51 protein-coding genes and 1 pseudogene (1 of these 52 cut by a window edge) are annotated in these 56,665 nt (G+C 63.5%); 25 read left to right on the plus strand and 27 right to left on the minus strand.

Features of this window, described 5'->3' with window-relative positions:
• Together rep and ATY02_RS00010 are read left to right on the plus strand one after the other, a co-directional pair.
• On the plus strand, positions 1 to 2,010 hold the full coding sequence (gene rep, locus ATY02_RS00005) for a DNA helicase Rep (RefSeq protein WP_068577716.1): 2,010 nt from the start codon (positions 1 to 3) through the stop codon (positions 2,008 to 2,010).
• A 56-nt stretch (positions 2,011 to 2,066) separates the two neighbouring features.
• The gene (locus ATY02_RS00010) at positions 2,067 to 2,639 is read left to right on the plus strand and encodes a xanthine phosphoribosyltransferase (RefSeq protein ID WP_068577713.1); all 573 of its coding nucleotides are present in this window, start codon (positions 2,067 to 2,069) and stop codon (positions 2,637 to 2,639) included.
• 13 nt (positions 2,640 to 2,652) lie between these two features.
• On the opposite strand, the gene ATY02_RS00015 is transcribed toward ATY02_RS00010, so the two are convergent.
• The 6 genes from ATY02_RS00015 to dadA form a co-directional block, all read right to left on the minus strand.
• Positions 2,653 to 4,575, minus strand: coding sequence for an acetyl-CoA hydrolase/transferase C-terminal domain-containing protein (locus tag ATY02_RS00015; RefSeq protein WP_068577711.1), 1,923 nt, complete (start codon positions 4,573 to 4,575; stop codon positions 2,653 to 2,655).
• 136 nt (positions 4,576 to 4,711) lie between these two features.
• Positions 4,712 to 5,128, minus strand: coding sequence for a c-type cytochrome (locus tag ATY02_RS00020; protein WP_068577709.1), 417 nt, complete (start codon positions 5,126 to 5,128; stop codon positions 4,712 to 4,714).
• 182 nt (positions 5,129 to 5,310) lie between these two features.
• Positions 5,311 to 5,859, minus strand: coding sequence for a cupin domain-containing protein (locus ATY02_RS00025; protein ID WP_011064206.1), 549 nt, complete (start codon positions 5,857 to 5,859; stop codon positions 5,311 to 5,313).
• A 131-nt stretch (positions 5,860 to 5,990) separates the two neighbouring features.
• On the minus strand, positions 5,991 to 7,064 hold the full coding sequence (gene alr, locus ATY02_RS00030) for an alanine racemase (protein WP_068577708.1): 1,074 nt from the start codon (positions 7,062 to 7,064) through the stop codon (positions 5,991 to 5,993).
• An 89-nt stretch (positions 7,065 to 7,153) separates the two neighbouring features.
• Positions 7,154 to 7,507, minus strand: coding sequence for a RidA family protein (locus tag ATY02_RS00035; RefSeq protein ID WP_068577707.1), 354 nt, complete (start codon positions 7,505 to 7,507; stop codon positions 7,154 to 7,156).
• The gene (gene dadA, locus ATY02_RS00040) at positions 7,482 to 8,780 is read right to left on the minus strand and encodes a D-amino acid dehydrogenase (protein WP_068577706.1); all 1,299 of its coding nucleotides are present in this window, start codon (positions 8,778 to 8,780) and stop codon (positions 7,482 to 7,484) included. The genes ATY02_RS00035 and dadA overlap by 26 nt, the downstream gene beginning before the upstream one ends.
• 155 nt (positions 8,781 to 8,935) lie before the next feature.
• On the opposite strand from dadA, the gene ATY02_RS00045 reads away from it, so the two are divergent.
• Complete coding sequence (locus tag ATY02_RS00045; protein WP_011064210.1) at positions 8,936 to 9,424, plus strand: Lrp/AsnC ligand binding domain-containing protein; 489 nt, start codon at positions 8,936 to 8,938, stop codon at positions 9,422 to 9,424.
• A 6-nt stretch (positions 9,425 to 9,430) separates the two neighbouring features.
• Here the strand turns inward: ATY02_RS00045 and ATY02_RS00050 are convergent, their stop codons facing one another.
• On the minus strand, positions 9,431 to 9,784 hold the full coding sequence (locus ATY02_RS00050) for a YkgJ family cysteine cluster protein (RefSeq protein WP_068577704.1): 354 nt from the start codon (positions 9,782 to 9,784) through the stop codon (positions 9,431 to 9,433).
• A 147-nt stretch (positions 9,785 to 9,931) separates the two neighbouring features.
• Between ATY02_RS00050 and ATY02_RS00055 the strand changes: the two genes are divergently transcribed.
• Entirely contained in the window at positions 9,932 to 11,242 is a 1,311-nt protein-coding gene (locus tag ATY02_RS00055; RefSeq protein ID WP_068577703.1) for an NAD(P)/FAD-dependent oxidoreductase, read from the plus strand.
• 43 nt (positions 11,243 to 11,285) lie between these two features.
• Here the strand turns inward: ATY02_RS00055 and ATY02_RS00060 are convergent, their stop codons facing one another.
• The gene (locus tag ATY02_RS00060) at positions 11,286 to 11,531 is read right to left on the minus strand and encodes a DUF1127 domain-containing protein (RefSeq protein WP_068577701.1); all 246 of its coding nucleotides are present in this window, start codon (positions 11,529 to 11,531) and stop codon (positions 11,286 to 11,288) included.
• A 178-nt stretch (positions 11,532 to 11,709) separates the two neighbouring features.
• On the opposite strand from ATY02_RS00060, the gene ATY02_RS00065 reads away from it, so the two are divergent.
• Complete coding sequence (locus tag ATY02_RS00065) at positions 11,710 to 13,134, plus strand: PLP-dependent aminotransferase family protein (protein ID WP_068577699.1); 1,425 nt, start codon at positions 11,710 to 11,712, stop codon at positions 13,132 to 13,134.
• A 56-nt stretch (positions 13,135 to 13,190) separates the two neighbouring features.
• Entirely contained in the window at positions 13,191 to 14,753 is a 1,563-nt protein-coding gene (locus tag ATY02_RS00070) for a phospholipase D family protein (protein WP_068577697.1), read from the plus strand.
• Between the two features lie 3 nt (positions 14,754 to 14,756).
• Here ATY02_RS00070 and ATY02_RS00075 read toward each other — a convergent pair whose 3' ends face one another.
• Positions 14,757 to 15,908 (minus strand): MFS transporter, encoded by a 1,152-nt coding sequence (locus ATY02_RS00075; RefSeq protein ID WP_068577692.1) that lies wholly within the window; start codon positions 15,906 to 15,908, stop codon positions 14,757 to 14,759.
• 122 nt (positions 15,909 to 16,030) lie between these two features.
• Entirely contained in the window at positions 16,031 to 17,524 is a 1,494-nt protein-coding gene (locus ATY02_RS00080; protein WP_068577690.1) for an aldehyde dehydrogenase, read from the minus strand.
• A 239-nt stretch (positions 17,525 to 17,763) separates the two neighbouring features.
• Between ATY02_RS00080 and ATY02_RS00085 the strand changes: the two genes are divergently transcribed.
• Positions 17,764 to 18,126: a cupin domain-containing protein gene (locus tag ATY02_RS00085; RefSeq protein ID WP_068577689.1), complete on the plus strand. Its 363-nt coding sequence runs from the start codon at positions 17,764 to 17,766 to the stop codon at positions 18,124 to 18,126.
• 58 nt (positions 18,127 to 18,184) lie between these two features.
• Here ATY02_RS00085 and rpmG read toward each other — a convergent pair whose 3' ends face one another.
• Together rpmG and rpmB are read right to left on the minus strand one after the other, a co-directional pair.
• Positions 18,185 to 18,340: a 50S ribosomal protein L33 gene (gene rpmG / locus ATY02_RS00090; protein ID WP_003177274.1), complete on the minus strand. Its 156-nt coding sequence runs from the start codon at positions 18,338 to 18,340 to the stop codon at positions 18,185 to 18,187.
• A gap of 11 nt (positions 18,341 to 18,351) precedes the next feature.
• A complete protein-coding gene (gene rpmB / locus ATY02_RS00095) occupies positions 18,352 to 18,588 on the minus strand; it encodes a 50S ribosomal protein L28 (RefSeq protein WP_031320695.1) in 237 nt (78 codons plus the stop codon).
• Positions 18,589 to 19,110: 522 nt separating this feature from the next.
• Between rpmB and ATY02_RS00100 the strand changes: the two genes are divergently transcribed.
• Positions 19,111 to 20,694, plus strand: a complete 1,584-nt coding sequence (locus tag ATY02_RS00100; RefSeq protein WP_068577687.1) for an ABC transporter substrate-binding protein — start codon at positions 19,111 to 19,113, stop codon at positions 20,692 to 20,694.
• Positions 20,695 to 20,742: 48 nt separating this feature from the next.
• On the opposite strand, the gene radC is transcribed toward ATY02_RS00100, so the two are convergent.
• The gene (radC, locus tag ATY02_RS00105; RefSeq protein WP_068577685.1) at positions 20,743 to 21,417 is read right to left on the minus strand and encodes a RadC family protein; all 675 of its coding nucleotides are present in this window, start codon (positions 21,415 to 21,417) and stop codon (positions 20,743 to 20,745) included.
• Between the two features lie 132 nt (positions 21,418 to 21,549).
• On the opposite strand from radC, the gene coaBC reads away from it, so the two are divergent.
• The 4 genes and pseudogenes from coaBC (at position 21,550) to argB (ending at position 25,808) form a co-directional block, all read left to right on the plus strand.
• Entirely contained in the window at positions 21,550 to 22,758 is a 1,209-nt protein-coding gene (gene coaBC / locus ATY02_RS00110) for a bifunctional phosphopantothenoylcysteine decarboxylase/phosphopantothenate--cysteine ligase CoaBC (RefSeq protein WP_068577683.1), read from the plus strand.
• A 5-nt stretch (positions 22,759 to 22,763) separates the two neighbouring features.
• The gene (gene dut / locus ATY02_RS00115) at positions 22,764 to 23,219 is read left to right on the plus strand and encodes a dUTP diphosphatase (protein ID WP_068577681.1); all 456 of its coding nucleotides are present in this window, start codon (positions 22,764 to 22,766) and stop codon (positions 23,217 to 23,219) included.
• A 258-nt stretch (positions 23,220 to 23,477) separates the two neighbouring features.
• A pseudogene (locus ATY02_RS00120) lies at positions 23,478 to 24,878 on the plus strand (phosphomannomutase/phosphoglucomutase); the annotation flags it as partial.
• A 24-nt stretch (positions 24,879 to 24,902) separates the two neighbouring features.
• Positions 24,903 to 25,808, plus strand: a complete 906-nt coding sequence (gene argB, locus ATY02_RS00125) for an acetylglutamate kinase (RefSeq protein WP_068577677.1) — start codon at positions 24,903 to 24,905, stop codon at positions 25,806 to 25,808.
• Positions 25,809 to 25,925: 117 nt separating this feature from the next.
• On the opposite strand, the gene pyrE is transcribed toward argB, so the two are convergent.
• On the minus strand, positions 25,926 to 26,570 hold the full coding sequence (gene pyrE / locus ATY02_RS00130; protein ID WP_068577672.1) for an orotate phosphoribosyltransferase: 645 nt from the start codon (positions 26,568 to 26,570) through the stop codon (positions 25,926 to 25,928).
• An 81-nt stretch (positions 26,571 to 26,651) separates the two neighbouring features.
• On the opposite strand from pyrE, the gene ATY02_RS00135 reads away from it, so the two are divergent.
• Positions 26,652 to 27,431 carry an exodeoxyribonuclease III gene (locus tag ATY02_RS00135; protein ID WP_011064227.1) on the plus strand — a complete coding sequence of 260 codons (780 nt, stop codon included), beginning with the start codon at positions 26,652 to 26,654 and terminating at the stop codon, positions 27,429 to 27,431.
• A 62-nt stretch (positions 27,432 to 27,493) separates the two neighbouring features.
• Here ATY02_RS00135 and ATY02_RS00140 read toward each other — a convergent pair whose 3' ends face one another.
• Together ATY02_RS00140 and rph are read right to left on the minus strand one after the other, a co-directional pair.
• Entirely contained in the window at positions 27,494 to 27,862 is a 369-nt protein-coding gene (locus tag ATY02_RS00140; RefSeq protein ID WP_068577670.1) for a DUF4870 domain-containing protein, read from the minus strand.
• A 28-nt stretch (positions 27,863 to 27,890) separates the two neighbouring features.
• The gene (gene rph, locus ATY02_RS00145) at positions 27,891 to 28,613 is read right to left on the minus strand and encodes a ribonuclease PH (RefSeq protein ID WP_022641842.1); all 723 of its coding nucleotides are present in this window, start codon (positions 28,611 to 28,613) and stop codon (positions 27,891 to 27,893) included.
• Positions 28,614 to 28,882: 269 nt separating this feature from the next.
• Here rph and ATY02_RS00150 point away from each other — a divergent pair, with 269 nt between their 5' ends.
• The 6 genes from ATY02_RS00150 to ATY02_RS00175 all read left to right on the plus strand — a co-directional run bounded on the left by ATY02_RS00150 (position 28,883) and on the right by ATY02_RS00175 (position 34,185).
• The gene (locus ATY02_RS00150) at positions 28,883 to 29,746 is read left to right on the plus strand and encodes a YicC/YloC family endoribonuclease (RefSeq protein WP_068577668.1); all 864 of its coding nucleotides are present in this window, start codon (positions 28,883 to 28,885) and stop codon (positions 29,744 to 29,746) included.
• Positions 29,747 to 29,756: 10 nt separating this feature from the next.
• Complete coding sequence (gene gmk / locus ATY02_RS00155; protein WP_068577666.1) at positions 29,757 to 30,377, plus strand: guanylate kinase; 621 nt, start codon at positions 29,757 to 29,759, stop codon at positions 30,375 to 30,377.
• A gap of 168 nt (positions 30,378 to 30,545) precedes the next feature.
• Positions 30,546 to 30,809, plus strand: coding sequence for a DNA-directed RNA polymerase subunit omega (gene rpoZ / locus ATY02_RS00160; protein ID WP_007921129.1), 264 nt, complete (start codon positions 30,546 to 30,548; stop codon positions 30,807 to 30,809).
• 57 nt (positions 30,810 to 30,866) lie between these two features.
• Positions 30,867 to 32,972, plus strand: a complete 2,106-nt coding sequence (spoT, locus tag ATY02_RS00165) for a bifunctional GTP diphosphokinase/guanosine-3',5'-bis pyrophosphate 3'-pyrophosphohydrolase (RefSeq protein ID WP_068577664.1) — start codon at positions 30,867 to 30,869, stop codon at positions 32,970 to 32,972.
• 36 nt (positions 32,973 to 33,008) lie between these two features.
• Positions 33,009 to 33,389 (plus strand): RidA family protein, encoded by a 381-nt coding sequence (locus ATY02_RS00170; RefSeq protein WP_003176922.1) that lies wholly within the window; start codon positions 33,009 to 33,011, stop codon positions 33,387 to 33,389.
• 55 nt (positions 33,390 to 33,444) lie between these two features.
• Complete coding sequence (locus tag ATY02_RS00175; RefSeq protein ID WP_068577663.1) at positions 33,445 to 34,185, plus strand: hypothetical protein; 741 nt, start codon at positions 33,445 to 33,447, stop codon at positions 34,183 to 34,185.
• A 106-nt stretch (positions 34,186 to 34,291) separates the two neighbouring features.
• Here the strand turns inward: ATY02_RS00175 and ATY02_RS00180 are convergent, their stop codons facing one another.
• Complete coding sequence (locus ATY02_RS00180) at positions 34,292 to 35,149, minus strand: NAD-dependent epimerase/dehydratase family protein (protein ID WP_068577662.1); 858 nt, start codon at positions 35,147 to 35,149, stop codon at positions 34,292 to 34,294.
• A gap of 189 nt (positions 35,150 to 35,338) precedes the next feature.
• Here ATY02_RS00180 and exbB point away from each other — a divergent pair, with 189 nt between their 5' ends.
• The 6 genes from exbB (at position 35,339) to ATY02_RS00210 (ending at position 42,167) form a co-directional block, all read left to right on the plus strand.
• Positions 35,339 to 36,349 carry a tonB-system energizer ExbB gene (gene exbB, locus ATY02_RS00185; RefSeq protein ID WP_068577661.1) on the plus strand — a complete coding sequence of 337 codons (1,011 nt, stop codon included), beginning with the start codon at positions 35,339 to 35,341 and terminating at the stop codon, positions 36,347 to 36,349.
• A 6-nt stretch (positions 36,350 to 36,355) separates the two neighbouring features.
• Positions 36,356 to 36,784, plus strand: coding sequence for a TonB system transport protein ExbD (gene exbD / locus ATY02_RS00190; RefSeq protein WP_068577656.1), 429 nt, complete (start codon positions 36,356 to 36,358; stop codon positions 36,782 to 36,784).
• A complete protein-coding gene (locus ATY02_RS00195) occupies positions 36,781 to 37,533 on the plus strand; it encodes an energy transducer TonB family protein (protein ID WP_068577655.1) in 753 nt (250 codons plus the stop codon). Before exbD ends, ATY02_RS00195 begins: the two co-directional genes overlap by 4 nt.
• Before the next feature lie 148 nt (positions 37,534 to 37,681).
• Complete coding sequence (locus ATY02_RS00200) at positions 37,682 to 38,602, plus strand: hydrogen peroxide-inducible genes activator (RefSeq protein ID WP_068577654.1); 921 nt, start codon at positions 37,682 to 37,684, stop codon at positions 38,600 to 38,602.
• 9 nt (positions 38,603 to 38,611) lie between these two features.
• Complete coding sequence (recG, locus tag ATY02_RS00205; protein WP_068577653.1) at positions 38,612 to 40,687, plus strand: ATP-dependent DNA helicase RecG; 2,076 nt, start codon at positions 38,612 to 38,614, stop codon at positions 40,685 to 40,687.
• Positions 40,688 to 40,766: 79 nt separating this feature from the next.
• On the plus strand, positions 40,767 to 42,167 hold the full coding sequence (locus ATY02_RS00210) for an aminoacyl-tRNA deacylase and HDOD domain-containing protein (protein ID WP_068577652.1): 1,401 nt from the start codon (positions 40,767 to 40,769) through the stop codon (positions 42,165 to 42,167).
• A 95-nt stretch (positions 42,168 to 42,262) separates the two neighbouring features.
• Here the strand turns inward: ATY02_RS00210 and ATY02_RS00215 are convergent, their stop codons facing one another.
• The 10 genes from ATY02_RS00215 to ATY02_RS00260 all read right to left on the minus strand — a co-directional run.
• Entirely contained in the window at positions 42,263 to 42,646 is a 384-nt protein-coding gene (locus ATY02_RS00215) for a helicase (RefSeq protein WP_068577651.1), read from the minus strand.
• Positions 42,647 to 42,786: 140 nt separating this feature from the next.
• Positions 42,787 to 43,722, minus strand: a complete 936-nt coding sequence (gene tagQ / locus ATY02_RS00220; protein ID WP_068577649.1) for a type VI secretion system-associated lipoprotein TagQ — start codon at positions 43,720 to 43,722, stop codon at positions 42,787 to 42,789.
• 83 nt (positions 43,723 to 43,805) lie between these two features.
• Positions 43,806 to 45,488 (minus strand): formylglycine-generating enzyme family protein, encoded by a 1,683-nt coding sequence (locus ATY02_RS00225; RefSeq protein WP_228022335.1) that lies wholly within the window; start codon positions 45,486 to 45,488, stop codon positions 43,806 to 43,808.
• Positions 45,489 to 45,510: 22 nt separating this feature from the next.
• Positions 45,511 to 46,713, minus strand: coding sequence for an ABC transporter permease (locus ATY02_RS00230; protein WP_068577644.1), 1,203 nt, complete (start codon positions 46,711 to 46,713; stop codon positions 45,511 to 45,513).
• Complete coding sequence (locus tag ATY02_RS00235) at positions 46,713 to 47,429, minus strand: ABC transporter ATP-binding protein (RefSeq protein WP_068577643.1); 717 nt, start codon at positions 47,427 to 47,429, stop codon at positions 46,713 to 46,715. The genes ATY02_RS00230 and ATY02_RS00235 overlap by 1 nt, the downstream gene beginning before the upstream one ends.
• A complete protein-coding gene (locus ATY02_RS00240; protein WP_068577641.1) occupies positions 47,429 to 50,527 on the minus strand; it encodes a serine/threonine-protein kinase in 3,099 nt (1,032 codons plus the stop codon). The genes ATY02_RS00235 and ATY02_RS00240 overlap by 1 nt, the downstream gene beginning before the upstream one ends.
• Positions 50,528 to 50,529: 2 nt before the next feature.
• A complete protein-coding gene (locus ATY02_RS00245; RefSeq protein ID WP_068577639.1) occupies positions 50,530 to 51,264 on the minus strand; it encodes a PP2C family protein-serine/threonine phosphatase in 735 nt (244 codons plus the stop codon).
• Positions 51,265 to 51,921, minus strand: a complete 657-nt coding sequence (tagF, locus tag ATY02_RS00250; RefSeq protein WP_068577637.1) for a type VI secretion system-associated protein TagF — start codon at positions 51,919 to 51,921, stop codon at positions 51,265 to 51,267.
• Complete coding sequence (gene tssM / locus ATY02_RS00255; protein ID WP_068577636.1) at positions 51,918 to 55,421, minus strand: type VI secretion system membrane subunit TssM; 3,504 nt, start codon at positions 55,419 to 55,421, stop codon at positions 51,918 to 51,920. Before tssM ends, tagF begins: the two co-directional genes overlap by 4 nt.
• Positions 55,418 to 56,665: the 3' portion of a DotU family type VI secretion system protein gene (locus ATY02_RS00260; protein ID WP_068577635.1), read on the minus strand. The gene runs 78 nt beyond the window's last position; only the last 1,248 of its 1,326 coding nucleotides appear in the window; its start codon lies off the right edge, out of view; the stop codon is at positions 55,418 to 55,420. The genes tssM and ATY02_RS00260 overlap by 4 nt, the downstream gene beginning before the upstream one ends.

A 56,665-nucleotide genomic window follows, 5' to 3' on the forward strand; every position in this document is an offset into this window, starting at 1 on the left:
ATGTCCCGACTCAATCCCCGGCAGCAAGAAGCCGTGAACTACGTCGGCGGCCCTCTTTTGGTGCTCGCCGGTGCCGGCTCCGGCAAGACCAGCGTGATCACCCGCAAGATCGCTCACCTGATCCAGAACTGCGGGATCCGCGCCCAGTACATCGTCGCCATGACCTTCACCAACAAGGCGGCGCGGGAAATGAAGGAACGGGTCGGCACCCTGTTGCGCAGCGGCGAGGGTCGCGGCCTGACCGTCTCGACCTTCCACAACCTGGGCCTGAACATCATCCGCAAGGAGCATGTGCGGCTGGGCTACAAGCCGGGCTTCTCGATCTTCGACGAGACCGACGTCAAGGCCCTGATGACCGACATCATGCAAAAGGAATACTCCGGGGACGACGGCGTCGACGAGATCAAGAACATGATCGGCGCCTGGAAGAACGACCTGATCCTGCCCGCCCAGGCCCTGGAAAACGCGCGCAACCCCAAGGAACAGACCGCGGCCATCGTCTACACCCACTACCAGCGCACGCTCAAGGCGTTCAACGCGGTGGACTTCGACGACCTGATCCTGCTGCCGGTAAAGCTGTTCGAAGAACACGCCGACATCCTGGAAAAGTGGCAGAACAAGGTGCGCTACCTGCTGGTGGACGAGTACCAGGACACCAACGCCAGCCAGTACCTACTGGTGAAGATGCTCATCGGCACGCGCAACCAGTTCACCGTGGTGGGCGACGATGACCAGTCGATCTATGCCTGGCGCGGCGCGCGCCCGGAAAACCTGATGCTGCTCAAGGACGACTACCCATCCTTGAAAGTGGTGATGCTGGAGCAGAACTACCGCTCCACCAGCCGCATCCTGCGCTGCGCCAACGTGCTGATCTCCAACAACCCCCACGAGTTCGAAAAGCAGCTGTGGAGCGAGATGGGCCACGGCGACGAGATCCGCGTGATCCGCTGCAAGAACGAGGACGCCGAGGCCGAGCGAGTGGCCATGGAAATCCTCACCCTGCACTTGCGCACCAACCGTCCCTACAGCGATTTCGCGATCCTCTACCGGGGCAACTACCAGGCCAAGCTGATCGAGTTGAAGCTGCAGCACCACCAGGTGCCTTATCGCCTGTCCGGCGGCAACAGCTTCTTCGGTCGCCAGGAAGTGAAGGACCTGATGGCCTACTTCCGCCTGATCGTGAACCCCGATGACGACAACGCATTCCTGCGAGTGATCAACGTGCCGCGCCGGGAAATCGGCTCCACGACCCTGGAGAAACTCGGCAACTACGCCACCGGGCGCGGTATCTCGATGTATTCCGCCACCGAGGAAATCGGCCTCGGCGAGCATCTGGACAGCCGCTTCACCGACCGCCTGGCGCGCTTCAAGCGCTTCATGGACCGGGTCCGCGAGCAGTGCGCCGGCGAGGACCCGATCGGCGCCCTGCGCAGCATGGTCATGGACATCGACTACGAGAACTGGCTGCGCACCAACAGCTCCAGCGACAAGGCCGCGGACTACCGGATGGGCAACGTCTGGTTCCTGATCGAGGCCCTGAAGAACACCCTGGAAAAGGACGAAGACGGCGAGATGACCGTCGAGGATGCCATCGGCAAGCTGGTCCTGCGGGACATGCTGGAGCGCCAGCAGGAAGAGGAAGACGGCGCCGAAGGGGTACAGATGATGACCCTGCACGCCTCCAAGGGCCTGGAGTTTCCCTACGTGTTCATCATGGGCATGGAAGAGGAAATCCTCCCCCACCGCTCCAGTATCGAAGCCGATACCATCGAGGAGGAGCGACGCCTGGCCTACGTGGGCATCACCCGGGCGCGCCAGACCCTGGCCTTCACCTTCGCGGCCAAGCGCAAGCAGTACGGCGAAATCATCGACTGCGCGCCAAGCCGTTTTCTCGACGAACTGCCGCCGGACGACCTGGCCTGGGAAGGCAACGACGACACGCCGACCGAGGTCAAGGCCGTTCGCGGCAATAATGCTTTGGCTGATATACGCGCGATGCTAAAGCGGTAAAATCGACTATTTTTTAACAGACCCTTGGCCCCATAGCGGCCATTAGAGGAAGCTCCGTGGAAGCACTGCACCAGAAAATTCGCGAAGAAGGCATCGTGCTTTCCGATCAAGTATTGAAAGTCGACGCCTTTCTGAACCATCAGATCGATCCGCAGTTGATGAAGTTGATCGGCGACGAATTCGCCAGGCTGTTCAAGGACTCGGGCATCACCAAGATCGTGACCATCGAGGCCTCCGGCATCGCTCCAGCGATCATGACCGGCCTGAACCTGGGTGTACCGGTGATCTTCGCTCGCAAGCACCAGTCCCTGACCCTGACCGAGAACCTGCTGTCGGCCACCGTGTACTCCTTCACCAAGCAGGTAGAAAGCACCGTGGCTATTTCGCCACGGCACCTGACCAGCAGCGACCGCGTGCTGATCATCGACGACTTCCTGGCCAACGGTAAGGCTTCCCAGGCCCTGATCTCGATCATCAAGCAGGCCGGCGCCACCGTGGCCGGCCTGGGCATCGTGATCGAAAAGTCCTTCCAGGGCGGCCGCGCCGAACTGGACTCCCAGGGCTACCGCGTGGAATCCCTGGCGCGGGTCAAATCCCTGGCCGGCGGCGTGGTCACTTTCATCGAGTGACCAGGCACCAGGCTCACGGCTGACGGGTGGCCTGCAGGCCGGCCAGCAACAAGCGCTGGTACAGGTCTTCACGCAGGCCCTCGGGCTGTTCCAGCCCCATGCGCTCCAGGTGTTCAGGAAACGCCCCGGGCTCCGGCGCGTCGAAGGCCGCCTTGCCCAACTCGAGGATCTCGCTGAGCTTGAACTTGCTCTTGAGCCAGTTCAGCGCCCGCAGCAGATCACGCTCCTGAGCGGTGAAATCACTGCCCAGCGGATACTCTGGGAACAGATGGCGATGGCGCGCCTGGATGTCCAGCAAGCGCTGTGGGCTGTTATCGGCAAAGCGCGGATCCAGGCGGAAGTCCCTGGGCAGCTTGCCGGCTTTCTGTGCCTGCTCCATCAATCCTGGCTGGAAGCGTGAGTCGCTGATGTTGAGCAGCGCCTCGATCACCTTGGCATCGGACTTGCCCCGCAGATCGGCGATGCCGTACTCGGTGATGACGATGTCCCGCAGGTGCCGCGGGATGGTGCAATGGCCGTACTCCCAGACGATGTTGGAACTGACCTCCCCTGCCGACTCCCGCCAACTGCGCAGGATCAGCACCGAACGGGCATCCGCCAGGGCATGGCCCTGGACCACGAAGTTGTACTGCCCGCCCACGCCGCTCAACACCCGCCCATCCTGTAACTGGTCGGACACCGCGGCGCCCAGCAAGGTCATGGTGAATGCGCTGTTGATGAAGCGTGCATCGCGACGCTGCAGGCGCTTGAGCTCTTCGTGGCCATACAGCTCGTTGATGTAGCTGATGGCGCTCATGTTGAATTCCGCCAGCTTGTCCTGGGGTAGCTCGCGCAAGCGCTGGTAGAAACTGCGTGGCCCCAGGAAAAATCCGCCATGGATCGAGACCCCGCCTGCGGTGGCCGGGTCCAGGGTGCCGGTATTGGCCTGGCGCTGCTGCTCCACGCTGGGGTAGACCTTGCGTCGCACGATCCCGGCATCAGCCAGGGCCAACAGGCCGTTGACGAACATTTCGCTGCAGCCATAGAGCCCCTGGGCAAAGGGTTCGACCCCACCTTCGCGATCGATCAACGACTGCCAGTAGCCCACCTGCAAGTCCGCGAGTACAGCCCGATAACCATCGTTATCCGCCTGGCGCGCCAGCAGCGCGGCCGTCAGCGCATCCCCCATGGAGCCGATGCCGATCTGCAAGGTACCGCCGTCACGCACCAGGGTGCTGGCATGCAGGCCAATGCAATGATCCTGCACGCCTACCGGCATGTTGGGCGTGGAAAACAGCGTGCTGCATTCGTCTTCATCGATCAGCAGGTCAAAGTCCGCGGCAGCGATCTCGGCATCGCCCGGCATATAGGGCAGGTCGCGATGAACCTGGCCGAGCAGCAGGATGGTCTCCCCGGCGTCGCGCCGCTTGGCGATCATCGGCAGCATGTCCAGGGTGATGTCCGGGTTGCAGCTCAGGCTCAGGCGCCCTGGCTGTTGCGGATGGCGCGCCACGAGCTGGGCGACCAGGTTCAGGCCTGCGGCATTGATGTCCCGGGCGGCATGGCTGTAGTTGCTGCTGACATAGTCTTGCTGCGCCACGTCACTGTGCAGCAGGCTGCCAGGTTGCATGAAAAACTGCTCGACACGGATGTTGGCTGGCAGGTTGTCGCGGTGCAGGGCGGCGAGAAAATCCAGTTCCGGGTAATCACCGAACACCCGCTCGACGAAGGGCTCCAGAAAGCGTCGCTGCAAACCATCGCCCAATGCAGGCCGGCCCAGGCTCAAGGCGGTGTAGAGGGTCAGCTGGCGTTCGGGCAGTTGGGCAACCCGACGATACAGGGCATTGGCGAAGCGGTTGGGCTTGCCCAGACCCAGGGGCATGCCCATGTGAATGTGTTGCGGCAAACGAGCGAGCACTTCATCCACCGCACGCTCGATAGAACAGGATTGCAGCATCGGACCCTCCTGGAACCATCCGTGAATTGGGGTTGGACCGAGCTTGCCGGGAGTTTGCTGCATTGAACAGGGTGCAGGTCAAATCGCGCCCACAAAAAAGCCGCTCGCAAGCGGCTTTTTCGCTGCAGATGACCGCTTATTTCAGGCCGGACATCTTCTGGATGGCGCCCTTGAGCTCCTCATCGGAGCAGTCGGCGCAGGTGCCTTTCGGAGGCATGGCGTTGATGCCGGTAATGGCCTTGGCCAGGATGCCGTCGAGGCCACCTTGATGATCGGCGCGCTCTTTCCAGGCAGCGGTATCACCGATTTTCGGAGCGCCCAACAGGCCGGTGCCGTGGCAAGCGTTGCAGTGCTTGGCGATCACGTCGTCCGGAGATTTCGCCCCACCGCCGCCACCTGCGGAGGCAGCGACTTCCATCCCCTTGCATTCTTGCCCCTGGACACAGACCTGGCCAACCGGCTCGAGGCGCTTGGCGATATCGTCGTTGGTCGCAGCTTGAGCGCTGACTGCCCAAAGGGCCAATACGGTTGCTGGTGCGGCCAGCATTTTCATAATTAGGTTCACGCGTACACCCTCAATGGTGGCTAGTCACGCCTGCGGCCACGGTTTCGCAGGCGGGCGAAAGTATAACGGTTAGCCCGTCACACTGAAACAACCCCAAAGTCGAAGGGGTCTTGATCGCGGCGAAATGTCGCTGGAGGACTCTCTGCAAACCTTGCAGGACGCCTCTAAACCTAGAAGTTGGCTGGCGTGGCTGCGCTGATTAGTCGCGCCGGAACATCGAATGGGTTGCGGAAACGGTGTGGCTTGGTGCTTTCGAAGTAGTAGCTGTCACCGGCTTCCAGGACAAATGTCTCCAGGCCGACCACCAACTCCAGGCGGCCTTCAAGCAGGATTCCGGTTTCCTCGCCATCATGGGTGAGCATCTCTTCGCCAGTGTCGGCACCGGGCGGATAGATCTCGTTGAGAAAGGCAATCGCGCGGCTCGGATGGGCCCGACCCACCAGTTTCATGGTCACGGCACCATCGGAGATGTCGATCAGTTCATGTGCCTTGTAGACGATCTGAGAAGGTGTTTCCTGGAGGACCTCTTCGGAAAAGAACTCCACCATGGACATGGGAATACCGCCCAACACCTTGCGCAACGAGCTGATCGAAGGGCTGACACTGTTTTTTTCGATCATTGAAATGGTGCTGTTGGTGACGCCCGCACGCTTGGCGAGTTCACGCTGGGAAAGACCTTTCAGTTTACGGATGGATTGCAGTCGTTCACCGACGTCCAATGCGGCAGTCTCCTAGGCGGGAATCAGGCGTTGTTGTAATCGAGCGTTATCATGGCGACAGCGTTCAGTATTTACAACACTTGGCCCGGATTCCCCCAGGATAGGCGACTTTCGGCACAGCTCGCGCCATCTCAGCCTTCGCAGTACACCAACGGTACCCGGCGCAGGTTGCAGAAGAACTGGTAAGGGATGGTCCCAGCAGCCAGGGCCACATCGCTGGCCAGGATGTTCTTGCCCCACAACTCTACGGTCGACCCCAGGCCGGCCTGGGGCACATCGGTCAGGTCGATGCACAGCATGTCCATGGAAACCCGCCCCAACAGGCGGCTGCGCTGGCCAGCGACCAGCACCGGGGTCCCCGTTGGCGCATGGCGTGGATAACCATCGGCATACCCCATCGCCACCACACCGATGCGCATCGGCTTGTCAGTGATGAACTTGGCGCCATAGCCAATAGGCTCACCGGCAGGCAGCTCACGCACACAGATCACCTTCGACTCCAGGGTCATGACTGGCTGCAAGCGCTGGGCAACCGCATTGCTTTCCTCGAACGGCGTCGCCCCGTAGAGCATGATGCCCGGGCGCACCCAGTCGCTGGGCACATCCGGCCAGCCCATGAGCGCGGGCGAGTTGCGCAGGCTGACTTCGGCCTCCAGGCCTTCGCGGGCAGCCTCGAATACTGCGACCTGCTCGCTGCTGCTTTGACAATCCAGCTCGTCGGCGCGGGCGAAGTGGCTCATCAGCACGATTTTCTCGACCTTGCCGCTGGCCTGCAGCCGCTGGTAAGCGGCGTGATAGTCCTTGGGATGCAAACCCACCCGGTGCATGCCCGAATCCAGTTTGAGCCATACGGTCACTGGCTTGGCCAGCGTCGCCTGCTCGATGGCCTCCAGTTGCCACAGCGAGTGCACCACGCACCAGAAATCATGCTCGACGATCAGTGCCAGCTCGGAGGCCTCGAAGAAGCCCTCCAGCAGCAATACCGGAGCACGGATACCCGCCGCGCGCAGCTCCAGGGCTTCTTCGATGCAGGCCACGGCGAAGCCGTCGGCGCAGTCCGCCAGTGCCTGGGCGCAACGCACCGCGCCATGGCCGTAGGCATCGGCCTTGATCACCGCAAGGGCGCGAGCGCCCGAGACTTCACGGGCCAGTTGGTAGTTGTGACGCAGGGCTTGGAGATCGATCAGGGCACGGGCAGGGCGCATGGCGGCAGACTTCTAGGCGGTCATGGGAATAAAAACCGGCGCTGGCGGGCAGCGAACCGCCACCGGCGCCGGGAGAGGGATCTTGTCACTCAGGACACAGCGGCCACTACTGACATCTCGACGAGGATTTGCGGCTCGCAGAGCTTGGCCTGGACCGTGGCCCGGGCCGGGGCGACACCCTTGGGCAACCACTGGTCCCAGACACTGTTCATGCCTTCGAAATGGGCGTCGATGTCCTTCAGGTAGATGGTTACCGACAACAACCGGGTCTTGTCGGTACCCGCCAGGTCCAGCAGGCGCTCGATATTACCCAGGGTTTCCCGGGTCTGCTGCTCGATACCGGCCTGCATGTCGTCCCCCACCTGTCCGGACAGGTAGAGCGTACCGCCGTGGACGACGATCTGACTCATGCGCTCATTAGTGAGCTGGCGCTGGATTGGCATGCTTAGCGGACTCCTGAGGGTTGCCATAACGGGAAATATCGAGACCTTCGGCACTGATCTGCGGCTTTTTCTTGGCCATCAGGTCCGCCAACAGGCGGCCCGAACCACAGGCCATGGTCCAGCCGAGGGTACCGTGGCCAGTGTTCAGGAACAGGTTGCGATACGGTGTGGCGCCAACGATCGGCGTACCGTCCGGGGTAGTGGGTCGCAGGCCGGTCCAGAAACTGGCCTGGGACAGGTCGCCGCCCTGAGGATAAAGATCGTTGACGATCATCTCCAGCGTTTCGCGCCGGCGCGGGTTCAGCGAAAGATCGAAACCGGCGATCTCGGCCATGCCACCCACCCGGATGCGGTCATCGAAACGGGTGATCGCGACCTTGTAGGTTTCATCCAGGATGGTGGACGTCGGGGCCATCGCCGAATTGGTGATCGGCACCGTCAGCGAGTAGCCCTTGAGCGGGTAGACCGGAGCCTTGATGCCCAGCGGCTTGAGCAGTTGCGGTGAATAGCTGCCCAGCGCCAGCACGTAGCGGTCGGCGGTTTCCAGCTTGCCGTCGATCCACACACCGTTGATCCGGTCACCGGCAAAATCCAGGCGCTGGATGTCCTGGCCAAAACGGAACTCGACGCCCAGCTTGGTGGCCATCTCCGCCAACCGAGTGGTGAACATCTGGCAGTCGCCGGTCTGGTCGTTGGGCAAGCGCAGAGCACCGGCGAGGATATCGGTGACGCTGGCCAGGGCCGGCTCGACCCGGGCGATACCGTCGCGATCCAGCAATTCGAAAGGCACACCGGACTCCTTGAGCACGGCGATGTCCTTGGCCGCACCGTCGAGTTGTGCCTGGGTACGGAACAATTGAGTGGTGCCCAGGCTGCGGCCTTCATAGGCGATGCCGGTCTCCGCCCGCAGTTCGTCGAGGCAGTCACGGCTGTATTCGGACAAGCGCACCATGCGCTCTTTGTTCACGGCGTAGCGGCTGGCGGTGCAGTTACGCAGCATCTGCGCCATCCACAGGTATTGATCCATGCTGGTGGTGGCCTTGATCGCCAGCGGCGCATGGCGCTGCAACAGCCACTTGATGGCCTTGAGCGGAACACCCGGAGCGGCCCAGGGCGAGGCATAACCTGGCGATACCTGGCCGGCGTTGGCGAAGCTGGTTTCCATGGCAACGGCAGGCTGACGGTCCACCACGGTCACTTCGAATCCGGCTTGAGCCAGATAGTAGGCACTGGTGGTTCCGATAACGCCACTGCCCAAGACCAGAACGCGCATTTTCATATCCTCATCGCGGCTGACCGCCGCTGGTTGTTATTCGATGCAAAGATGCGCGCAGTGTAAGAAACATCAGGCAGTGATTTTCACTATATAACCGCCTATATTTGGCGAGAATTCTCGGCAATATCGCTTTTCACGGAGGGGCATCCCCTATGAGAACCAACCACCAGACCCGCCGCGCCCTGGACAAGATCGACCGCAACATCTTGCGCATCCTGCAGGCCGACGGACGCATTTCCTTCACCGAGCTGGGGGAACGGGTCGGGCTCTCCACCACGCCCTGCACCGAACGGGTGCGGCGCCTGGAGCGCGAGGGGATCATCATGGGCTACAACGCTCGCCTCAACCCGCAGCACCTCAAGGGCAGCCTGCTGGTCTTCGTCGAGATCAGCCTGGACTACAAGTCCGGCGACACCTTCGAGGAGTTCCGCCGGGCGGTGCTCAAGCTGCCCCATGTGCTGGAATGCCACCTGGTATCCGGCGACTTCGACTACCTGGTCAAGGCGCGGATTTCTGAAATGGCTTCGTATCGCAAGCTCCTGGGGGACATCCTGCTCAAGCTGCCCCACGTCCGCGAATCCAAGAGCTACATCGTGATGGAAGAAGTGAAGGAAAGCCTGAGCCTGCCGATTCCCGACTGAAGAGGGCTAGACCAGCACCTGGCGCTGGCTGGCCATGTAGTCGTGGATCTGCTTCTCGACCTGCGGATGGATCAGCTCCACCGGGCGCCGGCCATTGGGGCATGGCAGGCTCGGCGTGGTGCCGAACAAGCGGCAGATCAGCGGACGCTCGTCATACACCGTGCAGCCTTCGGGCCCCAGGTGCACACAGTCGAGCTCTGCCATGGCCGCGTCCTGCTCCGCCGCGGTCTTGCGTGGCAGCCGGGACATTTCTTCCGGGGACGTGGTGACCGGGCCGCAGCAGTCGTGGCAGCCGGGCACACACTCGAAGGAAGGAATCTGCTGGCGCAGGCTACGGACGATCTGGCGGTTACAGCTCATTAAAAGGCCTACAGGCGCGTGGACGGCCGTTAATTCTGCCTTAAATCCCCCCGCCAGGTCAGCGCCGACCGCCCTGCGGTTGCTCCGCCGGAAAGGCGCGGATTATCCTCCGTGCATTTTCCAGACCCGATCAGGACGACGCCCTTCATGCCCGCCAGCCTCCAGCACGCCGCCAGCGACCGGCACCCCGCCTCCTACTACGCCGCCAGCAGCCTGCCGCAACCGGACTACCCGGCCCTGAGCGGCGAGCAGATCGCAGACGTGTGCGTGGTCGGTGGCGGCTTCTCGGGGCTCAACACCGCACTGGAGCTGGCCGAACGCGGGTTCAGCGTGGTCCTCCTGGAGGCTCGCCAGATCGGCTGGGGTGCCAGTGGACGCAACGGCGGCCAACTGATTCGGGGCGTCGGTCACGGCCTGGAACAGTTCACCAAGGTAATCGGTAGCGAAGGCGTGCGGCAGATGAAACTCATGGGCCTGGAGGCGGTGGAGATCGTCCGCCAGCGCGTCGAGCGCTTCCAGATTCCCTGCGACCTGACCTGGGGTTACTGCGACCTGGCCAACAAGCCCGCCGAACTCGAGGGGTTTGCCGAAGAGGCCGAAGAACTGCGCAGCCTCGGCTATCGCCACGAGACCCGCCTGCTGCAGGCCAATGAAATGCACAGTGTGGTGGGCTCCAAGCGCTACGTCGGCGGCCTGGTCGACATGGGCTCCGGCCACCTGCATCCGCTGAACCTGGCCCTGGGCGAGGCCCAGGCCGCCGAACGGCTGGGGGTGCGCCTGTTCGAGCATTCGCAGGTGACTCGCATCGACTACGGCGCCGAGGTCAAGGTGCATGCGGCACGCGGCACGGTGCGCGCCAAGACCCTGGTGCTGGGCTGCAACGCCTACCTCAACGACCTCAACCCGCAACTGGGTGGCAAGGTCCTGCCCGCCGGCAGCTACATCATCGCCACCGAGCCCCTGAGCCCGGAACAGGCCCACGAACTATTGCCGCAGAACATGGCCGTCTGCGACCAGCGTGTAGCCCTGGACTACTACCGCCTTTCGGCCGATCGCCGCCTGCTGTTCGGCGGCGCCTGCCATTACTCGGGACGCGACCCCAAGGACATTGCCGCCTATATGCGACCGAAGATGCTGGAGGTCTTTCCGCAGTTGTCCGCCGTGAAGATCGACTACCAGTGGGGTGGGATGATCGGCATCGGTGCCAACCGCTTGCCGCAGATAGGCCGCCTCAAGGACCAGCCCAATGTGTATTACGCCCAGGCCTACTCCGGCCATGGAGTGAATGCCACGCACCTGGCGGGCAAGCTGCTGGGAGAAGCCATCGGCGGCCAGCACGGTGGCGGGTTCGATCTGTTCGACAAGGTGCCGCACATCACCTTCCCCGGCGGCAAGCACCTGCGCTCGCCGCTGCTGGCCCTGGGCATGCTCTGGCACCGCCTCAAAGAGCTGGCCTGATCGCCGCCCCAGGCCAGGGCACACAGGCCCTGGCCGATCGCGGTTACTGGCGCCAGAAGGGCTTGAGCCCCTCCTCTCGGGCTTCGTCGGGACTCAGGCCGACATCCCGCAACTGCTCGGCAGACAGCTCCAGCAAGGCTCTACGGGTACGCAGCCGATGCCAGTACAGACCCCAGCGGCCCAGGCAGGACGGCGCGGAGCGCGACGACGCCCTTCCTGCCGTTTGCTCCTGTTCAGCCACCAGTTCCTGACCGTGTAACGACAGCCGCACATCGCTCAAGCCGTTCATTTGCATTGCTCCTGTTGCTCAAGTTGCCATGAGCCGACATGATGCGTGGCAAGCAAAATCCAATACAGACCCAAAGCACCTGTATTAACTCCATACAGATTTCACTGAAATACGCCTGAATCCTGTATTTAGACCCTATCTGTACTGGTCATCACGGCCACCACTACGAGTCAATGCCATGACCCTCTATGTGAATCTCGCCGAACTCCTGGGCACCCGTATCGAACAGGGCTTCTATCGCCCGGGTGATCGCTTGCCGTCGGTACGCGCCCTGAGCGTCGAACATGGGGTCAGCCTGAGCACCGTGCAGCAGGCCTATCGCCTGCTGGAAGACAACGGCCTGGCGATGCCCAAGCCCAAGTCCGGGTACTTCGTCCCCCACAGTCGCGAGCTGCCCGCCCTGCCCGCCGTAGGACGACCGGCGCAGCGTCCGGTGGAAATTTCCCAGTGGGACCAGGTGCTGGAACTGGTCCGCGCGGTGCCGCGCAAGGATGTCGTACAGCTGGGACGCGGCATGCCGGACATCACCACGCCGACCATGAAGCCACTGCTGAGGGCCCTGGCCCGGCTCAGCCGGCGACAGGACATGCCCGGGCTGCATTACGACAACATCTACGGCGTGCTGGAACTGCGCGAGCAGATAGCACGGCTGATGCTCGATTCCGGCTGCCAGGTGGGGGCCAATGACCTGGTGGTCACCACTGGCTGCCACGAGGCGCTGTCCACCAGCATCCGCGCCATCTGCGAGCCCGGGGATATCGTCGCCGTGGACTCGCCGAGCTTCCACGGCGCCATGCAGACCCTCAAAGGCCTGGGCATGAAGGCCCTGGAGATCCCCACCGACCCGGTCAGCGGCATCAGCCTGGAAGCCCTAGAGCTGGCCCTGGAACAGTGGCCGATCAAGGCCATACAGTTGACCCCGAACTGCAACAACCCCATGGGCTACATCATGCCCGAGGCCCGCAAGCGCGCCCTGCTGACCCTGGCCCAGCGCTTCGACGTGGCGATCATCGAAGACGATGTGTATGGCGAGCTGGCCTATACCTACCCGCGCCCGCGGACCATCAAGTCCTTCGACGAAGACGGCCGCGTCCTGCTGTGCAGCTCCTTTTCGAAAACCATGGCGCCCGGGCTGCGCATCGGCTGGGTCGCGCCGGGCCGCTACCTGGAGCGCGTGCTGCACATGAAGTACATCAGCACCGGCTCCACCGCCCCACAACCCCAGATCGCCATCGCCGAGTTCCTCAAGGCAGGACATTTCGAACCGCACCTGCGCAAAATGCGCAGCCAGTACCAGCGCAACCGCGACATGATGCTCGATTGGGTCAGTCGCTACTTCCCTGCCGGTACCCGGGCCAGCCGCCCACAAGGCAGCTTTCTGCTATGGATCGAACTTCCCGAGAGCTTCGATGCTCTGAAGCTCAACCGTGTCCTGCTGGAGCAAGGCGTACAGATCGCCGTAGGCAGCATCTTTTCCGCCTCGGGCAAGTATCGTAACTGCCTGCGGATGAACTACGCTGCCAAGCCAACCGCGCAGATCGAAGATGCGGTACGCAAAGTCGGTGCCGCGGTCATCAAGCTGCTGGAGCAATCCCAGGACTGACGCCCGGCCTTCGCCGCCACCCATGCCAACCGTGCCGTCATGCGAGATGCCCCCACTTGAGCCCTAAACAGGCACTTCCCCTGCTCCTGCTGCTGGGCCTCCTGGCTGGCTGCGCCACCTCGCAGGTGCCGTACCGGCCCAGCCAGGTCCTGCCTGCCAATGACTCGGGCTTCGCCCAGTCGATCCGCGACCAGGCCGCCGCCCACCAGGGGCGCTCTGGCTTTCGCCTGCTTCCCAACAGCACCGAGGCCTTCATGGCCCGCGCCGAGCTGATCCGCAACGCGCAAAGCAGCCTCGACTTGCAGTACTACATCGTCCATGACGGCATCAGCACGCGGATGCTGGTGGACGAATTGCTCCAGGCTGCCGACCGCGGCGTGCGCATACGCATCCTGCTGGACGACACCACCAGCGACGGCCTGGACCAGATCATCGCCACCCTGGCCGCTCATCCACAGATCCAGATCCGCCTGTTCAACCCACTGCACCTGGGGCGCAGCACCGGCCTCACCCGGACCATGGGCCGCCTGTTCAACCTCTCGCAACAACACCGGCGGATGCACAACAAGCTATGGCTGGCCGATAACAGCGCGGCCATCGTCGGCGGACGCAACCTTGGAGACGAGTACTTCGACGCCGAGCCGAACCTGAACTTCACCGATATCGACATGCTCAGCATGGGGCCGGTGGCCGAACAGCTGGGCCACAGTTTCGACCAGTACTGGAACAGCGCCCTGAGCCGGCCGGTGGAAGAGTTCCTGTCCCATGCGCCCTCGGCACGCGAGCTGCGCAACACTCGCCTGCGCCTGGAGGAATCACTGCAGGACAGTCGCCGGCAAAACCAGGCCCTGTACCGCCAACTGATGACCTACCAGCGCCAACCCCGCATGCAGACCTGGCGCAAGGAACTGATCTGGGCCTGGAACCAAGCCCTGTGGGACGCTCCCACCAAGGTACTGGCCAAGGGCGACCCCGATCCGCACCTGCTGCTGACCACCCAGCTGGCACCGGAGCTCAAGGGTGTCAGCAAGGAACTGATCATGGTCTCGGCCTACTTCGTCCCCGGCCAGCCCGGGCTGGTGTACCTGACTGGGCGTGCCGACGCCGGGGTCTCGGTGAGCCTCCTGACCAACTCCCTGGAGGCGACCGACGTCCCCGTGGTCCATGGCGGCTACGCGCCCTATCGCAAGGCGCTGCTGGAGCACGGGGTGAAACTCTATGAACTGCGCCGTCAGCCCGGAGAGCGTGGCGGCAGCGGCCCACGACTGTTCCATGGCGTGCTGCATGGGTCCGACTCCAGCCTGCACAGCAAGGCGATGATCTTCGACCAGCGCAAGAGCTTCATCGGCTCATTCAATTTCGACCCGCGCTCGGTGCTGTGGAACACCGAGGTCGGGGTGCTGGTGGACAGCCCGGAGCTGGCCGGCCACGTCCGCGACCTGGCCCAGCAAGGGATGGCGCCGAGCCTGAGCTACGAGGTCAAGCTGGAAGACGGCAAGCTGACCTGGGTCACCGAGGACCAGGGCCGACTGCATAGCCTGGATCACGAACCCGGCAACTGGTGGCGCCGGATCAATGCCTGGCTGAGCACCCGCATCGGCCTGGAACGCATGCTGTAGTCGCTACAGGGCCTGTGCCTGGTGACTGCCGAAGGCGCCTTGTCGCAGCAGCAGGAGCAACAGCCCGAAGGCACCCGCCGCCACCAGCAGCATCATGGCATGGCCACTGACCCACTGGCTGCCCGCCCCCGCCACCAGCGGGCCGATCAGGCAGCCAATGCCCCAGAGCTGGGCCACATGGGCATTGGCCCGAACCAGGGCATCGTCACGATAGCGTTCGCCGATCAGGATCAACGAAAGGGTGAACAAACCTCCCGCGCTGGCCCCGAACAGCACCCACAGCGGCCAGATCAGCCAGCGGCTATCCAGTAACAGGGGAATGGCCAGGCTGGAGCACAGCAGGACCACCACGCAGCCGGTGAACAAGCCACGCCGCGACACTCGATCGGCCAGGGCCCCGATGGGCAACTGCAGCAGGGCATCGCCCACCACCACGGTACTGACCATGGCCAGGGCGATGTCCTGGCTGAAACCCTGGCTCAGGCAATACACCGGCAACAGGGTGAGAATCAGCGCTTCGAAGGTCGCGAACAGCGCCACTGCCCAGCCAATTGCCGGCAGCGTCTGGCAAAAGCGCCAGAGATCCACCAGGGTCACGCTGCATGATTCGGTGGCCGGTGCGCCGCTGCGACCCAGCAGGAGCAAGGGCGCCACCGCCAACAAGCCCACCGACACCCAGAAGCCGTAGTCATGCTCGGTACCCAGCACGCCCAACAGCAAGGGACCGGCCAGCTGGCTCAAGGCATAGCTGCTGCCATAGAGCGCGACCAGGCGCCCGCGCCATTGCTCCACCACCAGTTGGTTGATCCAGCTTTCCCCGAGCACGAAGATGATGGTCAGCACCATGCCCAGGACCAGGCGCAACACCAGCCATACCGGGTAGCTGGGTAGCAGCGCCAGCAGGCCGATGGACAAGGCTCCTGCCCACAAGCACAGGCGCATCAGGTTGGCGGTACCAAGACGAGCCGCCAGGCGACTGGAAACCTTCGCGCCGAGCAGCACCCCGATAGCCGGCATCGCCGCCACCACGCCGATGGCAAAAGGCCCATAGCCCCAGCCCTCCAACCGGAAGGACACCAGCGGCATGGTCATGCCCAGGGCCAGCCCTACGCTCAGGACGGCGGACAAAACGGCGAAATAGGTCGCCCAACGCATTTCCACGCTCCTGTGGATCATTGTTCTGCAAGGCATAGACAACACAGCCGGACTCCCCATGCGGAGAGTCCGGCTGCGCTGCGATCGATCGCCCCTTGAGGGGCGGGCTTACTGGCGAGGATTCAGAGCTTGATCCAGGTCGCCTTCAGCTCGGTGTACTTGTCGAAGGCATGCAGCGACTTGTCACGACCGTTGCCCGATTGCTTGAAGCCACCGAACGGCGCAGTCATGTCGCCACCGTCGTACTGGTTGACCCAGACACTACCGGCGCGCAAGGCACGAGCGGTCTGGTGGGCCTTGGAGATATTCGCGGTCCACACTGCGGCGGCCAACCCGTAAGGGGTATCGTTGGCGATCTGGATCGCCTCCTCCACCGTATCGAAGGCAATGACCGACAGCACCGGGCCGAAGATTTCTTCCTGGGCGATCTTCATCGCATTGCTGACACCGTCGAAGATCGTCGGCTCGACATAGGTGCCGCCGGTTTCTTCCAGGGTGCGCTTGCCACCGACCACCAGCTTGGCACCATCGGCATGACCGGCCTCGATGTAGGACAGCACGGTGTTCATCTGCTGGGTATCCACCAGCGCCCCGACATTGGTGGCCGGGTCCAGCGGGTTGCCCGGTTTCCAGCCCTTGAGGGCGTCGATTACCAGCGGCAGGAATTTGTCCTTGATGGAGCGCTCCACCAGCAGGCGGGAACCTGCGGTGCAGACTTCGCCCTGGTTGAAGGCGATGGCGCTGGCTGCCGACTCGGCGGCGGCCTGCAGGTCCGGGGCATCGGCGAACACGATGTTCGGGCTCTTGCCGCCCGCCTCGAGCCAGACGCGCTTCATGTTCGACTCGCCGGAGTAAACCAGCAGTTGCTTGGCGATCTTGGTGGAGCCGGTGAAAACCAGGGTATCCACGTCCATGTGCAGGGCCAGGGCTTTGCCGACGGTATGGCCGTAGCCTGGCAGCACGTTGAACACGCCGGCGGGAATCCCGGCTTCCACCGCCAGGGCGGCAATGCGGATCGCCGTCAGCGGTGACTTTTCCGACGGCTTGAGGATTATCGAGTTACCGGTGGACAGCGCAGGTCCCAGCTTCCAGCAGGCCATCATCAACGGGAAGTTCCACGGCACGATAGCGGCGACTACGCCCACCGGCTCGCGGGTGACCAGGCCCAGCTGATCATGGGGGGTTGCGGCGACTTCGTCATAGATCTTGTCGATGGCCTCGCCGCTCCAGCTCAGGGCCTGCGCCGCGCCGGGGACATCGATCTCCAGGGAGTCGGTGATGGGCTTGCCCATGTCCAGGGTCTCCAGGAGGGCCAGTTCCTGGGCATGTTGCTTGAGCAAACCGGCGAAACGGATCATCACCGACTTGCGCTTGGCCGGGGCCAGGCGTGACCAGACACCGGAGTTGAAGGTAGCGCGGGCGTTTTCCACTGCGCGCTGGGCGTCTGCCGCATCGCAGCTGGCGATGGTGGCCAGCACACGGCCGTCGACCGGGCTGATGCATTCGAACGTTTGATTGGAAGCGGATGCGGTGTATTCACCATTGATGTACGCGCGGCCTTCGATCTTCAGTTCACGGGCGCGTTGTTCCCAGTCGGCACGAGTCAGGGTGGTCATGCGAGTAGCCTCCTCTTATTTTGGATGCAAGCGCCGCGCATATGGCGCTGGCACTCTTGAAGAATTCTGCCCGGCCAGCCTGTTTTCGGCCCAAGGCACCCGCCACCCTAAACCAGCGGGACCTGCACTTTCAATATATTTGACAGAGCCCCGGCAAAGCGGATTGCTATGTGCATTTTAATAAACATAGACTCTGCCCTTCATAGCCACTCGCGCCGCAATCACGGGGGAATACAAGAATGAGCATCCACAACGTCGTCGACTTCAGCCAGGCCAACACCGAGGTCGAACGCTACCGGCCCGCCGCACAAAAAATCCTCAAGGGCGACCCCGAGCAAGCGGTGCTCAACCACTACGCCAGCCCCTGCGGCCAACTCAATGCAGGAGTCTGGGAAGGCGCCGTGGGCCAGTGGACGGTGGACTTCACCGAGCATGAGTACTGCGAGATCCTGCAGGGCGTATCGGTACTGCGCGACAGCGACGGCAATGCCAAGACCCTGCGCGCCGGCGATCGGTTCGTGATTCCGGCCGGCTTCAAGGGCACCTGGGAAGTGCTGGAGCCCTGCCGCAAGGTCTACGTGGCCTTCGAACAGAAAGCCTGAATCGCAGGCACAAAAAAACCCGCTTGAAGGCGGGTTTTTTTGTCAGAAGAAAAATCAATTACTTGATTTTGCCTTCTTTGTAGATCACGTGCTTACGAACAACCGGATCGTATTTCTTGATCTCGATTTTGTCCGGAGTAGTACGCTTGTTCTTGTCGGTAGTGTAGAAGTGACCAGTACCGGCGCTCGAGATCAAACGAATCAATTCACGCATGATTAGCTCCCTTAAACCTTGCCGCCATCGCGACGGATGTCGACCAGAACGGCGTCGATACCGCGCTTGTCGATGATACGCATGCCTTTGGCAGATACGCGCAGACGCACGAAACGTTTCTCGGACTCAACCCAGAAGCGGTGATGCTGCAGGTTCGGCAGGAAACGACGACGGGTTTTGTTGTTTGCGTGGGAAATGTTATTCCCAGTCACCGGACCCTTACCGGTAACTTGACAGACTCTAGACATGCCTCAGCCCTCTAAAACCACATGCCCAACCCGGCATGGGTTGGCCGCTTAATCTCTCAGTCATTTGGCGCCAGGCGCCGCGTTTCTTTAGGGTCTTACCGGCTACACCTACAAGTGCAAGGAACCGGGCCCCTAGAAAAGAGCGCTGCTTTATACCAGAAAGACCCAATAGCAACAACAGCCGTGGTGTTCTGGATGACGAAAAGTCCTGAATTTCTTGCGCCGGACGCTTGCGGCAAAGGCTACCGCAGAAAACTACCGCTCGTCGCTGAATAGTTTTCAGCATCCTCCAGCCCATCACAAAACCGGATCACCAGCGATACAACGCCTCCTGGAAGACCTTTCCGGCACAGCCAAAAGGCCTCGCGCGATCGCCTGGCCGCGGTCCTTGCACGACTGCGAACGACAGGGATCGGTGGCGGATGCAAAAGGAGATAGTCATTTCTCCACGAGGCCACTAGGGTAAGGCCATTCCAGACTGCACTCGCAGATGGGCTTTCGATCTGCACAAGGAACCCGACCATGCGTCTCGCCGCCCTCCCGCTCCTGCTCGCCCCTCTCCTGAGCCCACTGGCCCAGGCCGCCGCGCTGAGCGTCTGTACCGAAGCCAGCCCGGAAGGCTTCGACGTGGTGCAATACAACTCACTGACCACCACCAATGCTTCCGCCGACGTATTGATGAACCGCCTGGTGGAATTCGATGCCAGCAGCGGCAAGGTGGTCCCCAGCCTGGCCGACAGCTGGGAGATTTCCAGCGACGGCCTGACCTACGTGTTCAGGCTGCATCCAAAAGTGAAGTTCCATCGCACCGACTACTTCACCCCCAGCCGCGAACTCACCGCCGAGGACGTCAAGTTCAGCTTCGAACGGATGCTCGATCCGGCACAGCCGTGGCATCAGGTCGCCCAGAGCGGTTTTCCCCATGCGCAATCGCTGCAACTGCCCGGCCTGATCAGGAAGATCGACGCCCTGGACCCGTTGACGGTACGTTTCACCCTGGATCACGCCGACTCGACCTTCCTCGCCACCCTGAGCATGGGCTTTGCCTCTATCTATTCGGCCGAGTACGCCGACCAGTTGCTCAAGGCCGCCAGCCCAGAGAAGCTCAACAGCCAGCCCATCGGCACCGGCCCATTCATCTTCAGCCGGTTCCAGAAGGATGCGGCGATCCGCTACAGGGCCAACCGCGACTACTTTGCCGGCAAGCCCACCGTGGATTCGCTGATCTTCGCCATCACCCCGGATGCCAATGTGCGCCTGCAGAAACTGCGGCGCAACGAATGCCAGATCGCCTTGTCGCCAAAACCCCTGGACGTCCAGGCCGCCAGTACCGACCCGACCCTCAAGATAGAGCACACCGCTGCGTTCATGACGGCTTTCGTTGCCATCAATAGCCAGCACCCACCCCTGGACAAACCCGAAGTACGCCAGGCGATCAACCTGGCATTCGACAAGGCCAATTACCTCAAGGCGGTATTCGAAGGCACCGGCGAAGCGGCCAATGGTCCCTATCCGCCTAATACCTGGAGCTACGCCAAAGAGCTGCCCGGCTACGCCTTCGATCCAGAGAAGGCTCGCCAACTGCTGGCCAAGGCCGGCCTGAAGAGTGGGTTCCAGACCACTATCTGGACTCGCCCCTCTGGCAGCCTGCTCAACCCCAACCCGAGCCTGGGCGCGCAAATGCTGCAATCGGACCTGGCACAAGTGGGGATCCAGGCGGAAATCCGCGTGATCGAATGGGGCGAGCTGATCCGCCGGGCCAAGGCCGGCGAACACGACCTGCTGTTCATGGGCTGGGCCGGCGACAACGGCGACCCGGATAACTTCCTTTCGCCACAGTTCACCTGCGCGGCAGTCAAATCCGGCACCAACTTCGCCCGCTATTGCGACCAGAACCTGGACAAGTTGATCACCGCCGGCAAGACCACCAGCGAACAGGGCGTACGCAGCAAGCTGTACCAGCAGGCCCAGATCCAGATCCAGCAGCAGGCACTGTGGCTGCCCCTGGCCCACCCAACCGCCTTTGCCCTGACCCGCAAGCAGGTCCAGGGTTATCAGGTGAGCCCATTCGGCCGACAGGATTACTCCAAGATCAGCCTCCAGTGACTCCAGTCCGCCAGCGGCAGGCCCCTCAGCCCCGGGCTTGCCGCGCAGCTAGAGCCAGCCGTATTCGGCCATCGACAATGGATCGCCCTCACCGACGATGAAATGGTCCAGCACCCGCACATCGATAAGCTCCAGCGCCTGCTGCAAGCGCCGGGTCACGACCCGGTCGGCAGGGCTGGGGTCGGAGATACCCGACGGATGGTTGTGGCAAAGAATCACGGCTGCCGCGTTGTGGACCAGAGTGCGCTTGAGCACTTGTCGCGGATACACCGTCGTGCTGTCGATCGAACCCTGGAACAGGATTTCGAAAGCCAGGACCCGATGCCTGGTATCCAGGAACAGGCAACCGAATACTTCATGGGGCTCGTGCCTCAGCACCGACTTCAGGTAGTCGCGGACCACCAGCGGGTTCTCCAGTGCAGACTGCCGGTGCAGCTTCTCTGCCAAATGCCTTCGCGCCATCTCCAGCACGGCCTGTAACAAGGCATATTTGGCCGGCCCAAGCCCCAGCTGGCGAGTGAAGGTCCACTGGTCGGCCTCCAACAGGCTACGCAAGCTGCCAAAGCGCTGTAACAAATGCCGCGCCAGGTCGACCGCGCTTTTACCCGCGACCCCGGTACGCAGGAAGATCGCCAGTAACTCGGCATCGGAAAGACTGACCGCACCTTGCTCCAGAAGCCTTTCCCGCGGGCGCTCCGCCGCGGGCCAATCACGAATGCTCATCACACCTCCCTGTGCATGGCGCCGCTGTTCCACAGCGGACGCTGTGCTATCTTAGCCCCCTCTTTTTTGCGTGGTATTTCACCTGGGGAGGGGGCATGCCACGCAGCAATCATTGAACGGAAAGACAGGCTTATGCAGCGGCTGTATCGCAAACGCATCGTGCTCGGCATCGGTGGCGGCATTGCCGCCTACAAGAGCGCGGAGCTGGTTCGCCGACTCCTCGACCAGGGCGCCGAAGTGCGCGTGGTCATGACCCGGGGCGGCAGTGAATTCATCACACCACTGACCCTGCAGGCCCTCTCCGGGCACCCGGTCCACCTTGACCTGCTGGACCCGGCGGCCGAAGCCGCCATGGGACACATCGAGCTGGCCAAGTGGGCCGATCTCGTCCTGATCGCCCCCGCCACGGCCGACCTGATCGCTCGCCTGGCCCAGGGCATGGCCGACGACCTGCTGACCACCCTGGTCCTGGCCACCGACGCCACCGTGGCCATCGCCCCGGCGATGAACCAGGCCATGTGGCGCGACCCCGCCACCCAAGCCAACACCCAGCTCCTGCAAAGCCGCGGCCTGCGGGTGTTCGGCCCGGCCTCCGGGAGCCAGGCCTGTGGCGACGTCGGCCTGGGCCGCATGCTCGAGGCCAACGACCTCGCACTCTGCGCTGCCGACTGCTTCCAGCACCTGGCACTAACCGGCAAGCATGTACTGATCACTGCTGGTCCGACCCAGGAAAATATCGATCCGGTGCGCTACATCACCAACCATAGCTCAGGAAAAATGGGCTTCGCGTTGGCCGAGGCCGCTGTCGAGGCCGGTGCCCGAGTGACCTTGATCACCGGACCGGTCCACCTGCCCACCCCCGACAGGGTCACGCGGATCGACGTTGTCAGCGCTCGCGACATGCTCGCAGCCTGCGAGGCGGCCATCCCGTGCGATGTTTTCATCGCCTCTGCGGCGGTCGCGGATTACCGCCCAGAAGTCGTCGCCCCACAAAAATTGAAGAAAGACCCTACGAACGGCGATGGCCTACTACTACGAATGGTGCGCAATCCAGACATCCTGGCCACCATCGCCACCCGTCCGGACCGCCCGTTCAGTGTCGGCTTCGCCGCCGAGACCGAACACCTGCTCGACTACGCTGCACGCAAACTGAAGGACAAGAACCTCGACCTGATCGTCGCCAACGACGTGGCCAACCCGAGCATTGGCTTCAACAGCGAGGAAAACGCCTGCAGCGTGATTGACCGAGAGTTGCACGCAACCCTCTTCGCCCAGACCAGCAAAGGCAAGATTGCCCGCCAGCTGATCTCTTTCATCGCCGAACGGCTGAACCAGGTTTAACTCGCATGCACGCTTTACAAGCCAAGATCCTCGACCCACGCATCGGCAACGAATTCCCCCTGCCGCAGTACGCCACGCCAGGCTCCGCCGGCCTCGACCTGCGCGCCATGCTCAAGGAAGACACCGTACTGGAACCGGGCCAGACCTTGCTGATCCCTACTGGCCTGTCGGTGTACATCGGCGACCCGGGCCTGGCCGCCCTGATCCTGCCCCGCTCCGGCCTGGGCCACAAACACGGCATCGTACTGGGTAACCTCGTGGGCCTGATCGATTCGGACTACCAGGGCGAGTTGATGGTGTCCTGCTGGAACCGCGGTCAGAGCGCCTTCAACATCGCTGTCGGCGAACGCATCGCCCAACTGGTACTGGTACCTGTGGTCCAGGCCCATTTCGAGGTGGTCGAGGCATTTGACGAAAGCCAGCGCGGCGCCGGCGGCTTTGGCCATTCCGGCAGCCACTGATACAAGCCGCAGGCCGGGCCTCCTGCCCGGCCCGCCCCTCCACCAGGGAAGTTTCAGGATGAACGGTCGCCGGTTATCGCTGGCGACTTCGCGCCCTGCCCGCTCCAGTTCCGGCGTGATGGCACACCAGCCATAGCCCCCGGATGGCACTTTCGCAGTACGAACTCTATGCTGAAAACGCCGTCATACCCTTCAGTTTGAGCCTGCCGGCCTGTCCTTCCACGGCCGTACTGCACCCCTTCAGATGGAGCACCCTCAGTGATGAGCAACGCAGCCAAAGTCGCCCCGAAATTTCCCGACAGCATCTTTCGCGCCTACGACATCCGCGGTGTCGTACCGCAAACCCTGACCGCCGAAACCGCCTACTGGATCGGCCGCGCCATCGGCTCCCAGAGCCTGGCCCAGGGCGAGCCGAACGTCTGCGTAGGCCGCGATGGCCGCCTGTCCGGCCCGGAGCTGGTGGCACAACTGATCCAGGGCCTGCATGACAGCGGCTGCCACGTCAGCGATGTCGGCCTGGTTCCGACCCCTGCCCTGTATTACGCAGCCAACGTACTGGCCGGCAAGTCCGGGGTCATGCTCACCGGCAGCCACAACCCTTCGAACTACAACGGCTTCAAGATCGTCATAGCCGGCGACACCCTGGCCAATGAACAGATCCAGGCCCTGCACGAGCGCCTCAAGAGCAATAACCTGAGCAGCGCCCAAGGCAGCATCACCAAGGTGGACATCCTTCCACGCTACCTCGAGGAGATCACTCGGGACGTGAAGCTGGCTCGCCGCCTGAAGGTGGTGGTCGATTGCGGCAACGGCGCCGCAGGGGTCATCGCCCCGCAACTGATCGAAGCCCTGAACTGCGAAGTCATCCCACTGTTCTGTGATGTGGATGGCAACTTCCCCAACCACCACCCGGACCCGGGCAAGCCCGAGAACCTCGAGGACCTGATCGCCAAGGTCAAGGAAACCGGGGCCGACCTGGGCCTGGCCTTCGACGGCGATGGTGATCGCGTCGGTGTGGTCACCAACACCGGAAGCATTGTCTTCCCCGACCGTCTGCTGATGCTCTTCGCCAAGGATGTGGTGGCACGCAACCCGGACGCGGAGATCATCTTCGACGTCAAGTGCACCCGACGCCTGATTCCGTTGATCAAGGAATACGGCGGGCGCCCGCTAATGTGGAAGACCGGCCATTCGTTGATCAAGAAGAAAATGAAGCAGACCGGTGCCCTGCTGGCTGGCGAAATGAGCGGGCACGTGTTCTTCAAGGAGCGCTGGTTCGGCTTCGACGACGGCATCTACAGCGCAGCGCGCTTGCTGGAAATCCTCAGCAAGGAAAAAGCCTCTGCAGAAGAGCTGTTCGCGACCTTCCCGAACGATATTTCTACGCCGGAAATCAATATCCATGTGACCGAAGAGAGCAAATTCAGCATCATTGATGCCTTGCACGACGCGCAATGGGGCGAGGGAGCCAACCTGACCACCATTGACGGGGTGCGAGTCGACTATGCCAAGGGCTGGGGCCTGGTTCGCGCCTCCAATACCACCCCTGTGCTGGTGCTGCGCTTCGAGGCTGACAATGCAGCCGAACTGCAGCGGATTAAGGACGTGTTCCACGTCCAACTGAAACGTGTTGCACCTGATCTCCAACTACCGTTTTGATTGTTTGAAGCACCGGAGCCCTGAATGACCATCGAACGCGATGCCGCCGCCAATACCGCCAAGGTCCTATCCGAAGCGCTGCCTTATATTCGCCGCTATGTCGGCAAGACCCTGGTGATCAAGTACGGCGGCAACGCTATGGAAAGCGAGGAGCTGAAAACCGGCTTCGCCCGCGACATCGTGCTGATGAAGGCGGTCGGGATCAACCCGGTGGTAGTACATGGTGGCGGCCCGCAAATCGGTGATCTGCTCAAGCGCTTGTCGATCGAAAGCCACTTCGTCGATGGCATGCGCGTGACCGACGCGCAGACCATGGACGTGGTGGAGATGGTCCTCGGTGGCCAGGTGAACAAGGACATCGTCAACCTGATCAACCGCCATGGCGGCAGCGCCATTGGCTTGACCGGCAAGGATGCCGAGCTGATCCGGGCCAAGAAGCTCACCGTGACCCGCCAGACGCCTGAGATGACCACTGCGGAAATCATCGATATCGGTCATGTGGGTGAAGTGGTTGGAATCAACACCGACCTGCTGAACCTGCTGGTCAAGGGTGATTTCATCCCGGTGATCGCACCCATCGGCGTGGGCGCCAATGGCGAGTCCTACAACATCAACGCCGATCTTGTGGCCGGCAAGGTTGCCGAGGCACTGAAAGCTGAAAAGCTGATGCTGCTGACCAACATCGCCGGCCTGATGGACAAGTCGGGCAAGGTCCTGACCGGCCTGAGCACCCAGCAAGTGGACGAGCTGATCGCCGACGGCACCATCTACGGCGGCATGCTGCCGAAGATCCGCTGCGCACTGGAAGCCGTGCAGGGTGGCGTTGGCAGCTCGCTGATCATCGATGGGCGCGTACCCAACGCGATCCTGCTGGAAATCTTCACCGATACCGGTGTCGGCACCTTGATCAGCAATCGCAAGCGCCCTTAAGCACTGCAATAAAAAAGACCCCGCCTGGCTTGGCCTGGCGGGGTCTTTTTTTGCGCCTTCTACAGGAGCGGGGCTTGCCCTCGACATCGGCGTGCCAGGCAAGCCCGCCCCAGTACCTCAGACGCCGAATTGCGTGCGGTAGGCTTGCACCGCCGGCAGATGCTGCTTGAGCTGCGGGTCATCGGCCAGGAATTCCAGGACCTGGTTCAGGGAAACGATGCTGACTACCGGGATACCGAAGTCACGCTCGACTTCCTGGATCGCCGACAACTCGCCGTTACCACGCTCCTGGCGGTTCAGGGCGATCAGCACTCCCGCCGCCTTGGCGCCTTCCTGCGAGCCGATGATCTGCATCACTTCGCGAATGGCCGTGCCAGCAGTGATGACGTCATCGATGATCAGTACGTCGCCAGTCAACGGCGCACCGACGAGGCTACCGCCCTCGCCATGGGCCTTGGCTTCCTTGCGATTGAAGCACCAGGGCAGATCGCGCTGGTGATGCTCGGCCAGGGCAACGGCAGTGGCCGCAGCCAGGGGAATACCCTTGTAGGCTGGCCCGAACAGCACATCGAAGGAAATGCAGCTATCGACGATCGCCGCCGCATAGAAACGCCCCAGCTGGGCCAGGGCCGAACCGCTGTTGAACAGGCCGGCATTGAAGAAGTAAGGGCTGGTGCGCCCGGACTTCAGGGTGAACTCACCGAAGCGCAAAACCCCGCGATCGATGGCAAAACGAATGAAATCGCGCTGATACGCCTGCATGAAAAAACCCCAGATACCACGGATTTAGCTAATTAGGTAGAGCTCGGGTATCATACACGCACGTGATTTTTGGGGCCATTTATGCGGATCATCAGTGTGAACGTCAATGGTATTCAGGCTGCAGTCGAGCGTGGTTTGCTCAGTTGGCTGCAGGCACAGAATGCCGACGTCATCTGCCTGCAGGACACCCGCGCCTCCGCCTTTGAACTGGACGACCCAGCCTTCCAACTGGATGGCTACTTCCTTTATGCCTGCGATGCCGAAGTCCCTGCCCAAGGCGGTGTGGCTTTGTACTCGCGGTTGCAGCCGAAGGCGGTCATCAGCGGCCTCGGCTTCGAAACAGCCGATCGTTACGGGCGCTACCTGCAAGCCGATTTCGACAAGGTCAGCATCGCGACCTTGCTGCTTCCATCAGGGCAGAACGGCGATGAAGACTTGAACCAGAAGTTCAAGCTAATGGACGATTTCGCCCGTTATCTGGACAAGCAGCGGCGCAAGCGGCGCGAGTACATCTATTGTGGCTCGCTGTACGTGGCGCAACAGAAGCTGGATATCAAGAACTGGCGTGACAGCCAGCAGTCTCCGGGCTTCCTGGCGCCTGAACGCGCCTGGATGGACGAGATCATCGGCAACATGGGGTATGTCGACGCCCTGCGCGAAGTCAGCCGCGAAGGCGACCAGTACAGCTGGTGGCCGGATAACGAGCAAGCCGAGATGCTCAACCTGGGCTGGCGTTTCGACTACCAGCTGCTGACCCCCGGCCTGCGCCGCTTCGTACGTAGCGCGCGCCTGCCACGCCAGCCACGCTTCTCGCAGCACGCACCGCTGATCGTGGACTATGACTGGACGCTGACTATCTAAGCGTCCTTTCATCCCCCACAAAAAAGCCGACATCGCTGTCGGCTTTTTTGTGCTCGCTCGATCTATTTGACCAGGCGCCAGGTGAAGGGGTAGCGATAAGGTACGCCTTCACCGGCCTTGACCCCGCCGATAATGGTCAGCACCAGAGCGCCCAATGCCAGCAGGCCGAACAGGGCAAAGCCAATCAACACGAACATCAGCAGGAAGCAGACTGCCGAGGCAATGGCGACCGTCAGTTGGAAGTTCAACGCCTCCTTGCCCTGGGCATCGATGAAAGGATCGGTCTCGCGCTTCATCTGCCAGAGGATCAGCGGCCCGATCAGCGTGCCGAACGGAATCCACAGCCCCAGCAAGGCAGACAGGTGACAGAACATTGCCCATTGCCGAACCTCATGGCTCGGCGTAGGCAGCGGAAGTTGCTCATCACTCATAATGCTCTCCTTGCCATGGCCGCCTGGATCAATCGGCGAGGGCGGCCTGTTGCAGTTGGAAGATCTCAGTCATGCCTTGCTGGGCCAAGGCCAGCATCGCATTCAACTCGGCCGGCTGGAACGGTGCGCCTTCGGCAGTACCCTGCACCTCGATGAAACCACCGGTGCTGGTCATCACCACGTTAAGGTCGGTCTCGGCCGCCGAATCCTCAAGATAGTCCAGGTCCAGTACCGGCTCACCCTGGTACATGCCCACGGAAACCGCGGCGATCATTTGCTTGAGCGGGTCACCGCCCTTCAGGCCGCCACGCTTCTTGATCACTTTCAGGGCATCCACCAGGGCGACCATCGCGCCGGTGATGGAAGCGGTGCGGGTACCGCCATCGGCCTGGATCACATCGCAGTCGACATACAGGGTGATGTCGCCAAGCTTGGACATGTCCAGCGCAGCGCGCAGCGAACGACCGATCAGGCGCTGGATTTCGAGCGTCCGGCCACCTTGTTTGCCACGACTGGCTTCGCGCTGGTTACGCTCACCGGTCGAACGCGGCAGCATGCCGTACTCGGCAGTCAGCCAACCCTGGCCCTGACCCTTGAGAAAGCGCGGCACGCCATTCTCGACACTGACCGTGCAGATCACTTTGGTATCGCCAAACTCGACCAGTACGGAGCCCTCGGCGTGTTTGGTGTAGTTGCGGGTGATGCGGATCGAGCGGAGCTGATCGGCAGCGCGACCACTTGGACGTTTCATAGAGGAACACCTGTACGAGGACGGAAAACTGCCGAACATTATAAAGCCCGCGGCCGCACCAAGGCACACCAAAAACGGCCAAAGGCGCATTTGCCCCTGCAAAGCCCTGTCACGATGAACCATGACCATTATCTCTGCCAGGGTTTGGGGCCTCCGACCGCACTGCGCTACAATCCTGCGCCTTCGCAGCCTGTCGGCTTTAATTCATCACTATCAGATCCGTCTTGCCCGCTCACGGCTGGCGTCGGCGCTGAACCGGAGGAACCTCCATGGTGCACAGCATGACCGCCTTCGCCCGGGTAGAACGGGCTGGAACCCAAGGCACCCTGAGCTGGGAACTGCGCTCGGTCAACAGCCGCTACCTGGAACCGCACCTGCGCCTGCCCGAGGCCTTCCGCGACCTGGAAGGTGCGGTGCGCGAGGCCCTGCGCCAGGGCCTGTCGCGCGGCAAGGTCGAATGCACCCTGCGCTTCACCGAGGAAACCACCGGCAAGCCACTGCAGGTCGACCGTGAACGCGCAGCGCAGTTGGTCGCCGCCGCCGAGTCCGTTGCCGGCCTGATCAAGCAGCCAGCCCCGCTCAACCCCTTGGAAGTTCTAGCTTGGCCCGGAGTCCTGGTGGCCGACGCCAGCGACCCACAAGCCCTGAACAACGACGCCCTGGCACTGTTCAACCAGGGCCTGAAGGAACTCAAGAGCGGTCGCGAACGCGAAGGCGCCGAACTGGCGCGACTGATCAACGAACGCCTGTCTTCTATAGAAGAAGACGTGGCGACTCTACGCGAGCTGGTTCCGCAGATGCTCTCGGCCCAGCGCCAGAAAATCCTCGATCGCTTTGCCGACATGCAGGCCGAACTGGACCCAGCCCGCCTTGAGCAGGAAATGGTCCTGCTGGCGCAGAAGAGCGACGTCGCCGAGGAACTGGACCGCCTGAGCACCCACATCATCGAAGTTCGCCGCGTACTCAAGTCCGGCGGCGCAGCCGGCCGACGCCTGGACTTCCTGATGCAGGAGCTCAACCGCGAAGCCAACACACTGGGCTCCAAGGCCTTCGACCCGCGCAGCACCCAGGCTGCGGTCAACCTCAAGGTGTTGATCGAGCAGATGCGCGAACAAGTGCAGAACATTGAGTAAGGCAACTGACATGACCCACAGCACCGGCACCCTGTACATCATTTCCGCCCCCTCGGGCGCGGGCAAGACCAGCCTGGTCAAGGCCCTGATCGACGCCGATGCCAGCATCCGCGTCTCGATCTCCCACACCACCCGCGCCATGCGCCCAGGGGAAGCCAACGGGGTGAATTACCACTTCGTCGAGCGCGAAGAGTTCGTGCGCATGATCGAACATGGCGACTTCCTCGAGCGCGCCGAAGTCTTCGGCAATCTCTACGGCACGTCCCAGAGCCACCTGCAGCAAACCCTGGACGAAGGTCACGATCTGATCCTGGAAATCGACTGGCAGGGCGCCGAACAGGTGCGCAAGCTGATGCCCCAGGCCCGTTCGATCTTCATCCTGCCGCCATCCCAGCAAGCCTTGCGCCAGCGCCTGACCAATCGCGGCCAGGACAGCGACGAGATCATCGAGGGCCGGATGCGTGAAGCGGTCAGCGAAATGAGCCATTACGTCGACTATGACTACCTGATCATCAATGACGACTTCGCTCACGCCCTGGACGACCTGAAAGCGATTTTCCGCACCAACCAACTGCAACAAAAACGCCAGCAACAGCGTTTCGGCAAACTGCTCGCTGAGTTGCTGGGTTAAAACAGATCTTCCCAAAACCGCTGCGGGCGCTTTACATTGGTGCTTGCAGCGCGTTGAAGGGTCTGGTCAAAAAATCAGCGCTTCCCTAATCGCTGGTGATTTTTTAAACTGTTGAGTCCGCTCGCCCATCCGGGCACCGCGCATATTGCATTTGCTACGAGGAAGACCATGGCCCGCGTAACCGTTGAAGACTGCCTAGAACACGTGGATAACCGCTTTGAGCTGGTCATGCTCTCTACCAAGCGTGCCCGTCAACTGGCCACCGGCGGCAAAGAGCCGAAAGTAGCATGGGAAAACGACAAGCCTACCGTTGTCGCCCTGCGCGAAATCGCTGAAGGCCTGATCGACTACGCAGCCATCGCCGAAGCCGAAATCGTTGAAGATGAACCGCTTTTTGCTGCTTTCGAGGACGAGTCCAACGAGGCCGTCTGAGCCTATGCCTGGTCGACATAGCACGGCGCGGGATCACAGCCTACGGCAGGAGACATCATGCCGAGCATAGACGCCCTCGCCGATCGCTTATCGACCTATCTCGGCCCGGACCAGGTCAATCTGGTCCGCCGAGCGTATTTCTACGCCGAACAAGCCCATGACGGTCAGCGCCGTCGCAGCGGCGAGGCGTACGTCACGCACCCTCTCGCGGTAGCGAACATCCTTGCCGACATGCACATGGACCATCAGAGCCTGATGGCTGCGATGCTGCATGACGTGATCGAGGACACCGGCATCGCCAAAGAAGCGCTCAGTGCGCAATTCGGCGAAACCGTGGCCGAACTGGTCGACGGGGTCAGCAAACTGACCCAGATGAACTTCGAGACCAAGGCCGAAGCCCAAGCCGAAAACTTCCAGAAGATGGCCATGGCCATGGCCCGCGATATCCGCGTGATCCTGGTCAAGCTGGCCGACCGCCTGCATAACATGCGCACCCTGGAAGTACTGTCCGGTGAAAAACGCCGGCGAATCGCCAAGGAAACCCTGGAAATCTATGCCCCCATCGCCAACCGGCTGGGCATGCACAGCGTGCGCATCGAGTTCGAGGACCTGGGCTTCAAGGCCATGCACCCGATGCGCTCCGCGCGGATCTACCAGGCGGTCAAGCGCGCCCGGGGCAACCGCAAGGAAATCGTCAACAAGATCGAAGAATCCCTTGGCCACTGCCTGGCCATCGATGGCATCCAGGGCGAGGTCAGCGGTCGCCAGAAGCACCTCTACGGCATCTACAAGAAGATGCGTGGCAAGCGCCGGGCCTTCAACGAGATCATGGATGTCTATGCGTTCCGGATCATCGTCGACAAGGTCGATACCTGCTATCGCGTGCTTGGCGCCGTACACAACCTGTACAAGCCGCTACCGGGGCGCTTCAAGGACTACATCGCCATTCCCAAGGCCAACGGCTACCAGTCGCTGCATACCACGCTGTTCGGCATGCACGGGGTTCCGATCGAAATCCAGATCCGCACTCGCGAAATGGAAGAGATGGCGAACAACGGCATCGCTGCCCACTGGCTGTACAAGTCCAGTGGCGACGAACAGCCCAAGAGCACTCACGCCAGGGCCCGCCAATGGGTCAAGGGCGTGCTGGAAATGCAGCAGCGAGCCGGCAACTCCCTGGAGTTCATCGAGAGCGTTAAGATCGACCTGTTTCCGGACGAGGTCTACGTCTTCACACCCAAGGGCCGGATCATGGAGCTGCCCAAGGGCTCCACGGCCGTCGATTTCGCCTATGCGGTGCACACCGATGTGGGCAACAGCTGCATCGCCTGCCGGATCAATCGCCGCCTGGCGCCACTGTCCGAACCACTGCAAAGCGGCTCGACCGTGGAAATCGTCAGCGCTCCCGGCGCTCGGCCAAATCCGGCCTGGCTCAACTTCGTGGTCACCGGCAAGGCCCGCACCCACATTCGCCACGCCCTCAAGCTGCAACGCCGCTCCGAGTCCATCAGCCTCGGTGAGCGCTTGCTGAACAAGGTGCTCAACGGCTTCGACAGTGCCCTGGAGAAAATCTCCGCCGAACGAGTCCAGGCAATCCTCCACGAATACCGCCTGGAGTTGATCGAAGACTTGCTGGAAGACATTGGCCTGGGTAACCGCATGGCCTACGTCGTGGCCCGCCGCCTGCTGGGCGAGGGCGAACAGCTGCCGAGCCCGGAAGGTCCGCTGGCCATCCGCGGCACCGAAGGCCTGGTGCTGAGCTACGCCAAGTGCTGCACGCCGATCCCGGGCGACCCGATCGTCGGCCACCTGTCGGCGGGCAAAGGCATGGTGGTGCACCTGGAAAACTGCCGCAACATCAGCGAAATCCGCCACAACCCGGAAAAATGCATCCAGCTGTCCTGGGCCAAGGATGTCACCGGCGAGTTCAACGTCGAACTGCGCGTCGAGCTGGAGCACCAGCGCGGCCTGATCGCGCTACTGGCCAGCAGCGTCAACGCCGCCGACGGCAACATCGAGAAAATCAGCATGGACGAACGCGATGGCCGCATCAGCGTGGTCCAGCTGGTGGTCAGCGTGCACGACCGCGTGCACCTGGCCCGCGTGATCAAGAAACTGCGCGCCCTGATCGGAGTCATCCGCATCACCCGCATGCGTGCCTAACCCGCTCCATAGCCCGCCCATTACAAGGAGTCATTCATGACCAAGACTGTTATTACCAGCGACAAGGCCCCGGCCGCCATCGGTACCTACTCCCAGGCCATCAAGGCTGGCAACACTGTCTACATGTCGGGCCAGATCCCGCTGGATCCTAAGACCATGGAACTGGTCGAAGGCTTCGAAGCCCAGACCGTCCAGGTGTTCGAGAACCTCAAGTCGGTCGCCGAGGCTGCTGGCGGTTCGTTCAAGGACATCGTCAAGCTGAACATCTTCCTCACCGACCTGAGCCACTTCGCCAAGGTCAACGAGATCATGGGCAAGTACTTCGAACAGCCCTACCCAGCTCGCGCCGCCATCGGCGTGGCAGCCCTGCCAAAGGGCGCACAGGTTGAAATGGATGCCATTCTGGTCATCGAGTGACACCCTCGGCGCAGCCGTCCAGGCTGCGCCGTTTTCGTTCTGAAAGGATTTCGTCATGCGCAAAGCGCTAGCTGTTTCGCTGCTCGCCGTATTGCTCGGCGGTTGTGCCAGCGACCCCGCCAAACACGATGTCGGCGGCATCTGGATCAATCAGGTAGCGATCGACGCCGCCTCCAAGGGCGGACCTTTGCGTGAAGCCCTCCAGGCCAATGGCCCGACCCTGGAGTGGGAGATCAACACCAAGGCTGGCCAGGCTCGCTACACCAATGGTTTCGAGACCGTCGAAGGCAAGCTGCCCGGCGAAAGCGCCGACTCCGCCAAGGTCGAGGTCTACGGCAGCGCCCCCACCGAACTCAAGCGCAGCGGCAAGCGACTGCTCCAGGTCGCCAACGACAATGAGCCCGAGCAAGTATTCGACCGTCCCAAGGAGCCAGCCCCCGAAGGCGCTCCCCTGGGTGCCAATTTCGAGCGCGCCCTGTATTCGGCCTACCTGGGCGGTAAATGGAAGATCATCAACGGGCCGGGCCTGGGCGATACCGTGCAGTTCCAGGCCGATGGCGCAGTACAAGGCCTGCCGGGCGCAGATCGCTATGCGCTGTGCCTGGCCGGTGATTGCGCCTCGATGAGCGGTGGCAACGACAGTATCTGGCTGCAGCTCAACGGCCGCGGCAATTCCTGGATCTTCGTGCGCAAGGACCAGCAGCTGGAGATATTCCAGGCGGTCAACACTGCCCTGGCAGACGAAGTGCCATCGCTGACCCCGGGCAACCAGCAGTGGCTGCTGGAGAAGCAGTGATTCGCCAGTAACCGCTACCGCACAAGGCCTTGCACCTTAGCGGTAGCGGCTCCCCCAGGGAGCCGCCTCAGGTCTTGGCAGGCGGCGGCAAACCCGAGGGACAGCCTCAACCCTGCCCTTCGAGAATCGCCGCATACCCCTCGCGATAGCTGGGATAGCGCGGCACCCAACCCAAAGCCTTCGCCCGAGCGTTGCTGCAGCGCTTGCTCCCCGTGCGCCGCACACTAGCGTCCGCCGCCCACTCCGTTACTCCCAGGTACTCGCGTAACCAACCGACCACCTCAGCCAGCGGCGCAGGTGCGTCATCCACGCCTATGTAGCAGTCCTCCAGCTCAGCCCCACCGTGATCGGCCTTGAGCAGGCAGGCCAGCAAGCCGGCAGCATCATCGGCATGGATGCGATTGCCGTAAAGCGGCGGCTCGACCGCCACTCGGTACCCCCGCCGTACCTGGGTCAGCAGCCACTCACGTCCAGGCCCATAGATGCCGGTAAGACGTACCCGACTGGCAGGAATCCCACTATCCAGGGCCACCTGTTCCGCCTCCAGCATCAGGCGCCCGGAGTAGGCATTGGCCTCGGCGGGAGCGGTTTCATCGATCCACTCGCCATCCTTTTGTTCGTAGACGCTGCTGCTGGACACGAACAACAGCCGCTTGGGGCGCTGGCCGTGCTGCTTGAGCCAGCCCAGCACGTGCTGCAAACCCTCGACGTAGGCGGCACGATACCCGGCCTCGTCATGCTCGGTGGCCGCGGCGCAATACACCAGGTAGTCCAGGGGTTCCTCGGGCCAGTCCGCCGGACACTGCGCACTGAACAAATCGCCGGCGACGCCAAGCACCCCCTCGGGCAAGTGCGATACCGTGCGGCGCAAGCCATGGACTCGCCATTGCTCGGCCAGCAGTTGAGTCGCCAGGCGACTTCCGACATCGCCGCAACCGGCGATCAGAACAGAGGGGGCAGACATCAGAAAACTCCTTGCACAAAGGTCAAGACTAGCCTTCACACAAGACGAGCGGCTAGTAATCGAGGAAAAAAAGATACTCTATTACTTCTGTTAACAAGAATTACTTGCAATAATGACCGCCCATTTTGTTCTCGGCCCTGCGAGGCCTAGAAGGACATTCACCCTATTCTCCTCTCAGGTCCGGCCAGCATGACAAGCAACCCATTCTCCGTCTCGCCAACCACACGCCCAAGCCCGCTGCGCACCATGGGCGCAGCCGCCGCGCTGCTGTGCAGCCTGCTGCTGGCCCCGACCGCAGCCTGGGCCGACCAGCACGCACCAGCCACGGCGCCAGTCGCCTCCACACCGGTCGCCGAGCATCCAGCCACCGATCCGGCAGCACCTGCCACGGCTCCCGCCGCAGCTGCGGCAACCGGCGAGCAAGCTCCGGTCGATGGCCAGCCAGTAGCTGCCCAGGACCTCCCTGAAGTCCTGGAAGCCGACAACACCCTGGGCATGGCCCACGACCTGTCGCCATGGGGCATGTACCAGAACGCCGACATCATCGTGAAGCTGGTGATGATCGGCCTGGCCATCGCCTCGATCATCACCTGGACCATCTGGATCGCCAAAGGCTTCGAGCTGATGGGCGCCAAGCGCCGCCTGCGCCATGAAATCGCTGCCCTGAAGAAGGCCACCAACCTCAAGGAAGCCAGCGCCAGCGCCACCAAGCAAGGCACGCTGACCAACCTGCTAGTCCACGATGCCCTGGAAGAAATGCGCCTGTCGGCCAACAGCCGTGAGAAAGAAGGCATCAAGGAACGTGTGAGCTTCCGCCTGGAGCGCCTGGTAGCCGCTTGCGGCCGCAACATGAGCAGTGGCACCGGGGTGCTGGCCACCATCGGCTCCACCGCCCCCTTCGTCGGCCTGTTCGGCACCGTATGGGGCATCATGAACAGCTTCATCGGCATCGCCAAAACCCAGACCACCAACCTTGCCGTGGTCGCCCCAGGTATCGCCGAAGCCCTGCTGGCCACGGCCCTGGGCCTGGTTGCGGCAATCCCGGCAGTAGTGATCTACAACGTCTTCGCCCGCTCCATCACCGGCTACAAGGCCCAGGTAACCGATGCCTCGGCAGAAGTCCTGCTGCTGGTCAGTCGCGACCTGGACCACCAGCCAAGCGAGCGCACCGCACAACCGCACATGGTGAAAGTGGGGTAATCGGCCATGGGCTTGCATTTGAAGGAAGGGGCAGGCGACGACCTGGCCGAAAACCACGAAATCAACGTCACGCCATTCATCGACGTGATGCTGGTACTGCTGATCATCTTCATGGTGGCCGCTCCCCTGGCCACCGTGGACATCAAGGTCGATCTCCCCGCCTCCAGCGCCAAACCGGCGCCGCGCCCGGAAAAACCCGTGTTCCTGAGCGTGAAGGCCGACCAGCGCCTGTTCCTCGGCGATGACGAAATCAAGGCCGAGACCCTGGGCGCCGCCCTCGACGCCAAGACCCAGGGCAAGAAGGACACCACGATCTTCTTCCAGGCCGACAAAGGCGTGGACTACGGTGACCTGATGAGCGTGATGGACACTCTGCGCGCAGCCGGCTACCTGAAGGTCGGCCTGGTCGGACTCGAGACGGCAGCCAAGAAATGATCACGACGCGCCAAAGACTGACGCGTTACAGCGGTAGCCTGGCCGTGGTGCTGGGCGTCCATGCGGTGGCGATTGCACTCGCCCTCAACTGGTCCAAGCCACAGCCCATGCCAATTCCTCCGCAAGCCATGGTGGTGGAACTGGCACCTGCCCCTGTGCCGCCGCCTCCGGCACCACCCAAGGTGGTGACCCCGCCACAGCCACCCGCCCCTGTGGAAGAGCTGCCGCTGCCCAAACTGGCCGAAGCACCCAAGCCGACTATTTCGGTGCCCAAGCCGGTCAAGCAGAAGCCCAAGCCACAACCGCCAAAGCCAGTGGAAAAGCCGGAGCCGCCCAAGGAAAAGCCTTCCGACGAAAAGCCCAGCGACGCTCCGGTCACCCCGGCGCAATCCAGCAACCCGGCACCGGCAACGCCAGGCCCATCGCCGGCCCAGGCCGCCGCCAAGGCCAACTGGCAGGGTGAATTGCAGGCACACCTGGCCAAGTACAAGCGTTATCCAAGCGAAGCCCAGCGGCGCGGCAAAGAGGGTACCAACTCGCTACGCTTCGTCGTGGATGCCGAAGGCAAGGTACTGTCCTACGAGCTGGTCGGGCGTTCGGGCAACGCCGACCTGGATCGCGCCACCCTGGACATGATCCGTCGCGCCCAACCGCTGCCCAAGCCACCTGCCGACATGCTCAACAACGGCAGCGTGGAAATCACCGCCTCGTACAACTACGAGATCGACAGAAGCCGCGGCCGCCGCTGACACACCACAAGGGCACCCTCAGGGTGCCCTTCGTGTTTATGCCCCCTGAGTCAGGCATTGGCGGGTGTCGTATTCCACCTTCAGTCTGATAACGTGCGTCTATCGATTGCAGCCGTTATGCTTGGCCGCAACCTTACGGACGCCCGCTATGACTCTTACAGAACTGCGCTACATCGTTACCCTTGCCCAAGAGCAGCATTTCGGCCATGCCGCCGAACGTTGCCATGTCAGCCAGCCCACCCTCTCGGTTGGCGTGAAGAAGCTTGAGGACGAACTCGGCGTGCTGATCTTCGAGCGCAGCAAGAGCGCCGTACGCCTGACCCCGGTCGGCGAGACCATCGTCGCCCAGGCGCAGAAAGTACTGGAGCAGGCCCAGGGCATCCGCGAACTGGCCCAGGCCGGCAAGAACCAACTGACAGCGCCCCTCAAGGTCGGCGCCATCTACACCGTCGGCCCATACCTGTTCCCCCACCTGATTCCACAGCTGCACCGGGTCGCCCCGCAGATGCCGCTGTATATCGAGGAAAACTTCACCCACGTACTGCGGGACAAGCTGCGCAATGGCGAACTGGACGCGATCATCATCGCCCTGCCGTTCAACGAAGCAGACGTCCTGACCCTGCCGCTGTACGACGAACCCTTCTACGTGCTGATGCCCAGCGACCACTCCTGGACGCGCAAGGAAACCATCGACGCCAGCCTGCTCAACGACAAGAGCCTGTTGCTGCTGGGCGAAGGGCACTGCTTCCGCGATCAGGTCCTGGAGGCCTGCCCAACCCTGACCAAGGGCAATGACGGCGCCAAGCACACCACCGTGGAATCCAGCTCGCTGGAAACCATTCGCCACATGGTCGCTTCAGGCCTGGGCGTCTCGATCCTGCCGCTGTCGGCAGTGGACAGCCATCATTACGCCCCCGGTGTCATCGAGGTCCGCCCACTGACCCCACCCGCACCGTTTCGCACCGTGGCCATCGCCTGGCGCGCGAGCTTCCCGCGGCCCAAGGCCATCGAGATCCTCGCCGACTCGATCCGCCTGTGCTCGGTGGCCAAGCCGCCTGCCGCCAGCTAAGCCCTCGCGATGACTGAGCTGTCGAAGGTGTCGGTGACGGCGCTCAAGGGCGTCGGCGAGGCCATGGCCGAAAAACTGGCCAAGGTCGGCCTGGAGAACCTCCAGGATGTGCTGTTCCACCTGCCCCTGCGCTACCAGGATCGCACTCGCGTGGTGCCTATCGGCGCCTTGCGCCCGGGTCAGGACGCGGTGGTCGAAGGCACGGTCAGTGGCGCCGATGTGGTCATGGGCAAGCGCCGCAGCCTGCTGGTGCGCCTGCAAGACGGCACCGGGGGCCTGAGCCTGCGCTTCTACCACTTCAGCAACGCCCAGAAAGAGGGCCTGAAACGTGGCACCCGCGTACGCTGCTACGGTGAAGCCCGCCCAGGTGCCTCGGGCCTGGAGATCTACCACCCCGAGTACCGCGCCATCCAGGGTGACGAACCACCACCGGTGGACCAGACCCTGACCCCCATTTATCCGCTCACCGAAGGCCTGACCCAACAGCGCCTGCGCATGCTGTGCCAGCAGAGCCTGGCCATGCTCGGTCCACGCAGCCTGCCCGATTGGCTGCCGCAGGAACTGGCCAGGGACTACCAACTCGCCCCCCTGGACGATGCGATCCGCTACCTGCATCACCCTCCGGCCGACGCCGATGTCGATGAACTGGCCCTGGGTCACCACTGGGCCCAACACCGCCTGGCATTCGAGGAACTGCTGACTCACCAGTTGTCCCAGCAACGCCTGCGCGACAGCCTGCGCTCCCAGCGCGCGCCCGTACTGCCGGTAGCGAAGAAACTACCGGCCCGGTACCTGAAGAACCTGGGCTTCGCCCCTACCGGAGCACAACAACGGGTGGGCAATGAAATCGCCTACGACCTGAGCCAGCCCGAACCCATGCTCCGCCTGGTCCAGGGCGACGTTGGCGCCGGCAAGACCGTAGTGGCCGCCCTGGCCGCCCTGCAGGCGCTGGAAGCCGGCTACCAGGTGGCGCTGATGGCGCCCACCGAGATCCTCGCCGAACAGCACTTCATCACCTTCAAGCGCTGGCTGGAGCCGCTGGGCCTGGAAGTCGCCTGGCTGGCCGGCAAGCTCAAGGGCAAGAGCCGCAGCGCCGCCCTGGAACAAATCGCCAGCGGTGTCCCCATGGTGGTGGGCACCCACGCCCTGTTCCAGGAAGAGGTGCAATTCAAGAACCTGGCCCTGGCGATCATCGACGAGCAGCACCGCTTTGGCGTCCAGCAGCGCCTGGCCCTGCGCCAGAAGGGTGTCGGTGGCAAACTCTGCCCGCACCAGTTGATCATGACCGCCACGCCCATTCCCCGGACCCTGGCCATGAGTGCCTACGCCGACCTGGATACCTCCATCCTCGACGAGCTGCCTCCCGGCCGGACGCCGGTCAACACCGTGCTGGTGACCGATAGCCGCCGCATCGAAGTGATCGAGCGGGTACGCGCGGCGTGCGCCGAAGGTCGCCAGGCCTACTGGGTCTGCACCTTGATCGAGGAGTCGGAGGAACTCACCTGCCAGGCTGCCGAAACCACCTTCGAGGACCTGTCCAGCGCCCTGGGCGAGTTGCGAGTAGGCTTGATCCATGGCCGTATGAAGGCACCGGAGAAGGCGGCGGTCATGGCCGAGTTCAAGGCCGGCCACCTGCAGCTGCTGGTGGCCACCACTGTGATCGAAGTCGGCGTGGACGTACCCAACGCCAGCCTGATGATCATCGAAAACCCCGAGCGCCTGGGCCTGGCCCAACTGCACCAATTGCGGGGCCGGGTCGGTCGCGGCAGCGCCGCCAGCCACTGCGTGTTGCTCTACCACCCGCCGCTGTCGCAAATCGGTCGTCAACGCCTGGGCATCATGCGCGAAACCAACGACGGCTTCGTCATCGCCGAAAAAGACCTCGAGCTGCGCGGCCCCGGGGAAATGCTCGGCACCCGCCAGACCGGCCTGCTGCAATTCAAGGTGGCCGACCTGATGCGCGATGCCGACCTGCTGCCCGCCGTGCGCGATGCTGCCCAGGCGCTGCTGGAGCGCTGGCCGGACCACGTCAGCCCGCTGCTGGAGCGCTGGCTGCGCCACGGCCAGCAATACGGGCAAGTGTGAACCAACACTCAGTTAATGGACCATTGGCATGACCAAGCTGGTTATACTGGTCACATTGTAGAAGAACGGATACCAGACCATGACAGAAGTTGCCCTCGCCACTGCAACCCCGCACGCGCCGTCTGTTATCCGGTTGCTGCTCGGCAAGCTGGCCATCGGCTACAACGAAGTCATCGACCAGCCGGGCCTGTCGGCCGAACGCAAAGTCCAGGCAGTGCTGCTGGACGATGCTGTGGGCGCGCTGATGGTGCTGTTCCCCCAGAGCCAGCTGCTGGATCTCAACCGTCTAGCCGAACTCACCGGTCGACGCCTGCGCTCGGTTTCCACCGAACGCCTGGAACGCATGCTTGGCAAACACAGCCTGAGCCTGCTGCCGGGCCTGCCAGCCCTGACCAGCTCGCCCTGCCTGTATGAAGAAAGCCTGCTGCGCGAGCCCACCCTGCTGATCAACTCCGGCGAGCCGGGCGTGCTGCTGGAAATCACTCGCGAAGACTTCAAGAGCATGCTCAGCAAGGCCAGCGCCGGTACCTTCGGCGAAGCCCTGAGCAGCATCCGTCCCAACCTCGACCGCCCGGATGACGACCGCGAGGAAATCTCCCAGGCGATGCAAGCCTTCACCGCGCGTCGCATCCAGCAACGTCTGGAAGCCACCATCGAGATCCCGCCGCTGGCCGAAACCGCGCAGAAGATCATCAAGCTGCGGGTCGACCCCAACGCCACCATCGACGACATCACCGGCGTGGTGGAAACCGACCCGGCGCTGGCGGCGCAGGTGGTGAGCTGGGCGGCCTCGCCCTATTACGCCTCGCCGGGCAAGATCCGCTCGGTGGAAGACGCCATCGTCCGCGTACTGGGCTTCGACCTGGTGATCAACCTTGCCCTGGGCCTGGCGCTGGGCAAGACCCTGAGCCTGCCCAAGGACCAGCCGCAGCACGCCACGCCGTACTGGCAGCAGTCCATCTACACCGCGGCGGTGATCGAAGGCCTGACCCGGGCGATGCCCCGGGCCCAGCGCCCGGAGTCCGGCCTGACGTACCTCGCCGGGCTGCTGCACAACTTCGGCTACCTACTCCTGGCTCACGTATTCCCGCCACACTTCTCGCTGATCTGCCGGCACCTGGAGGTCAACCCGCACCTGTGCCACAGCTACGTCGAGCAGCACCTGCTAGGGATCAGCCGCGAACAGATCGGCGCCTGGCTGATGCGCTACTGGGACATGCCGGACGAGCTGTCCACCGCCCTGCGCTTCCAACACGACCCGACCTACGACGGCGCCTACGCCGAGTACCCGAACCTGGTCTGCCTGGCCGTACGCCTGCTACGCAGCCGGGGTATCGGCTCAGGCCCGCGCGAAGAGATTCCCGACGCCCTGCTGGAGCGCCTGGGGCTGAGCCGCGACAAGGCCGAGGACGTGGTCAGCAAGGTACTGGAAGCCGAAGTACTGCTGCGAGAGCTGGCCTCGCAATTCAGCCAGGTCTGAACGAGCCACGTCACCCCCGGTGACGTGGTGGGCCCTGCCAGCCGCTGCCGCTGTTGGCAGCGCAGGCCCTGGCCCTCCCTGAAACAGTAGCGCCCTCAAGCCTTGGGCTTGGGCTTCTTCGGCTTCAGGTACTTGGTCAGCCCCTGGAACCAGATCACCAGCGCCGGGTTGCCCTTGATCTGGATCGACTTGTCCTGGATTCCCGTCATGAATGCCAGCTGCTTGTTCTTCGCCTGCATGGTCGCGAAGCCATAGGCAGCGTCCTTGAAGGCAATAGCGAAAGCCGGCTCGGGATAAAACCCCGAACGACTGGTAACACGCTGGTCCTTGACGAAGAAATGCCGAGCAACCTTGCCATCGAGCGTCTGCAGCTGGAATACCAGCTCCTTGTCGCCCAATTGTTGCTGGAAAGCGGGATTGTTACGGCTGGCCTTGCCCATCAACAGGCCAAGTACCCAGAGGAGAAAACGAAATTTCATGCGCGGCGCCTCAGTGGAATTATTGGATGGCCGGCGCAGTGTAACCTGTAACTCGCCGAGCGCCAGCCGATCCGTTCGATTGCTCGAAGATCGCCTGGCGTTCAGCGCTTATCGCTACATCTTGTCAGACAATCACTGACTCAGACGTTCGGGCAAGGCACCGGTGCCCAGTCGCCCAGGTCCGGGTTCTTGCACATGCTGTTGACCTGGGTCTGGCCGGTGGTAGCCACCTGGTTGCTCTCGGCCTGCTTGGTCTTGGCCTGCTGCATCGACTTCTCGGTGCTCACGGCTTCCTTCGGCACCACCGGCAGCTTCTGCTTGGCCGGTGGGTTCTTGCCTTTGCCCTTGCCTTTGCCGGTGGTAGTCACTGGAGTGGTGTCGGCGGTGGCCACCTTGACCACGTCGGTGCGCTGTACGCCCACTTGCTGCAGGTCTTGCTCGTAGGCCTGGTTGTACTTGCTCAGGTCCTCGCTGGCACGACCATTCACCGCGGTGATCAGGTCGTTGGACTCCTTCAGGCCGCTGACGATTTCTGCCAGGCGCTTGCGTCCTTCGACATCGTTGATGCTGTTGGCCTTGCGAGCGCTGATCAGGCTGTCGAAAGCGCGCTGGTAGCAAGTCTGCGAAGCGCGGGCATAAGCCGTGCTGCGGTCGATGTCGGCCACGCTCTTGTTGACGTCGGTAGCGTAGGAAGCGATGCGCTGGTTGTCATCGGCAATCTGCTTCTGGCGCTCGGTGTAGTAGCCAGCAGCACCGCCAGCCAGGGCACCACCAGCGGCGCCGATGGCTGCATTGCGACCACGGTGGTCGCCATCGCCGGTCAGGGCGCCGAGCAAGGCGCCGCCAGCAGCACCCAGGGCGGCACCGGTGACGACCGACTTGGTCATGTCCGAGTCAGTGGCACGCAGGTGCTGCACCGGCTCGTAGCAGCTCGGGTAGTACTCGACCTTGGTGGTGGAAGCGACCTTGGATACCGGAGAGGTCGCGCAACCGGTCAATACGGTGCTGAACCCGGCGGCAACCAACAGCAGGTGACGCTTGGAAGTCGAAGCAAAGGGTTTGCGGGAAAAAAGCATGTTCGTGATCTCGATTAAGTTTGACCAACTCGACGCGGCACCAGGCCGGTCGAGATCCTCCAGGCTCGACAGACAACGGCCGGTCATGACTTCTGACCGGTCGATGCGAGCAGTTCCTTCAAAATCGTCGCCGGGTCGGCTCGCCGTTTCTGGCGATAGTCCCCGACATGGCGAACGAATAACGTAGCGCGCGTCACCAGGCTCTTGCCGAGCACCGGCTTGCGATTGAGCTCTTCCTTGATCCGTTGAAATTGCGCCTGGATCACCGCGTCGGTGTAACGGGTGCCCGTGGCCAGGTTGTCGATGTAGATCGCCACCGCCCCGTCCAGAGCACTGCGGCCATTGTCGATGGCTTCGGCGAACAGCTTGGCGCTGGGTTCATCCTTGGCATCGAGGGCCTGCTGCTGGCTCTTCTTCAGGTTGGTCAGACGAATGTTGTAGTTGTTGATCGTCTCGGCCACCAGTGCCGAGGACTGAATCAGGTTGCCCGCCGCTTCCTCTCGTTGCTGGGCGATCAGCGACACGTTGCGCTTGAGCTCCTCGTTGACCAGCCCCAGCTCCGCCTGCAGCCGTGGATCGACACTGGCGGCGATGATGCTGTCCAGGCGCTTGGTCGGGTCCTGGGCGTCATCGATGGCATCGGTCAGGGACGCCAGGCGCCCTTCCTTCTGCCACTGGGCGAACAGTTCCTTGTAGCGCGAGCGAGGCGCCGACAAGGCACCGATGGCCACCCGGAAACCCGTGGTCTCGTTGCTTTGCTCGGTGCCATCGGCGGCGAACAGCGGGTATTCGCGGCGCATGCCGGTGAACAGCGTGCCCTCGCCTTCCAGGTAGTTGCCGCCCTTGACCACGAAACCGCCGTAGGTGCCCTGGCGCCGCCCGGCATGCACCAACTGGAAGGACTCCTGGACCATCTCGGCGGCGTTGCCAATCACATCGAACAAACCAATGGGGTTAGGCAGCTTGGTACCGATCGGCATCAGTCGCGCCGCCTGGCCAGTGCCTCCGGCGACCTGGTTGAACACCGCCCAGTCGGCCAGCGGGCCGTCGCTTTCACTGCCCTCCACGCGCCGTGGGAACAGCCGGCCCTCCAACTCCTGGCGGCTCACCGCCTGGCCACCACGGGCCGCGTATTCCCACTCCACTTCGGTGGGCAGGCGAACAAAGCCCAGGCCGCCATCCTCGGCGGAGCCGCCACGCCCACTGACCGGCAGCAGGTCGCGGTGATTCTTCATCAGCCAGGCGCTGTAGACCGCCGCGAAACGCTCGGCCTCGAAACGCGACAGCTTGACCTTGGGCAGCCGCCCCTGCATGCCATCCGGCGCCTCGCAGGCCGGCGCCGGTTCGCCGCTGGCCAGGGACTGGGCCTGGGCCATGACCTGGGCGTACTGGCGGGCCGTGACTTCATACTTGCCAATGAAATACATCATCGGCTTGAGCGGTACCCCGGCGCCGGCCTTGGGCAACAGCGGGCCAATGGTCTTGGCCCAGCCGCCCGGCAAGTCCTTGAGGGTGAACTGGCCATTGATGTAGTCCCGGCGATAGCCGGAAATGAACGACTGCTGGTACCCGCTCTCGCCTTCGGCGAAGGGATAGCCCAGGTTGATCTCACGGTCGTCCAGGGTGCCCTGGGCCAGCACATAGACGTAGCGAAACAGCATCTCGCCGTCACAGGGCAACGGCAGGCTGACATCACCCGCCAGGGGCTTGGGGTTGTCCATCTTATTGACGGGCTCTTCGGCCCACACGGCCCCCGCCAGGGTCATGGCCAGCACGGTGCTGATCAACTTATACATCGCGAATTCCTTCACAAGCCTCAATGCGCGACACCCGCCAACCGCCCAGCGCAGCGGCCAGGCTACTGACGCCCAGCGTCGCCAACAGGGCCAGCCCGTAATGGGCCGGCAGCAGGTGGCTGGCATACTCGCCCGGCACCTGCATGAACAGATGATTCAGCCCGGCTTGGGCCAGGCCATACAGCACGCCACTCAACACAGCGGCAAGACTCGCGCTGTAGAGGGCCTGGAACACCACGAACAGCAGCAGCGCCGCGGTGGAAAAACCCAATAGGCGCAATACCGACAACTCCCGGCGCTTGCGCTCCACCGCCGCCAGGGCGCCAGCGAAGATCGCCGCAAAGGCCCCGGCCAGGGCCAACGCGGCGATGATCCAGAACACGATCGACAAGTTGCGGCTCAAGGACTGCACCTGGGCGATGGTCTGGGCCTGGGTCGACACCAACAGGCCGCGCTCGGCGAAATACCGGCGCAGCGGCTCGACATCGTCGAGGCTGCGCGCATACAGGCGAAACGCCGGGTACACCCGCTGCCCGGCCTGCGTCGGGGCCCCGCCGGCCCAGCCCATGGCCAGCACCGCACGACCGTCGCGGTAATCCTCGGCGGCCTCCAATAACTCCAGGGGCGCCAGCAGGGCATCACGGGCAAAGGCCTCCAGGGGCAGCACGCCCTCGACCTGGACCCGGGTCCGCTGCACCTCGCTGCGCCCGGCCACCTGGCGGCCGAAACTGGCCTGCAGCCAGTCTCCCGGCCGGACCCCGAGCTTCTCCGCGGCGGTGCGGCTGAGCACCACCCCGTTCATGCCCTGCAATGCCGGCAACGGCCCCAGCAAGGGGTCGGTAGGCGCGGTAGGCAGCATTTCCACGGTCAGGCCAACATCCCCCTCACCTCGCGCCAGCTCTGCCGTGGCGGCGATCTGCCGGGTCCTGGGCAAGGCGAACGCCACGTCCGGGCGCTGGCGCAGTTCGGCAATGAACGCGGCACTGAAGCGCCCGCCGCCCAGGGGAATGATCTCGCGCACCGCCGGGTCTTTTTCCAAGCGCTCGGTGAGGCTGCTGACCAGGCCGAACTTGAGCCCGAACAGCACCAGCAACGGAGCGATCACCGCCACCAGGGCCAGTACCGAGCAGGCCGAAAGCCAGGTATCGGCCCGATAGTCCTGCCAGGCCAGCGCCGCTGTGAGGGCCGCACGCATCAGCAAGCCTCCCCGAGGGTCGCGGTGACGCCACCATCGGCATCGCGCTGGCAGGCAATCCGCCGGACCTGCAAGCCATTGGCCCGGGCCAGGGGTTCATCGTGGGTGGCGACCACGCAGCACAGCTGCTGGTCCCGCGCCTGCTGCACCAGTAGCTGCATCACTCGCTGGGCGTTCAAGGGGTCCAGGGCCGCCGTCGGTTCGTCCGCCAACAGCACCTGCGGACCATGGGCCAGGGCCCGGGCACAACTGACCCGCTGGCGCTGGCCCACCGACAAGTCGGCGGGTTTCTTGTGCAGTTGGTCGACGATCTCCAGGCGTTCGGCCAGGCGCCGGGGAATGCCCTCATCGGCCAGCCCGAGCATCTTGCGCGGCAAGCCGATGTTGCCCCGCACATCGAGGAAGCCCAGCAGGCCGCCGGTCTGCAGTACATAACCCAGGTGCCGGCTGCGCAGCTCGGCCAGGGCGCTGTGCCCAGCCTGCCGCCAGACCTGGGCAATATCGATGGCAGCGTCGAGCGGTGCGAATTCGAAGCACCTGGACGAATCCGGGGCCAACACCAGCGCCAGCAAATCGAGCAACGTGCTCTTGCCGCACCCGCTGGGGCCCACCACCGCCAGTTGATCGCCTGCGCGCAATTGCAGCCTGGGGATCACCAGGCTGTAGCGTTGGCGGCCTTCGCCGCGGCTCTTGCGCACATCCGAAAGGTTCAGCATCAGGGCAACGTCGACAAGGGAACGCGGTACAGGGCATCACCCGGCTCGGCATCGCCGAAGCGTACCCAGTTGGCCAGGTCGTTGTGGAAGGTCTCGTAGAGACGGATCTTCGAATCCAGCTCATCGATGAAGTCTTCCTGCTCGGCCACGCTCAGCGACAACCACAGGTCCTGGGTCATGTTCAGCGACTTGCTGCGGTACGGCAGGCCTTCGAGGTATTCCCCCAGAACGCCGCCATCGGCGAGATTGCCGCCCTTGCGCAAGGCCGAGGGGTCGCGGCTCATGTAGGCACTGGCGCTGGCGATTTCCTGGAAGAAATCCTTGGGCGAGGTCTGGGTCTTGCGCGCCGCATCGACGATCAGCTTCAGCGACTGCTGCAGGTCGTTGAGCTGCAGCTTGGTCAGCATCACGCAGACCTGGAACGCTGGCAGCGCCGGGTTGGTCAGGTCGCGGTCGGCGGTCCAGGCGCTGACCAGTTGCGGCGCCTGGCTGGCGGATTTGTGTCCAAGGAAGTCCATGTGCATGGCATAGCCGATGGCCGCGGACTTCTGGGCAAGGCTCGGGCTCGCGGCCAGCATCGGAACCGCTTGTTGCTGATTGCTGCGCACCTGATGCACCAGGTCGGCGAACACTGTGCCGATCTCGTCGACCCGCTCGCCGAACTTGCCCACATCACCACCGGGCACCGGGATATACAGGTCGCCGATCTTCGGGTTGGCATCGGCGGTCAGCACCCGGTACTGGGTCTCGGCCTGGGCGTGGTTCTTCTTCCCGGCGTCGGTCCGCAGGTGCAAGGCATAGATCTTGATCTGCTTGCCCAGGGCCGCCTGGCGCACCTCGGCCTCATTCATCTGGGTCCGGCTATAGGGATCGTTCTTGCGCAAGGCGCCGGCATCGCTGACCAGCAGGATCAGGCGACCGCCATAGCCCTTCCAGTCCATGCCCTCCACCGCCTGCATGACTCCGGCGAAGGCGTCTTCGTTGAACGAATGGCTGGACACATTGGTGGCCTTGACCTGGCTTACCAACTGCTGGAAACGCTGCGGATCGCGCCCCTGGTCCAGGCTCACCAGGGTCTTGGTGACGTACTCCAATCCCGGCGTCTTGCTGGTGTTGTTGCGAAACCCCACCAGGCCGAAGCTAACGCTGTCCAACTCGCCGCGCGCGGCCAGCTTGCTCTGCAGCTCATGCACCACATCACGCACCCGGTCGATATAGGGCTGCATCGATACCGAGGTGTCCACCACCAGCACCACGGCCGTGCGGAAAGCATCACCGGCGGCTGGCGCGGTATTCACCGGCAGGCTCTTGCCAGTGCTGTCGCTGATGCTCTGCGGGGTGCTGCCCGGATCGATGGAAGCGATATTGAGCAACTGCACCGGCTGGCCGTTTTCGTCGAAGCTCTCCTTGGAGTCGAAGATCGGCAGCAGGTAGAACTGGTCCTGGGGCACGGCGCTGGCATTGGGTTCCAGGGCCAGCACTTGCTGGTCGTCCTGGAGATTTTTCTGCGCGTTGAGCAGCAGGTTCTTGGCTGCCGCAGGATCGGCCAGCAGGCGCTCCAACTGGCTGGCCTGGCGCACGAACATCACTGGCGCCCGCCCCGAGCGCTCAGTGAACTTGAGTACCAGGCTCTGCTTCCAGTCGCTGACCTGGTCCTCTGGCAGCCAGCCGGCGCTACGACCATCGCTGGCCGCGCCCAGGCGCAGCCATGGGCGCCCGCCAACCTGCTTGCGCTGGTACACATACAGCACCGAGAACGCCGGCACCGCCGGGCCTGGCGCCGCCCCGGGCTCGCTGGAAAAGCTCGCTCCAGGCTTGCTCAGCACCCGCTGGAACAGGGTTTTCTTGCCCGGCATCAGCAACGGCCGCTGGCCGCCATCGACATCGCTCGCCACAGGCTGGCTAACCGGTGGCGCCACGCTGGGCGTGCTCCCGCTACCGGAGGTCGGGGTCGGGATCGGGGTCGGGGTCGCGATCTTGGGCGCTGGCTGCGGGCTGTCCCCGGACAACCACCAGTAGCCACCGCCAGCCACGGCCAGGGCTACTGCCACGGCCACGCCGGCCAGGGCCAGCACCGGGCCACGCCGCTGGCCGGTCGGCTCGGCGCCCTGGGGCGGCAGGCTGGAGACGCGCTGCGGTGGCACCACAGGTTCCGGACGCGGCTCCTGGCGCGGAGCCGGTTGCGGGGCCTGCTGGGGAATCTCGATGGAGACCGGGGTCAGCCCGGCCAGGTCCTTGCCCACGGGCACTTCCAGGGGCGGCAAGGGCAACGGCTGGATCAGCGTCGCCTCGACCTCCGGGGCCGCCGCCGGCAGGTTGTCCAGGGCCGCCAGCAAGGCTGCGGCATCCGGGTAGCGCTCCGCCGGGTCCTTGGCCAGGAGCTTACCCAGGATGTGCTGGTAGCGGCCGTGGTGCACCGGTAGCTCCGGCAACGGCTCGGTGAGGTGGGCCAGGGCCGTGGACAAGGCATCGGTGCCGTTGTACGGCAGCTTGCCGACAAGGATTTCATACAGCACCACGCCCAGGGCATAGAGGTCGGCGCGGCCGTCGATGTCCTGTCCACGGGCCTGCTCGGGGCTCATGTAGCTTGGGGTGCCGACAGCGAAGCCGGCCTGGGTGAACTGGGTGCGATCGTCCAGGGACTTGGCGATGCCGAAGTCCGAGAGCACCGCCGTGCCATCGGCGCGGAACAGGATGTTGGCCGGCTTGACGTCACGGTGCACCAACCCCTGGGCATGGGCATAGCCCAGGGCCGAGGCGATCTGGCGGATATAGGTCAGGCCCTGCTCCGGGGTCAGCCCGGCAGCAATGCGTTCCTTGAGCGTGCCGTTGGGCAGGTACTCCATGGCCATGTAGTACAGCTCGCCGACATTGCCGATGTCGTGGATGGTCACGGTGTGCGGGTGGGACAGGCGCGCCAGGGTCTTGCCCTCGCGCAGGAAGCGCTCGCAAAAGCTCGGGTCGGCCGCCAGGGAGGCGGCCATGACCTTGAGCGCCACCTTGCGCTCCAGGGAGCGCTGGGTCGCCAGGTACACGCTGGCCATGGCACCTTCGCCAATCTCGCCCTGGATATCGAAGCCGGGAATCAGAATGTCCATGGTCAGTGTCCTGCGGCCTTGATCACAATGGCGGTGATGTTGTCCGGCGCGCCCCGGGTCAGGCCCAGGTGGATCAGGCTGCGCACCACATCGTTGGGCTCGTTGTGACTGAGCACGTCGCGCAGTTCGAAGTCCTCGGCGGTCTTGTTCAGGCCGTCGCTGCACAACAGGAAGGTATCGCCGGCCTGTACCTGCAGGTCGACCTGGGACAGCTCCAGCTGGGCCTCGACGCCAATGGCCCGGGTGACGATGTTGGCACGCGGGTGGACCCGAGCCTCGGCCTCGCTGAGCAAGCCGCTGTCCTGCAGGTCCTGGACGTAGCTGTGGTCCCGGGAAATGCTCTCCAGCTGTTCATCGCGCAACCGGTACAAGCGGCTGTCGCCAGCCCACAGGCACACCGCCTGGTCGCCGCGTACCGCCAGCAGGACCACGGTACTGCCCATCATGGTCACGCCACGGTTGGCCGTTTCCTCGCGCACGGCGGCGTTGACCGCCGCCAGGCCGTTGCGCAGCGCGGCAGCGTATTGCTCCAGGTTGTCGCCGGCCGGCACCGCCCGCAGGCTATCGACGATCAGGCTGCTGACGTAATCCCCGGCGGCGTGCCCGCCCATGCCGTCCGCCACCAGCCAGAGGCCGGTCTCCGGAGCTTCCAGCCAGGCGTCTTCATTGATTTTCCGCACCATGCCGACATGGCTGTAGCTGGCGGATTGGTAGGACAGTTGTGGCGCTGAACGCATTTAGACGGCACCCTCTTGCCCGAGCAGAAATTGCGCAAAATCATTGGCCGGTGGCAGGCCCTGGCAACGCAGCAGCATCGGGCTGATGTACTGCGAGCCGCGCCCCCACCAGACACTCGATCCATCCAGGGCCTGGGCGGCCAGTACCGTCCCCCGGGCCTGCGGATCATTGACATAGAACCGTTGCAGGCCGGCGAAATGACTGCCCTCGGCACGCGCTGTCGCCAGCGGCGCCCCCAGGCCCTGCAAGCCTTCTTCCAGGGCCTCGAAGCTGGCGCCCTCGTCGAGGGTTGCCAGCAACAGCTCCTCCACCTGTTCGAACCACTGGTCCGGGCCGCTCACCAGCGAGGCCAGGTCTTCGCCGGGCTCCAGCAGCGCGACGACCGTCAGGGGGAAATACCGCCCGACCCGATCGATGCTCGGCATTACCACCCCGACCGCCGCCTGGGGTCCGCACAGGCCTGGAGCCAGGGCGAAACGCCACAGGGGGCTGACCAGATAGGCATTCAACCAGTGCTCGCCCATGGCGTTCTGGCTGGCCAGCAGCCCCGCCGCCAGCCAGCTGTCCCAGGGCGCGATGAAACTCTGTGGCAAGCCACGGCTGACAAAGTCGCCACGGCTGGCCAGCTTGCCGTACAGGCCAGGCATCGTCGTCATAGCCGCTCCGGCAGGCTGAAGCCGCTGAGCACTCGGCTCTTGAACGGGTTGAAGGCGCTGCTGGCGCGCAACTCGTAGGAGATGCTCGCGCCATCCACCCGCAGCCGCAGGTTGAAACGGTCCGGTGAATTGGTGGCAGTCAGGTCCGATTGCTCCAGCAGGCGGAACCAGGCCCAGGGACCGTCCAGGGTGATGCCCGAACGCCCGCTGGCCGACGGCGGCATGATCGACAGGCGCACCACACCAATGCTTCCCGGGTTGGGCCACTGCATCGCTACCGGACGGCTGGGGCCATGGTCGTAGCTCAGTTGCTGGCCATCCAGGTCAAGCAGGAACTGGCTGATATTGGCGTCCATCTCCACTGGCTTGAGTTCGAAGCGCACAGCCGGCTGGGTGCCGCCGCTGGAGCGGAAGAACGCATCGCGGATGTTCGAAGCCCGTTGGAAGGTCTGCAACACGCCGGGGGAGATTCCCAGTTTCTGCGCTGCGCCCGGCTGCCAGCTCCAGGTCGTCGTGGAGGTGTTGACGTAGGGCTGCAGGTACTTGCGAAAGTAGCTGTCCATCACTCCGCCGGTGCCGAAGAACTGGCCGAAGTCTTCCAGGGTCGCATCCCGGGAGCTGCCCGGCGACATCGGGTAGCGCCCACTCAGGGACTGGCGATAGACGTTCACCACCTCGCTGACCCAGGCCGCGTTCAGTTGGTTGCGCACCCCGCCCATCATGGTGTTGGTGGTAGAACCGACCACCGACTTGACCAACCCCTGGACCATCGGCGGCTGGCGCGCAGCGGTCAGGCTGACCCGGGCCGCGGCGGCGCTGGCCTGGTTCTTGGCTTCGCCCAGCAGCGCATCGCCGCTGGCGCCGACCATGGCGCTGACCTGCACGTACAGGGCGTTCATGTCCGCCAGCAGACCATCGATGGCCGCCGGCTCACCCTCGCCTTTGCTCACCAGGCTGATCAGGTCGGCGAAGTGCAGGCTCACCGGATCTTCGCTGGCCACAGCCGCCGGACCCGCTGCCTGCTCCTGGCCCAAGAGCGAACCCAGGCGCTGCTTGAGCTGGTCGACCCCGCCCTCGACCTTCTGGCCCTGGGCTGCCAGCAGGCGTTCTTCCTGTTGCAGGTCGGTTTCCTTGGACACCGCCACCAACAGTTTCTTCAACGGCGAAGTGGGGCCGGAGATGATCCGCAGTACATCGGCGGCCTGGGCCACGCTGGTGATCGGCACGAAGTCGATGTCCGCCAGCAGCGCGTCCCACTGGCGCAGGTAATCCTGGAAGTACAGGCGGCGCACATCGGCGGCCAGGCTGGCGACGTTCTGTTGCTCGGCCTGGTCGCGACCCAGCACCCACTGCTCCTCGGCCAGGGTTCCGGCCTGGTTGACGCTAGCCAGCAGGAAGCCCTCGCGGTAGCCCTTGGCGGTGAACAGCCCGCTCAGCGGCTCGCTCAATGGCTTGCCGCTCTTGCGGGTGAACACCAGCGCCGCATCACGGCCACCGGCTTCGCTCAGGCGAAAGTCCGGCACGCCGGCCGGCAGCTTGGCGCGCTTGACCCGATCGTAGACCCGCTGGGCCACTGGCAGCTGTTGCAACTGGCGGCGCAGGTCCTCGATCAGGCGCTGATCCAGTCGCGCATTGGGCGGATGCTTCTCGAACAGCGCCTGCAAGTGGCCGGTCAGGGCCAGGCGCTGGTCGGGCGGCAGCTCCCGGGACAGGGTCTGGTCCCAGTCCAGGGTGATCCAGGCCTTGATGAAGTCCGCGTCGTAATGCTCGCTGTCCGCCAGCATCAGGTAGGCCTTGAGGCCCTCGTAGAGAAAGTCCGAATTGCCACCGCTGTGCAGTTGCTCTTCGATGCGGGTCATCAGCCGTGGGGCGAATACCGCTACCAGCAACTTGCGATAGACACTGGCGGACTCGGCCTCGAGCATGTCGCCCTGGTACAGGCCAAGGCCTTCGGCCCAACCCGGGGCATCGCCGGCCAGGTTGCGGGTCGCGTTGAGCAGCGGCAGCACCGCCAGCACATCACGCTGGGCCGGGCTGAGGTTCTGCACGTTCTGGCGCACCGGCGCCACGCGCTGGTCGACCTGGGCGATATAGGCCTGGTTGGCCCGATAGCTGACGATCCACAGGGTACCGACCACCAGCACCAGGGCCACGCTGGCCGCCAGGGCGCCACGGGCGATCCACTTGCGCCGACGCTCGACCTTGGGATTGACCCCCACCAGCCCGCGCTCGGCGAAAGCCACGGCGCTGAACAACTTCTCGATGAAGTAGCTGCGGCCAGTGCCGGTCTGGCGCGCCAGGTGCTGGCGGTCCAGGTTCATGCTCTGGGCCATGGCGCCGATCAGGCGGTCGATGGGGCTGCCTTCCTGGGTACCGCTGGTGAAGTACACCCCGCGCAGCAGCACCCGCTCCTCGAAGGCATTGGGCTTGAACACACCTTCGAGGAAGCCCTGCAAGGACTCCTTGAGCGCCGCGAACTGCTGCGCGAACCCGTAGATCAGGTCACGCCGCGCCGGGTCGCGCTCCTGTTGCAAGCGCTCCACCAGGCGTTCGTTGAGGCGCTGCTCCAGGGCCGCCAGCTCTGCCGGCAGGTGCGCCAGGGGGCTGTCGCTGCCCTTGCCATCGTCCAGGGCAAAGGTCATGCCCCAGACCTGGGCTCGCTCTTCCTTGCTCAGGGAGTCGAAGAACTCCATGAAGCCTGGCACCAGGTCCAACTTGGTCAGCATCAGGTAGATCGGGAAACGCACGCCCAGCTGGGTATACAGCTCCTGGATGCGCAGGCGGATCGCCGCGGCGTGGGCCGCCCGCTCCGCTTCGCTGCCCAACAGCAGGTCGGACAGGCTGATGGCCACGAAGGCACCATCGATGGGGCGGCGCGAGCGCTGGGTCTTGAGCAGGTCGAGAAAGCCCAGCCAGGCTGCCTTGTCCACATTCGCATGGCTGTCCTGGGTGGTGTAGCGGCCCGCAGTGTCCAGCAGCACGGCCTGGTCGGTGAACCACCAGTCGCAATTGCGGGTACCGCCGACACCACGCACGGCGCCTGCACCCAATTGTGCCGCCAGCGGAAAGTGCAGGCCGGAGTTGACCAGCGCAGTGGTCTTGCCCGAGCCGGGCGGACCGATGATCACGTACCACGGCAGTTCGTAGAGGTTGCGCCTCTCGTCACCGCCGAGCTTGGCCTTCTTCAGCAGCACCAGGGCCTCGTCCATGCGCTGGCGCAGGGCCGCCAGCTCCTCGGCGGTGGCCAGGCTGTCCGGGTCCGGCGGGGTGTCGGCCGCCAGGCTCTGCAAGACCTTGGCCGCATGCCGGCGGGCCTGGATGATGCGAAACACCCGGTAGGCGATCCACACCGCGAAAATGAAAATGATCAGGGCCCAGCGCCGGCCTTCCGGCACCAGGAACTCCAGCAGCGGCCCGACGAACCAGATGATCAGGCTCAGGGCGATCAGCCCCAGCAGCGGGATCACCCAGCGAATCACAAAACTGAAAAACGCCTTCACTCGACCCCCTCCGCCAATACGCTGATTTCTACCCGACGATTACGCGCCCGCCCTTCGGCGGTGGCATTGGTTGCCAACGGCTCGGTATCGCTGCGGCCTTCGGCGCTGAACCGCGCCGGCTGCCCGGTCTTCGCCGCCAGGATCTCCAGCACCGACTCGGCACGGGCCTGGGACAGCTTCCAGTTGGACGGGAAGCGCAAAGTGGCGATCGGCCGGTTGTCGCTGTGACCGGTGATCCGCACCTGGCCCTTGACCTTGCGCACGGCATCGGCGATGCGCAGCATCAGCGGCTGATAGTCGTCGCGGATGCTGGCGCTGGCCGAAGCGAACAGTTCATCGCCGCGGATCGTCACCACCGAGCGGTCGACGGCGTCTTCCACCGCCACTTTCCCGGCACGGATATCGTCGGCCAGGAACCCGGCCAGGCGTGGACGCTCCACCACCTTGGGCTGGATCACCGGGCGATCCAGGGTCTGTACCGGAATCTCGCCCAGGGCATGGATGTTCTTGAACACCGGCTCGGCATCCGCCGCCAGCTTCAGGCGCAGGCCGAACAGCAGGGCCAGCAGCAACGCCACGGCGATGGCGATACCGACCCAGGGCGGCATGAACTGGGCCAGGCGATCCCGGGCCACGGTGACGCCGCGCCAATGAGGCGACAGTTCGCGCTCGTGTTCGCCACGGGCGCTGCGAATGGTCGCGGCGGTACGCTCGCGCAGGGCCTCCAGCTGGCTGCGACCGTCGATCATCACCCGGTAGCGGCCTTCGAAGCCCAGGCACATGCACAGGTACAAAAGCTCCAGCAGGTACAGGCGTTCGCGCGGGCTCTGCAGGCAGTGCTCCAGCAGCTGGAAGACCTTCTCGCCACCCCAGGCCTCGTTGTGCACGGTAATCAGCAGGCTCTGCTTGCCCCAATCGCTGGTGCTACCCCAGGGCGTGCTCAGTACCGCCTCGTCCAGGGCGGTACACAGCGCATAGCGGGCCAACAGCACATCGTTACGCGGTACTCCGGCCGCCTCGGCACGCTCTTCGAACTGGCGCAGGTAGGCCAGCAACTGCGCTCGCAAGCTGGCCGGAGCCGGATGCGCCAGGGTGCTGCGCAGGCGAGTGAGCAGCGCCAGCAGCGGACCGGCAGCGCTTTCCAGGGGGTTCAGACCCTGCGCCTGGCCCGAGGCCAATGGTGCCGCCGGCATCGCCAGGGACGGTGGCGGTGGCGCCGCCGGGCGATTGGGCTCGGGCGCGCG

The organism is Pseudomonas sp. BIOMIG1BAC (assembly GCF_001705995.2).
GTDB classification, from domain to species: Bacteria; Pseudomonadota; Gammaproteobacteria; order Pseudomonadales; family Pseudomonadaceae; genus Aquipseudomonas; species Aquipseudomonas sessilinigenes.

Bases quoted from the DNA above. Each gene is read 5' to 3' on its own strand.
- ATY02_RS00215 (WP_068577651.1), bottom strand. From the start codon at position 42,646: ATGAAATTTCGTTTTCTCCTCTGGGTACTTGGCCTGTTGATGGGCAAG.
- ATY02_RS00150 (WP_068577668.1), top strand. From the start codon at position 28,883: ATGGTGCACAGCATGACCGCCTTCGCCCGGGTAGAACGGGCTGGAACC.
- argB (WP_068577677.1), top strand. From the start codon at position 24,903: ATGACCATCGAACGCGATGCCGCCGCCAATACCGCCAAGGTCCTATCC.
- ATY02_RS00195 (WP_068577655.1), top strand. From the start codon at position 36,781: ATGATCACGACGCGCCAAAGACTGACGCGTTACAGCGGTAGCCTGGCC.
- ATY02_RS00045 (WP_011064210.1), top strand. From the start codon at position 8,936: ATGAGAACCAACCACCAGACCCGCCGCGCCCTGGACAAGATCGACCGC.
- alr (WP_068577708.1), bottom strand. From the start codon at position 7,064: ATGCGCCCTGCCCGTGCCCTGATCGATCTCCAAGCCCTGCGTCACAAC.
- rep (WP_068577716.1), top strand. From the start codon at position 1: ATGTCCCGACTCAATCCCCGGCAGCAAGAAGCCGTGAACTACGTCGGC.
- dut (WP_068577681.1), top strand. From the start codon at position 22,764: ATGCACGCTTTACAAGCCAAGATCCTCGACCCACGCATCGGCAACGAA.
- gmk (WP_068577666.1), top strand. From the start codon at position 29,757: ATGACCCACAGCACCGGCACCCTGTACATCATTTCCGCCCCCTCGGGC.
- ATY02_RS00065 (WP_068577699.1), top strand. From the start codon at position 11,710: ATGACCCTCTATGTGAATCTCGCCGAACTCCTGGGCACCCGTATCGAA.
- dadA (WP_068577706.1), bottom strand. From the start codon at position 8,780: ATGCGCGTTCTGGTCTTGGGCAGTGGCGTTATCGGAACCACCAGTGCC.
- ATY02_RS00240 (WP_068577641.1), bottom strand. From the start codon at position 50,527: ATGGACATTCTGATTCCCGGCTTCGATATCCAGGGCGAGATTGGCGAA.
- ATY02_RS00140 (WP_068577670.1), bottom strand. From the start codon at position 27,862: ATGAGTGATGAGCAACTTCCGCTGCCTACGCCGAGCCATGAGGTTCGG.
- tagQ (WP_068577649.1), bottom strand. From the start codon at position 43,722: ATGCTTTTTTCCCGCAAACCCTTTGCTTCGACTTCCAAGCGTCACCTG.
- exbB (WP_068577661.1), top strand. From the start codon at position 35,339: ATGACAAGCAACCCATTCTCCGTCTCGCCAACCACACGCCCAAGCCCG.
- exbD (WP_068577656.1), top strand. From the start codon at position 36,356: ATGGGCTTGCATTTGAAGGAAGGGGCAGGCGACGACCTGGCCGAAAAC.
- ATY02_RS00055 (WP_068577703.1), top strand. From the start codon at position 9,932: ATGCCCGCCAGCCTCCAGCACGCCGCCAGCGACCGGCACCCCGCCTCC.
- radC (WP_068577685.1), bottom strand. From the start codon at position 21,417: ATGAGCATTCGTGATTGGCCCGCGGCGGAGCGCCCGCGGGAAAGGCTT.
- ATY02_RS00050 (WP_068577704.1), bottom strand. From the start codon at position 9,784: ATGAGCTGTAACCGCCAGATCGTCCGTAGCCTGCGCCAGCAGATTCCT.
- ATY02_RS00245 (WP_068577639.1), bottom strand. From the start codon at position 51,264: ATGCGTTCAGCGCCACAACTGTCCTACCAATCCGCCAGCTACAGCCAT.
- ATY02_RS00060 (WP_068577701.1), bottom strand. From the start codon at position 11,531: ATGAACGGCTTGAGCGATGTGCGGCTGTCGTTACACGGTCAGGAACTG.
- ATY02_RS00080 (WP_068577690.1), bottom strand. From the start codon at position 17,524: ATGACCACCCTGACTCGTGCCGACTGGGAACAACGCGCCCGTGAACTG.
- pyrE (WP_068577672.1), bottom strand. From the start codon at position 26,570: ATGCAGGCGTATCAGCGCGATTTCATTCGTTTTGCCATCGATCGCGGG.
- ATY02_RS00100 (WP_068577687.1), top strand. From the start codon at position 19,111: ATGCGTCTCGCCGCCCTCCCGCTCCTGCTCGCCCCTCTCCTGAGCCCA.
- ATY02_RS00210 (WP_068577652.1), top strand. From the start codon at position 40,767: ATGACAGAAGTTGCCCTCGCCACTGCAACCCCGCACGCGCCGTCTGTT.
- rph (WP_022641842.1), bottom strand. From the start codon at position 28,613: ATGAAACGTCCAAGTGGTCGCGCTGCCGATCAGCTCCGCTCGATCCGC.
- recG (WP_068577653.1), top strand. From the start codon at position 38,612: ATGACTGAGCTGTCGAAGGTGTCGGTGACGGCGCTCAAGGGCGTCGGC.
- rpmB (WP_031320695.1), bottom strand. From the start codon at position 18,588: ATGTCTAGAGTCTGTCAAGTTACCGGTAAGGGTCCGGTGACTGGGAAT.
- tagF (WP_068577637.1), bottom strand. From the start codon at position 51,921: ATGACGACGATGCCTGGCCTGTACGGCAAGCTGGCCAGCCGTGGCGAC.
- ATY02_RS00020 (WP_068577709.1), bottom strand. From the start codon at position 5,128: ATGAAAATGCTGGCCGCACCAGCAACCGTATTGGCCCTTTGGGCAGTC.
- ATY02_RS00135 (WP_011064227.1), top strand. From the start codon at position 26,652: ATGCGGATCATCAGTGTGAACGTCAATGGTATTCAGGCTGCAGTCGAG.
- ATY02_RS00175 (WP_068577663.1), top strand. From the start codon at position 33,445: ATGCGCAAAGCGCTAGCTGTTTCGCTGCTCGCCGTATTGCTCGGCGGT.
- ATY02_RS00015 (WP_068577711.1), bottom strand. From the start codon at position 4,575: ATGCTGCAATCCTGTTCTATCGAGCGTGCGGTGGATGAAGTGCTCGCT.
- ATY02_RS00085 (WP_068577689.1), top strand. From the start codon at position 17,764: ATGAGCATCCACAACGTCGTCGACTTCAGCCAGGCCAACACCGAGGTC.
- coaBC (WP_068577683.1), top strand. From the start codon at position 21,550: ATGCAGCGGCTGTATCGCAAACGCATCGTGCTCGGCATCGGTGGCGGC.
- ATY02_RS00180 (WP_068577662.1), bottom strand. From the start codon at position 35,149: ATGTCTGCCCCCTCTGTTCTGATCGCCGGTTGCGGCGATGTCGGAAGT.
- ATY02_RS00075 (WP_068577692.1), bottom strand. From the start codon at position 15,908: ATGCGTTGGGCGACCTATTTCGCCGTTTTGTCCGCCGTCCTGAGCGTA.
- ATY02_RS00235 (WP_068577643.1), bottom strand. From the start codon at position 47,429: ATGCTGAACCTTTCGGATGTGCGCAAGAGCCGCGGCGAAGGCCGCCAA.
- rpmG (WP_003177274.1), bottom strand. From the start codon at position 18,340: ATGCGTGAATTGATTCGTTTGATCTCGAGCGCCGGTACTGGTCACTTC.
- ATY02_RS00035 (WP_068577707.1), bottom strand. From the start codon at position 7,507: ATGCCAATCCAGCGCCAGCTCACTAATGAGCGCATGAGTCAGATCGTC.
- ATY02_RS00225 (WP_228022335.1), bottom strand. From the start codon at position 45,488: ATGACCCTGGCGGGGGCCGTGTGGGCCGAAGAGCCCGTCAATAAGATG.
- ATY02_RS00170 (WP_003176922.1), top strand. From the start codon at position 33,009: ATGACCAAGACTGTTATTACCAGCGACAAGGCCCCGGCCGCCATCGGT.
- ATY02_RS00200 (WP_068577654.1), top strand. From the start codon at position 37,682: ATGACTCTTACAGAACTGCGCTACATCGTTACCCTTGCCCAAGAGCAG.
- ATY02_RS00230 (WP_068577644.1), bottom strand. From the start codon at position 46,713: ATGCGTGCGGCCCTCACAGCGGCGCTGGCCTGGCAGGACTATCGGGCC.
- spoT (WP_068577664.1), top strand. From the start codon at position 30,867: ATGCCGAGCATAGACGCCCTCGCCGATCGCTTATCGACCTATCTCGGC.
- rpoZ (WP_007921129.1), top strand. From the start codon at position 30,546: ATGGCCCGCGTAACCGTTGAAGACTGCCTAGAACACGTGGATAACCGC.